This window comes from Marinobacter sp. F4218, assembly GCF_019443085.1.
Classification (GTDB): Bacteria; Pseudomonadota; Gammaproteobacteria; order Pseudomonadales; family Oleiphilaceae; genus Marinobacter; species Marinobacter albus.
The window spans coordinates 114,123-171,793 of sequence record NZ_JAHZIL010000003.1 but is presented as its reverse complement, the minus strand read 5'-3'; the positions used below and the strand labels follow the sequence as shown (position 1 = coordinate 171,793).

Here is a 57,671-nt window from a genome sequence, read left to right as displayed (position 1 = left end):
GGCTTCTACCGCGGCAAGCAGGTAATCGAAGCAGGCGACGAGTAAGCTCTCAGCGAAAAGGCGCCGCCCAGTGTCGGATGGAGAAACGGTGAAACCGGTTACCATTGCGATTGACGCCATGAGCGGCGACCGCGGCGCCACAGTGGTGGTTTCCGCGGCGCTGGACGCGGTGCGAGAAAACGAAGCCTTGAGTATCGTTCTGGTTGGTATACGGAGCGAACTCGAGGCTTTGTTGCGTGAGGGGCATGCCAGAATCCGGATCGTCGAGGCGGCAGATGTCGTCCGGATGAACGAGCGCCCGTCCCATGCGCTTCGCCACAAGAAAAACTCTTCCATGGCCATTGCTCTCGGGCTGGTCCGGGACGGAGAGGCGCAAGGGTGCGTAAGCGCCGGAAACACGGGCGCCCTGATGGCGTTCGGTCGGTCCATCATCCGGATGTATCCGGGAATCGAGCGTCCGGCCATCTCCAAGCTTATTCCATCGCTTCGTGGGCGCTGTCACGTCCTGGATCTCGGGGCGAATGTCGACTCCACTGCAGAAAATCTCTACCAGTACGCCCTGATGGGATCGCTTATGGCATCGGCCATGTCGCGCCAGTCTGAGCCGCGCGTGGCGTTGCTCAACGTTGGCGAGGAAGAGATCAAGGGCAATGAGCAGGTGCGTCTTGCGTCCCATATGCTTGCACAGTGCGATACCATCAACTACATCGGTTACGTTGAGGGCAGCGACCTGTTTCGGGACGTGGCTGACGTGGTTGTCTGTGACGGTTTCGTTGGCAACATTGCGCTGAAAACCGGCGAGGGTGTTGCCGGGCTGCTGATTGAGTTGATGGAGCAGGCCTTTACCCGAACCCTGTACGGGCGGATAGTGGGGTTGATGGCCAGGCCTATTATTGGCCGGTTGCTGCGGCTAATGGACCCGTCCCGCCACAATGGTGCCAGTCTGCTCGGTTTGCAGGGGGTTGTGATAAAAAGTCATGGCAACGCCAATGAGCGGGCCATGCTGGCCGCAATTCGCCAGGCCGTGAGGGAGGTGGAGCTCGAAGTGCCGCGCCGCATCAATGAGCGTCTCGACGATCTCATGCTGTAACTGTCTGAGACTAAAGTCTGTCCTGTTTTTGTCCTGCATTCGCGGATAATTGGCCTAACTTGTACTATTGGCTAATCTCCCGAAACCCCTCAATGACGTTAAGATCCTGTTTATGAAATCAGCCTTTATTTTTCCCGGTCAAGGGTCCCAGTCTGTCGGCATGCTCTCCGCAGCGGCAGAGGCCTGGCCCATCATCAACAGAACTTTCGCCGAGGCGTCCAACGTGCTCGGGTATGATTTGTGGCAAGTCTGCCAGAAAGGTCCTGCCGAAGAACTGAATCAGACCACGGTGACTCAGCCTGCACTGTTGACTGCGAGTGTTGCCTTGTGGCGGCAGTGGTTGGTCGCCGGTGGTGGTGGCAGTCGCCCCGATTTTGTGGCGGGCCACAGTCTTGGTGAGTACAGTGCGCTGGTGGCGTCTGAGAGCCTGGATTTCGTCGAGGCCGTCAAGCTGGTTCGCCTGCGTGGCGAGTTGATGCAGGAAGCGGTCCCGGCTGGAGAGGGCAAAATGGCGGCGATTCTCGGTCTTGAAGACGAGGACGTGGTGGCAGCATGCGAGAGCGCTGCTCAGGGTGACGTGGTTGCCGCGGTCAATTTCAATGCGCCGGGACAGGTTGTGATCGCTGGCTCCGCTGCCGCTGTCGAGCGTGCTATCGAGGCATGCAAGGAAAAGGGTGCGCGCAAAGCGATGCCTCTTCCCGTCAGTGTGCCGTCCCACTGCGCGCTGATGAAAGGCGCCGCCGAAGAGTTGGCAGAGGCGCTCGAGGACGTGCGATTTAATGACGCTGTCATACCGGTTATACAAAATGTTAACGCCGCTGCCGAGACCAATTCCGATACACTCAAGGCCAATTTGCTGAAGCAGCTCTATTCGCCGGTTCTTTGGACGGATTCGGTGCGGACGCTGGTCAACAACGGCGTTGAAGTGGCTGTTGAATGTGGCGCCGGCAAGGTACTGGCCGGTCTGGTCAAGCGTATTGATCGCGGGCTGACGGTTCACGGTATCGAAGACCCGGATTCTCTGGCAAAAGCGCTGGACGCATTCGGTCAGTCATAACGAAAGGGAGTTATTCATGTCTCTGGAAGGCAAAACCGCACTGGTGACCGGTGCAACTCGTGGCATTGGTAAAGCGATTGCCCGGGCACTGGCAGAGCAGGGCGCTGAAGTGGTCGGTACGGCCACCAGTGCCGAGGGTGCCGAATCCATTTCAAACGATCTCAAATCCGCTGGTCTGAAAGGCTACGGTATCGTCATGAACGTGGCGGATCCCGAGAGCATCGATGCCGGTCTGAAGGCGATAGCGGAGAAGTCCGGTGCACCGCAGGTGCTCGTCAATAATGCCGGCATTACCCGGGATAACCTGTTGATGCGTCTGAAAGACGATGACTGGTCCTCGGTTCTGGAAACCAATCTGTCGAGCGTCTACCGCACCAGCAAAGCCGTGCTTCGGGGCATGGCCAAGGCGAAGTGGGGCCGGATCATCAACATCAGTTCCGTGGTTGCCGGTATGGGCAATCCGGGGCAGGCTAATTACTGCGCGGCCAAGGCTGGCGTCGAAGGCTTTACGCGCAGCCTGGCCAAGGAAATGTCGAACCGGGGTATTACCGCAAACTGCGTCGCACCCGGGTTTATCGACACGGATATGACAAAAAAACTGGACGACAAGCAGCGTGAGGCTATGCTGGAAATCATACCTGCGGGTCGTCTTGGTGAGCCGGAAGAAGTTGCAGCCGTAGTTGCCTTCCTGGCCTCAGATGCAGCCGGATACGTAAGTGGCGAGACCATTCACGTCAACGGCGGAATGTACATGGGATAAGCGCCTGGCGTTGCTTTCACGCAACCCCTTGTCGCACAACATGTTTGACCGAATCCCTGCTTGTTTGCAGGTAGGGTTTAATCTAAACTGGCAGCACTAGAGTTGCTTGGTTGACACACAAAGTGAGGACATTATGAGTACAGTTGAAGAGCGCGTTAAGAAGATTGTTTGTGAACAGTTGGGCGTAAAAGAGTCCGAAGTTCAGAACACATCTTCTTTTGTAGAGGATCTTGGCGCTGACTCACTGGACACCGTTGAGCTGGTCATGGCACTGGAAGAGGAATTCGAAACTGAGATTCCTGATGAAGAAGCCGAGAAACTGGCCAGTGTTCAGGACGCGATCGACTACATTGTCGCGCACACCTGATACTCTGCAGTTATAAAAGCCAGGCAAGAAGCCGTCCTTGTGACCAAACTAAGGACGGCTTTTTTATTGGCCGGAGTTCGGGTTCAATCGGTGAACGGAAGCACTCAGACTAGATTCAGGTGAAAGGGGTTATGAGCAAACGACGGGTTGTCATCACAGGCATGGGCATGTTGTCTCCTCTGGGCAACGACGTACAGAGTTCCTGGGAAGGCGTTCGCACAGGTCGCAGTGGAATAGGCATGATCGAGCGTTTTGACACTTCCGGGTACAACACCCGTATTGGTGGAGCCATCAGGGATCTGGATCTTGAACCGTGGCTGTCCACCAAGGACGCCAGGAAGCTTGACGCCTTTATTCATTACGGTCTGATTGCGGCGCAACAGGCTGTCGATGACAGCGGTTTGAACGACTATGACGAGCTCGATAAGGAGCGTGCGGGTATTGCCATCGGTTCCGGTATTGGTGGTCTGGAGTACATTGAAAAGAATGTCCTGACCATGGACAAATCCGGTCCCCGAAAGGTGTCGCCGTTTTTCGTACCTGCGTCGGTCATCAATATGATATCCGGTAATGCTGCCATCCGTTTCGGTTATCGTGGTCCCAACATTGCCATTGTCACCGCCTGTACCACGGGTACCCACAACATTGGGTATGCGGCACGAACCATTGCCTACGGCGATGCAGACGTGATGCTTGCGGGTGGTTCGGAAATGGCGACCACGCGCACGGGGATTGCTGCGTTCTCCGCGGCTCGGGCGCTGTCCACGCGCAATGAAGAGCCGGAAAAAGCCAGTCGTCCCTGGGACCGCGAACGTGACGGCTTCGTGTTGAGTGATGGCGCGGGTGTGGTGGTTCTGGAAGAGCTGGACCATGCCAAAAGGCGGGGGGCGACCATCTACGGAGAGGTTATCGGCTTCGGCATGAGCGATGACGCCCATCATATTACCGCGCCACCGGAAAGCGGGGAGGGGGCTGCTCGTTCCATGCAGAACGCGATCCGTGATGCCGGCATCAGTTCCGACGAGATTGATTACATCAACGCTCACGGCACGTCCACCCTGGTGGGCGATGTGGCTGAGGTGGCTGCCGTGAAGAGTGTCTTTGGTGATCATGCCCAGAAACTGGCAATGAGCAGTACCAAATCCATGACCGGGCACTTGCTCGGGGCCGCGGGTGCGGTTGAAGGCATATTTTCGGTACTTGCAATTCGCGACGGACTCCTGCCGCCGACAATTAATCTGGACAACGCGGATGAAGGCTGCGACCTGGATTTCGTCGCCAATGCCAGTCGCAATGCTGATGTGCGTGTGGCGCTTTCCAACTCCTTCGGTTTTGGTGGCACCAACGGGACCCTGATCTTTCGCCGTTACGAGGGCTGAGTAGTCCCATGCTCAACCTGTTCTGGGCGGACGAGGCCGGTCTCCCTGCCAATGATCGCGGACTTGCCTACGGTGACGGTCTGTTCGAGACCATCCGTATGGAAGGGCGGCAGGGTGTCCTGCTTTCACGGCATATCAACCGCCTGGTCCGGGATGCAGCGCGACTGGGCATTACGGTATCGGGAAGCGAGTTAAAGTCGGTCTGTGCCCGGGCGGCTGACCGGTTGTCCGGGGGTTTTGATGGCGCTGGCTGGATTCTCAAGCTGACCCTGACCCGAGGTGGGGGCGGCCGTGGCTATCGTCCGGATTCAGCCATGGTCCCAAACCTGATGGTATCCGGGACCTCACCCCCGCCCCAGACCGACCCCGCCGGAGTTGTCGCGGACTTCTCCCGAGTCCCTCTGACGGTGAATCCCCTGTTTGCGGGCATCAAGTCGCTGAATCGGCTTGAGCAGGTGATGGCCGCACGGGAGCTGGACGACCGGCTGTTTGAAGTCATCATGTCGAACAGTGCTGGGCATCTGGTCGAGGGCACCAGAACCAACCTTCTGGTCAAGGTCCGTGATCGCTGGGTAACGCCGCCCGGTGCCTCATTGGCGGTTGCTGGAATCATGCGTGAATGGGTACTCGAGCGTTTGCGGGAGCGAGGAGAGCATGTGGAGGAGCGTCCGCTGACCACGGACGATATCCTGGGTCCGGATTGCCGGGGCCTGTTCCTGCTCAACAGCGTACTCGGAGTGGTCCCGGTTCGCACTCTCGCCGACCATGATTTGCCTGTCGAAACCGGACTTGCGACAATCTTCAATCCTTTCGAACTACTGGAATAATTCCCTTGCTCAAGAAGTTACTGATAGCCTCATTTAGTGCGGCGATACTGGTTGCAACCGGCACCGGGCTCTGGGTGTGGCAGGGTTTGCAGACCCTTGAAAAGCCCGTGGCTCTGGACGAGCCGGTTCTGTTCAGTGTGCCCAGTGGTGCCGCGTTCAGTCAGATTGCCCGAATGCTCGAGCGTGAAGAGCTGGTTGATCAGAGTCTTTGGCTGCGTCTGCATGGGCGCCTCTATCCGGACCAGGCCCGGATTCAGGCCGGCGAGTATGAGTTTACCGATGGCATGACGCCGCTGGACATGGTTGCTGCCATGGTGTCGGGTGATACCAAGCACTGGTCCGTTCAGTTTATTGAAGGCTGGACGTTCAGTGACATGAGGGCTGCCCTGGCCCGGACAGAGCGACTTGAGCAAGTCACCAAGGACTGGACGGATGACGAAATCATGGCGGCAGTAGGGGCCGAGGGCGAGCACCCGGAAGGTCGCTTTTTCCCGGATACCTATCTGTTTACCAGTACCGAAACGGATCTTGATCTCCTCAAGCGCGCCTTCAACACCATGTCGGCGGTACTGGAGGAGGAATGGGCTGGCCGCGAGGAAGGGCTGCCCTACGATACCCCCTATGAATCGTTGATTATGGCCTCCATTGTCGAGCGTGAAACCGGCGCGCCGTATGAGCGAGAGCAGGTGGCCGGTGTATTCGTTCGCCGATTGCAAAAAGGCATGAGGCTGCAGACCGATCCCACGGTGATCTACGGTATGGGCGACAAGTACCAGGGACGCATTGGCAGCCGTGATCTGCGCACGCATACCCCTTATAACACCTACCGGATTGATGGTCTTCCGCCGACGCCGATAGCATTGCCGGGCCGCGAGGCCATTCATGCGGCGCTGAACCCGGATGATGGCAATGCGCTTTATTTTGTTGCCCGGGGGGATGGCACGCACAAATTCTCCCGGACGCTGGCGGAGCACCAGAAAGCCGTTCGCGAATTTCAGCTCAATCGTCGTAAAGACTATCGGTCGTCACCAGCCACCCAGAGTGATGAAGATAATGGTAGTGGAGACCAGTGATGGCCTTGCGCGGTCAGTTTATTACCTTTGAGGGCACCGAGGGGGTTGGGAAATCCACCCAGTTGGCGAACGCTGCGGCAACCCTCGAGGCCCTTGGCGTTGACGTCCTCGTCACCCGTGAGCCCGGGGGCACGCCAATGGCAGAAGCCATCCGGGAACTGCTGCTGACCCCCCGGGATGAACCGGTAAACGATCTCACTGAATTGCTGCTCATGTTTGCCGCCCGGGCCCAGCACTTGCACACCCGTATTCTCCCGGCATTGGAACAGGGGCAGTGGGTACTTTGCGACCGGTTCACCGACGCCACCTTCGCTTACCAGGGCGGCGGGCGTGGCGTTCCCGTTGACCGGATCGCTCAGCTGGAAACTCTGGTCCAGGGGGACCTACGGCCAGACCATATCATCCTGCTGGATGCACCGGTGGAGACTGGCATGAGACGCGCCAGCCAGCGCGGTGAGCTCGACCGTTTCGAGCAGGAGGCTGTGTCGTTTTTCCAGCGTATCCGCGACACCTATCTGGAGCGCGCAGAGGCTGCGCCTGAGCGGTACAGCATCGTCGACGCCGGAGATCCGCTTGAGCAGGTCAGCGCCCATGTACGTGACCTTGTGTGCAAGTTTCATTCAGATCTGCTTTAATTAAGTAACATTCTCAGTAATTAAGGTCCGTTCGCGTCTATGCTGGATGCACGCCTACTGAAGTTGCCCATTGCCTCTCATCAGCACCGACATGAGCATCATCAGATCGTGGTGGGCGTTCAGGGCGAAGCGGAACTCAGTGTGGACGGCACCGGTTCCCACCTGGATACCTGGAAAGCCTGCCTGGTCCCGACCGAGGCCCGCCATGACTATTGTGGCGACAATCAGAATCATGTTCTGGTCATCAACCTCGACCCTTACATTCCCGCGATCAACACACCCGCTCACGGCGATTACGAGTGTCTCGCACCACTTTTTGAGCGCCCCCGTACACTGGGGATGGACAACAAGTTACAGGGGCTTGTGCAGTTCGCCGCCGGAGAATTCGATCGGTCACCGTCGAACGACAGTATGAAGCGCCACCTTGCGGCCAGCATTCTTCATTGCATGGCGGAACGGCTGAACGCGAGTCGGACGGTTGCGACGAACCGTCAGGCGGTTCGCCCGGATACAGTGCGGCGTTACATCATGGAAAATCTCCATCGCAAGATCACCGTTCAGGATCTTGCGGGTGTGGCCTGTCTCAGCGTCAGTCGTTTCCATGAAATGTTTCGGGAAGTCACCGGCGTGACCCCGCACCAGTTTCTCCTCCAGACCCGGCTGGACCAGGCGGCCCAGCTCCTCATGTCCACCTCTCTTTCCGTCTCGGAAGTCAGCTATCGCACGGGGTTTTCGTCCCACAGTGCGTTGACCAATGCCTTGAGAAAACACAAGGGCACGACCCCCACAAAGTTACGATTTGGTGAAAAAGTAGCCTAAATTGCGAAAAGATCGGCTTTTTCGGACGAATTTATAAAAGAATCGTAGGATTTTGTAAGCCGCGGGTCCGTAGTAATACTAAGTTAAACGGTAACTTAATTCGTCAGAGTTGCAGGCCTTTTTGCGCCAGTGTGATGACGCTGTAATCACGAACCGGATGCCGGCCAAAACCGGACATTCATAACAGGTGCCGACATGTTTCACGCGAGCAAGGTTCTAGAGCCTGCCTTCCAGGAGCAGCCCCGATCTGTCTTCTGGCAGGGCCTGGTTGCGAACTATGCTGTGGACGAAGCCGGGTACCTGCAGGAGCTGATCGCACTTGCTCAGAGTGATGCGGCTGAAGATCGGGCGATCACCGAAACCGCTACCGGATTGATTGCCAAGGTGCGTGAACAGGACGATGCTGTCCATATGATTGACGCGCTGTTGCAGGAATACAGCCTCGATACTCAGGAAGGCATCTTGCTGATGTGCCTGGCCGAAGCGCTGATGCGCATTCCCGATAAGTACACGGCCGATGCCCTGATTCACGACAAGATGTCTGTGGCGGATTGGCAGAAGCACGTGGGACGCAGTGAGTCGACGCTGGTCAACGCCTCTACCTGGGGGTTATTGCTGACAGGGCGGGTCGTGAAGATGGATAAGCGCCTGGACGGGTCCCCGTCCAGCGTCTGGAAACGACTGGTGAAGCGCAGCGGAGAGCCAGTCATACGCAGTGCGATGTACCGGGCGATGGGCATCATGGGGAAACAGTTTGTCCTCGGCCGAGACATTGATGAAGCGCTCAGGAATGCCCGGGACTATCGTGAGATGGGCTACACCTATTCCTTCGATATGCTGGGGGAAGCGGCGCTGACCGCAGAGGACGCCGCCCGCTACCTGAATGACTATATGAAAGCCATCGAATCGGTGGGCGCTGACTCGGTTCCCGGTCATCGTGAGCCCCGGCCTTCTATTTCGATCAAACTTTCCGCTCTTCATCCCCGCTATGAATACGCCCAGGAGGAGCGAGTTCTCAAGGAGCTGTATCTCACCGTTCGCGATCTCGTGACCTTTGCGCGTGAAAGGCATGTGTCCATCACGATTGATGCGGAAGAGATGGATCGGCTGGAGATCTCGCTGAAGCTTTTTGAAAAAGTTTTTTCGTCCAGTGCTGCCAAAGGGTGGGGCGGCTTCGGGCTGGTTGTCCAGGCGTATTCCAAGCGCGCCCTGCCGGCATTGTGCTGGCTGACCAAACTGGCAAAAGAGCAGGGCGATGAAATCCCGATCCGGCTGGTCAAAGGTGCCTACTGGGATACTGAAATCAAAATCTGTCAGCAGTTGGGCCTGACGAGTTACCCGGTGTTTACCCGCAAGGAAGCGACGGACACATCCTACCTGGCCTGCCTGCGGTATCTATTGAGTGACTACACCGATGGTGCGCTTTATCCGCAGCTGGCCAGTCACAATGCCCATACCGTTGCCTCTGTGTTGGTTATGGCCAGAAATCGCGAGCGCAAGATCGAATTCCAGCGGCTGCATGGCATGGGGGACGCACTCTACAACAGCATCCTCAAGGATAACGACATTCCCGTGCGCATCTACGCGCCGGTTGGAGCCCACAAGGACTTGCTGCCGTATCTGGTCCGGCGGCTGCTGGAAAACGGAGCAAATTCGTCGTTTGTTCACCGGCTTGTGGACGCTGCGACGCCGATCGAGGCACTGGTCCAGAATCCCGTTCAGGAGTTGCTGAAATACGAGTCCATGCCGAACGACCGAATTCCTGCACCTACGGACATTTATGGACAGGAGCGCATCAATTCCCGGGGCCTGAATATTCAGGTTGAGACGGATCTCGCCTTCCTGCTGAGCGGTCTCGACCAATGGGGGGGGCAGAGCTGGACTGCCGGGCCCATCATTGGCGGAACTCGCCATATCGACGGCGAGCGCGTCGAGGTCCGCTCGCCCTATGACAACTCTCGCTTGGTTGGATCGGTCGTATTCGCCAGTGAACGGCATGCTGAGGAAGCGCTCGCGGTCGCACGCAACGGCTTTGGTCCCTGGAACGCCCGCCCGGTCCAAGAGCGGGCGCGGTGTCTTGAAGCCTATGCCGATCTGCTCGAGAAAAACCGGGCTGAACTCATTGCCATTTGTTGCCGGGAAGCGGGAAAAAACCTGCAGGATGGCATTGATGAGGTCCGAGAGGCCGTGGATTTTTGCCGCTACTACGCGATACAGGGCCAGGCCCGTTTCGGCGATGCCATTGCCATGCCCGGGCCGACCGGGGAAAGCAATGAACTTTACATGGAAGGGCGGGGCGTCTTCCTGTGCATCAGCCCCTGGAATTTCCCACTGGCTATTTTTACCGGCCAGATCATGGCGGCTCTGGTATCCGGCAACAGCGTCATTGCCAAGCCGGCCGAGCAAACGAGCCTGGTGGCGGGTCGTGCTGTTGAGCTGATGCTCGAGGCTGGCTTTCCACCCGATGTAATTCAACTGTTACCCGGTGATGGCGCAAAACTTGGCGGCAAACTGACCCCGGACCCCAGGATTGCCGGAGTTGCCTTCACCGGATCTACTCAGGTGGCGCGGCTGCTCAACCGCACGCTGGCCCAGCGTGAGGGTGCGATTGTGCCGCTGATTGCCGAAACCGGCGGCCAGAACGCAATGATTGTGGACAGCAGCGCGCTTCCGGAGCAGGTGGTTCGTGATGTGCTTCATTCTGCCTTTGCCAGTGCGGGTCAACGGTGCTCTGCGCTGAGGGTGTTGTATCTTCAGGAGGACGTTGCCGAGCGGGTGGAGTCGATGCTGGCGGGTGCCATGCGGGAACTGTCCGTGGGTAACCCGGAGAAATACAGCACCGACATCGGTCCGGTGATCGACGCCGAGGCCCGGAAGGGACTGCAGGAGCATCTCAACGAGCTCGAACAGTCTGCCCGCTTTATCGCCCGTTCGCCGTTGCCGCCATCGTGTTCGGTGGGGCATTTTGTGGCGCCGTCAGCCTACGGTATCTCGCGCATGGACGATCTGAAGTCGGAACACTTCGGGCCCGTTCTGCATGTGATCCGATACAAGGCCGAGCTGCTGGATGCGGTGATGGAGGAGATCAATGGCGCCGGGTATGGCCTGACGCTTGGTATCCACAGTCGCAGCGAATCGACCGCCGCCTGGATTGAACAACGTGCCAAAGTCGGTAACTGCTACATCAACCGTGACCAAATAGGTGCGGTCGTTGGTGTGCAGCCGTTTGGTGGTCTGGGGCTGTCCGGTACTGGTCCGAAAGCAGGCGGGCCACACTACCTGCAGCGGTTTGCAACCGAGCGAACCAGGACCATCAACACCACGGCTGTGGGGGGCAATGCGTCGCTGTTGTCACTAGGCATTGAAAAAGTTTAGGAATTACAAAAGTATAGTAACGACACGGATGTCGTCTAGAATTCGGGTATCTGGCGCCTTCGGGTGTCAGGTTTCCGTCTCAGGGTTGTCCCTCTCATCCTGTCCGCAGGGTGCAGAAGGAGAGCCGTTCCAAAGCCAACAATAAACAACCCAGATAGCGCACGGGGAGAAAACCGAAATGATAGGAAACAGTGTTGGGATCAGTATTACGTTCCTGGCCTATATTATGCTGATGCTTGGCGTCGGCTATGTAGCCTGGAAACGCACTTCTAATCTTTCCGATTACATCCTGGGTGGCCGTAGTCTTGGCCCCCTGCCATCTGCAATCAGTGCCGGCGCGTCCGACATGAGTGGTTGGCTTTTGCTGGGCCTGCCCGGTTACGCATACGCGGCCGGTTACGAGGCCATCTGGATTGCCGTTGGCCTGCTGGCAGGTACCTGGCTGAACTGGCTGTTTGTTGCCAGCCGCCTGCGTACCTATTCGCTGTCCGCTGGAGACTCGCTTACGCTGCCGTCGTACTTCGAGAACCGCTTCCATGACACCAGTCGCATCCTGCGTGTGGTGAGTGCCTTTTTCATCCTGATGTTCTTCCTGTTCTATACCAGTTCCGGTCTGGTAGCAGGGGGCAAGCTGTTTGAAACGGTATTCGGGCTTGATTACACGGTTGCCGTGATTGTCGGCACCATTGCGGTGGTTTCGTACACCTTCTTTGGTGGCTTCCTGGCCGTGACCTGGACCGATGTGATTCAGGGCCTGTTGATGTTTGCAGCTCTGTTGCTCGTGCCGATCATGGCGATCAATGCTGACGGTGGCTGGAGTGCAACGACAGCCGCGATGGAAGCGAAGAATCCTGAGTTCCTCAATGCCTTTACGGGCACGGATGGCGCGGCTCTGGGTGTCCTCTCGATCCTGTCCCTGCTGGGGTGGGGCCTGGGTTACTTCGGCCAGCCGCACATTCTTGCGCGCTTCAAGGCTATTCGGAGCGAGGATGACGTACCTGCGGCGCGCCGTATTGCCGTGACCTGGAGTGGTCTCGGCCTGCTGGGCGCCCTGCTGTGTGGTTTCGCCGCCATCGGCTATTTCGAGACTCCGCTGGATGACGGTGAGCGCGCTTTCATGCTGCTCGTTGATGCCCTGTTCCATCCGGTCATTGCCGGTATCCTGCTGGCGGCCATCCTTGCGGCCATCATGAGTACAGCGGACTCCCAGTTGCTCGTATCTTCCTCCGCGCTGGCGGAAGATTTCTACAAGGCACTGTTCCGTAAGGAAGCCTCGCAGGAAGAGTTGGTCTGGGTCGGACGGTTTGCCGTTGTCGGCATCGCGGTCATTGCCTGTATTCTGGGCCTCAACCCCGACAGCAAGGTCCTGGAACTGGTGTCATACGCCTGGGCCGGATTCGGTGCGGCCTTCGGTCCGGCACTGATTCTGTCGCTGTTCTGGCGTGAAATGACCCGCAACGGCGCAATTGCCGGTATCATTGTGGGTGGCGCGACAGTCGTAGTCTGGGGCAATATGTCCGGCGGTCTTCTCGACCTGTACGAGATTATTCCGGGCTTCATCTTTGCCACCATTGCGATCGTGCTTGTCTCCAAGTTTGGTGATAAGCCGCACGCCGAGATCCTGGCTGGTTTCGATAAGGCCATCAAGGCTCGCTATCACAACCTGCCGTAACTGACCGCCCCGGCCGGGCTGAACAGCGAACGCCGGGTAGGTAAAAGCGAAAGCCCTCGTCAGCAATGACGGGGGCTTTTTTTTGGTTCCGGTCCAGACCCTTGCCAGGAACCTCTAGTACATAGGTCGAAGGTGGCGCTGTGTTGCTGGCAGTCGTTTCGTCTAAGCGCTACCTTGATTACTTGTTAGGAAATGTCTCGAAATAACAATAAGCATATGAGGATAAGGACTTATGAACCGGAAAAGTCTGTGTAAATCTGCTGTGGGCGTGGTCGCCGCAGCTGCCGTTTCGCTGTCGGCCAGCGTGCAGGCCGAAGGCAATTACGTGATGGGCACGGCCACCACCGGTGGCACCTATTACCCGGTTGGCGTGGCCATCTCCACTTTGGTCAAGGTAAAACTCGAACCGCAAACCAATATCTCTGTTTCTGCCATCAGTTCGGCAGGTTCTGGTGAGAACCTCAAGCTGATGGACGAAGGGCAGATCCAGTTCGGCATTCTTCAAGGGCTATACGGCGCCTACGCCTGGAACGGTACAGGGCCAGTCCCCAAGGCTTACAAGAACCTGCGCTCAGTATCAATGCTGTGGCAAAACGTCGAACACTTTGTCCTGCGTGACAGCGTCGTGAAGACTGGCACCATTTCGGATATGACCAACCTGTACGGTGAAGGCTTCTCCATCGGTGCCCGTAACTCTGGAACCGAAGGCTCGGGCCGTTTCATCCTTGGTAAGGTGGGCATTGATCTGGAGCAGGTGGATATTGCCTATCTCGGCTACGGTCCGAGTGCCGATGCGATGCAGAACGGAAATATCGACGGAATGAATATTCCGGCGGGTGTACCCGCTTCGGCGGTGACTCGTGCATATGCCAACCTTGGCGACGAAATTGCCACATTGAACTTTACCCCCGAGCAGTTGGCTCAGGTCAACAGCGACTTTGAGCTGTGGACGCCGTATACCATTCCGGCCGGCACCTATCCGAATCAGGACAAGGACATCAACACCATTGCCCAGCCAAATATCATGGCGGCGCGCGCCGATGTCCCGGAAGAAGATGTCTATCAGATTACCAAGACCATCTACGCCAATCTGCCATTCCTGAACAACATTCATCCGGCCACCAAGGCCATGGCACTGGAGAGGGCTATCGCTGGTCTGCCTATGCCGCTGCACCCTGGTGCTGCGCGTTTCTACCGTGAGCAGGGCCTCGACATTCCCGAGCGACTGATCGCGGAATAAACGTGGCAGAGCAATCAACCAGCGAACCTCGCATTGAGGTTCGCGACGAAAGCGCCAGCGACGCCAGCCAACGCCTTGATCACCGGCTCCTCGGACCGGTGATTTTTGGTTTGGCCATCGCAACGTCGCTGATCCATTTGTACTTCAATACCGTGTCCACGCTTTCCGAGTTGTGGACATCTGCTTTGCACTTCGGCCTGTTTGGCCTGATCTGTGCGCTCACCACCCCCATGCTGAAGGCGCACTCTGTGACTGGACAACGAGCCGTGCTGGGCGTGGATGTGTTCCTTGGGCTTGCAGCGTTAGCCTGTGCTGCCTACTTAATGCTGTTCGAAAACGCGCTCTATGAGCGCGGGGTCAACTTCAGCAAGGGCGATTGGATCTTCTCCGTGACAGCGGTGCTGCTGATTCTCGAATTTGCTCGCCGTACCGTGGGCTGGTTTATCCCGATGCTGTGTATCCTGGCCTTGTCCTATGTCGCCTGGTGGGGGCAATACGTAGACGGGATCTTCAACTTTCCGGGGCTGACTTGGGAAACTGTCCTATTCCGCTCCTACATTGGGGGACAGGGCATGCTGGGCTCGATCGCCCGAATCTCCTGGACCTATGTGTTCATGTTCATCCTGTTTGGGGCCTTCCTGGTGAAGTCCGGGGCCGGTGATTTCATTATCGAACTGGCCCGGTGCGCCGCTGGTCGCTTTGTAGGTGGTCCGGGCTTCGTGGCGGTGTTTTCCTCGGGGCTGATGGGCTCGGTGTCCGGTTCCAGCGTCGCTAACACCGTATCCACTGGTGTGATCACCATTCCGCTGATGCGGAAGGCCGGTTTTCCGGCCCGGTTTGCCGCCGGTGTAGAAGCTGCAGCCTCGACCGGTGGCCAGTTGATGCCACCTGTGATGGGGGCAGGTGCGTTCATCATGGCCTCTTATACCCAGGTGTCCTATCTCACCATCATTTCGGTCGCCGCGTTGCCGGCCCTGCTGTATTTTCTGTCAGTGGCCATGTTTGTTCGGATCGAAGCCAAGCGCAGCCACGCCGTCAAGCTGGACGATGCTGATGCGCCTAGTCTAAAAGAAGTGCTCAAGGATGGCTGGCATTTCCTGCTGCCACTTGTGGTGCTGGTGGCAGCGCTGATCTATGGCTTCACGCCCACCTACGCGGCCGGTATTGCTATTCTCTCGGTGATCGTTGCGTCCTGGGTATCGAAGTATCCGATGGGGCCGAAGGACATTCTGGAAGCTCTGGTGATGGGGTCCCGTAACATCACCACCACCGCAATTCTGTTGATTACCGTGGGACTGATTGTGATGGTGGTCTCGACCACGGGCATCGGTAATACCTTTTCAATCATGATTACCGACTGGGCCGGCGGCAGCCTGCTCATTACCATTGTCCTGGTGGCACTGGCATCGCTGATCCTGGGCATGGGATTGCCGGTGACGGCGGCCTACATCGTGCTGGCCACGTTGTCGGCGCCGGCGATCTACAACCTGATTGCCGAAAGCCAGTTATTGGAGCTGGTGATGAACGGCAAGCTGCCGGAACAGGCCAAGTCGATCTTTATGCTGGCCGCACCGGATAAAATGGAGTTACTGAATGCGCCCATGGATCTGGCCAGCGCAAAACAGCTGCTGGCGTTGGTTCCGGACACCTTCAGCAATCAATTGTTGGAGCAGGCTCTGTCGCCGGCAACCCTGTCGATGGCGTTGGTGGCGGCCCATATGGTGATTTTCTGGTTGTCCCAGGATTCCAATGTGACACCGCCGGTGTGCCTGACGGCCTTCGCCGCCGCCGCCATCGCCGGCACGCCTCAGATGCGCACTGGCTTTACAGCATGGAAGCTTGCCAAAGGGCTTTACATCGTACCGTTGCTGTTTGCCTATTCACCGCTGATCACCGGAGAATTTGACCAGATGCTTCAGGTGTTCTGTTTTGCGCTATTTGGCGTCTACGCCATCGTAGCGGGGCTTGAGGGGTATCTGGAGCATCCTCTCAATCCGCTTGTGCGTTTGCTGATGTTTCCGATCGGAGTGCTCATGCTCTGGCCCCATGGCCAGATAATGCTGGATGTGGCCGGCCTTTTGATTTTCATCGTTGCCTTTGCTTGGAGTAGTCGCCAGGGCAGCCGGGTAGCCAATCCCGCCACCGCATGACGGAAGCCGGACCATGACGCTGTTGGAAATGCTGGCGTTGATGGCGCTTGGAGGAATCGCAGGCTTTATCAATGTGCTGTCGGCCGGCGGGTCCATGCTGACCCTGCCGTTGCTGATGTTTCTTGGCCTGCCACCGCAGGTGGCCAATGGCACCAACCGCGTGGCTATTACCCTGCAAAGTATCACCGCAGTGGGCAGTTTTTCCCGCATGGGGCACGGCAACCTGCTGGTGAGCCTGCGCCTGGCGGTGCCCGCAGTGCTGGGATCGTTGCTGGGGGCCTGGGTTGCCACCTGGGTGCCGGATGCGGTGTTCCAGGTGGTTCTGGTCTCGGCCATGATCGGCGCCTCGGTGTTCATGTTATTGCCTCAGCCAGCTCTTGATACCCGCCCTCTGACAACCGATCGTTTGAGCCCGGCCATCTATGTCGCGATGTTTTTTGTTGGGATGTATGGCGGGTTTATCCAGGTGGGCGTCGGCGTGCTTTTCATCGTTGTCCTTTACCATATGCTCAAAATTGACCTGCGACAGGTGAACGTCCTCAAGGTTTCCATTGTCTTGCCTTTCACCTTCGCGGCGCTTGTGGTGTTTGCCATCAACGATCAGGTGCGCTGGGGTGTAGGCCTGACCCTGGCGCTGGGCAACGTTACCGGCGCCTTCATAGCGACCCGGGTCAACATGAGTAAGCAGGGTGCGCGTTGGGTCAAGGCGATCACGTTGGTGATGGTGGCGGCGATTCTTGTACGACTGATTCTTTACTGATAGCTGAAAATGGGTGTTCGACTGGGAAAGCGAGCGTGATTGGGGCATAAAAAAACGCCAGCCCGAAGGCTGGCGTTTTTATGGAGCTAAACCGCAAAGGTTGGATCTTAAGCGACGTTTGCCTCAGATGCCTTGCTGGTGTAGTTCTCCATCTGGTCGAAGTTGAGATACTTGTAGATCTCTTTCGACATGCTGTTCAGGTCCTTGGCGTACTCCATGTACTCCGCCGGAGACGGGAGTTTGCCCAGAACCGCACCAACCGCAGCCAGTTCCGCAGAGGTCAGGTACACGTTGGCACCGTCGCCCAGTCGGTTCGGGAAGTTACGGGTGGAGGTAGACAGCACGGTGCTCTTCGCAGCTACGCGAGCCTGGTTACCCATGCACAGGGAGCAGCCCGGCATTTCGGTGCGAACACCGGCGGTGCCGTAGATGTTGAAGTAACCTTCTTCCATCAGCTGGGCCTGGTCCATCTTGGTGGGCGGGGACATCCACAGGCGGGTCTTCAGGGGCTCCTTGTTCTGCGCCAGCAGTTTGCCGGCGGCACGGAAGTGACCGATGTTGGTCATGCAGGAACCGATGAATACTTCGTCGACCTTGTCGCCAGCGACTTCGGACAGGAACTTGGCGTCGTCCGGGTCGTTGGGGCAGCACACGATCGGCTCTTTGATGTCGGCCAGATCGATTTCCACCACGTGGGCGTACTCGGCGTCCTTGTCGGCACGCATGAGCTTCGGATCGGCAATCCATTCTTCCATCTGCTTGGCACGACGCTCCAGGGTACGCGGGTCGCCGTAGCCTTCAGCAATCATCCAGCGCAGCATGGTGATGTTGGAGCGCAGGTACTCAGCCACGGAATCTTCAGACAGGTTGATGGTACAGCCGGCTGCAGAACGCTCTGCGGAGGCGTCAGAAAGCTCGAATGCCTGCTCGACTGTCAGGTGCTCCAGACCTTCGATCTCCAGGATGCGACCGGAGAATTCGTTGATCTTGCCCTTCTTCTCCACGGTCAGCATGCCCTGCTTGATGCCGTACAGGGGAATGGCGTGTACCAGGTCGCGCAGGGTAATACCCGGCTGCATTTCACCTTTGAAGCGAACCAGTACCGACTCGGGCATGTCCAGCGGCATTACGCCGGTGGCAGCTGCGAAGGCAACCAGACCGGAACCAGCCGGGAACGAGATGCCCATCGGGAAACGGGTGTGGGAATCACCACCGGTACCCACGGTGTCTGGCAGCAGCATACGGTTCAGCCAGGAGTGGATGATACCGTCGCCCGGACGCAGGGCAACACCGCCACGGGTCTGGATGAAGTCTGGCATGGTGTGCTGCATTTCTACGTCTACCGGCTTCGGGTAGGCCGCTGTGTGGCAGAAGGACTGCATAACGAGGTCTGCCTGGAAGCCCAGACACGCCAGGTCTTTCAGTTCGTCACGGGTCATCGGGCCAGTGGTGTCCTGGGAACCGACAGTCGTCATGTGCGGCTCGCAGTAAGTGCCGGGACGAACGCCTTGGCCTTCTTCAAGGCCACACGCCTTGCCAACCATCTTCTGGCCGAGGGTGAAACCCTTGGTGCCAGCTTCCGGGTCTTTCGGCAGACGGAAGATGTCGGTCGCACCCAGGCCAAGTGCAGCGCGTGCCTTGGCGGTCAGACCACGGCCGATGATCAGTGGGATACGGCCGCCGGCCTGAACTTCGTCCAGGATCACGTCGGACTTGAAGCTGAACTCGGAGATGGTCTCGCCGGCCTCGTTCAGGATCTTGCCTTCGTACGGACGGATATCGATAACGTCGCCCATGTTCAGGTCGTCGACCGGGGCTTCGAATACCAGGGCGCCAGCGTCTTCCATGGTGTTGAAGAAGATCGGGGCAACCTTGTTGCCGATACAGACACCGCCGGCACGCTTGTTCGGAACGCCCGGGACGTCTTCACCGAAGAACCACAGAACGGAGTTGGTGGCAGACTTACGTGAGGAGCCGGTACCGACCACATCACCGACGAATGCCACGGGCAGCCCCTTGGACTTGATTTCGTCGATCTGGCTCATAGGGCCGGTGATACCCGGCTCTTCCGGCTTCAGGCCGTCGCGCTCCATTTTATAGGCAGCGCGGGCGTGCAGCGGGATGTCCGGACGGGACCAGGCATCCGGAGCCGGAGACAGGTCGTCGGTGTTGGTTTCGCCGGTCACCTTGAAGACCACCATCTTGGTGCTCTCGGGAACCTTCTTCTTGTTGGTGAACCACTCGGCGTTGGCCCAGGATTCAACAACGGCCTTGGCGACGGCATTGCCGGCGTCCATTTTTTCCTTCACGTCGTTGAAGGCATCGAACATCAGCAGGGTGCGCTTGAGCTTTTCACCGGCCAGTTCGGCCAGCTCGGCATCGTCCAGCAAGTCGACCAGGGTGGCGATGTTGTAGCCCCCCTGCATCATGCCCAGCAGCTCAACAGCTTTCTGCTTGCTCAGCAGCGGAGAACTGGCTTCGCCCTTGACGATGGCGGTAAGGAACGCGGCTTTGACGTATGCTGCTTCGTCCACGCCTGGCGGGATGCGGTTTTCCAGAAGATAAACGAGAGTTTCTTCTTCACCGGCCGGCGGGTTTTTCAGCAGTTCAACCAGAGCGGCGGTTTGTTCGGCGTTCAGCGGCTTGGGAGGAATACCCAGAGCTTCACGTTCTGCAACGTGTTCACGATAGGCTTCTAACACGATATGGACCCTCATCAGTTGGAATGTCCCGCGCCCTTGGCTATAGAGCCCGGCGGGAGTTTTATGGCGGAAAGGCCTTAAACTGGCGCTGCATTCTATAGGAAACCCCTTATAAAGTTAAGATGGACAGAGGTCGGAGTGTTCTGATACATGCGCTATACTCCGCCGTCCAACTCACCAGCCCCATATCGACATGACCGAAGCCCTGCAAGAGATTCACGCGTTCCTGCCGTGCCGTACGCCGCAGCAATGGATCGACAACGCCCTGGCCAATCAGGATCTTATGCTGATTGATCACGCCCACTGTGAAAAGAAGGCAGCATCCACGGCGTTGAGCCTGATGTACCGTTACGTTGATAACACCGACTTGCTGAACAAGATGTCCCGGCTGGCACGGGAAGAACTCCGGCACTTCGAACAGGTGCTGGCAATCATGAAGAAGCGGGGCGTAGAGTATGGCCATCTGACTCCCGCGCGCTACGCGGCAGGCCTGCGGCAGGAGGTCAGGGCGGAGGATCCGGGGCGTCTGGTGGATGTCCTGATTGTCGGTGCCATTATCGAGGCCCGTTCATGCGAGCGCTTTGCAACCTTGGCGCCGCATCTCGACAACACGCTGGCCGATTTCTACAACAGCCTGCTGAAATCTGAAGCCCGTCACTACCAGGATTACCTGAGGCTGGCAGAGCAGGCGAATGGAGGGCCTGTGACGGATCGTGTCCGGGAGTTCCTTGAAATTGAGCATCGACTGATTATCGAGCCGGACACCGAGTTCCGTTTTCACAGCGGCCCGGTGCAGTAAGTCAGAGTTTTCGGCACAGCTCCATCCACGCGTCAATCCCGGCGCTGCGATATTTTTGCTTGTGAAGAATGAAGTAGAACTGACGGTCGAATTGCCGGTGCTCGGGCACTTTTAGCGGAACCAGGCTGCCACGTCTGAAAGCGTCCTCAAGGACCACCTCGGAAAGGCAGCCGATGCCAAGGTTGGTTTCCACCGCCCGCTTGATCGCCTCGGTGTGCTCCAGCTCCAGCAAGACGTTCAGATCGGACAGCAGACCGTGCATGCCCCGTTCGAAGCTTTGCCGGGTGCCGGAGCCCTGCTCGCGCATGATCCAGGTGGCTTCACGCAGATCGTCATCGTTCAGGGACGTCTTGTTGGCCAGCGGGTGGCTGGGGGAACAGAAAACCACCAGCTCGTCTCCGCGCCAGGGCAGAACCTCCAGTTCGGAGGAGTGGAGCTCACCCTCGATCAAACCGATGTCCAGTTCGAAATCCCGGACCCGTCGGGCAATGGTGCTGGTGTTGGCGACCTCCAGGGATACCCTTGGGTGGGTAGGGGTATTCATGTATTGGGCCATGACGCCCACGGCCAAATAGTTACCGATAGTCAGCGTGGCTCCGACCTTCAGGGCGCCCACTTCGGAGTGTTTACTGAACGCTCGCTCCAGCTCTTTGGCCTGCGCCAGTACAGCCTCCACTTTCGGCCGGTAAAGGCGCCCGAGTTCATTGAGCTGCAGTCGCTTGCCCACGCGATCGAACAGCTGAATATCAAACTGGTTTTCCAGTTCCTTCAGCGCGCTGCTGGCGGCGGACTGGGACATGGCCAGGGATTCGGCGGCGCGGGTAATGTTCTGGAAATGCGCGGCAGCCAGAAAAACTTCCAGTTGGCGAAAGCTGTATTTCATAAGAAAACGCTCTAAATCGATTGGGCCGAATAAGGTTATGAGAATATCCCATTTTCCCGATAGGTTAGTGGTGGGTTACACTTTAGGCAATTTAAAGTTGAAACTTTCGCAGTGAAAAGCGACCCGAACAGGACGAGGTTTACATGAGCAACCTGATCAAAGAAACAGTGACCAGCGTACACCACTGGAACGACACCCTGTTCAGCTTCAAGACCAGCCGTGATCCGGGATTCCGTTTCAAGAACGGCCATTTTGTGATGATTGGCCTGGAAACCGACGGCAAGCCCCTGATGCGTGCCTACAGCATCGCCAGTGCCAACTACGAGGAAGAACTGGAGTTCTTTTCCATCAAGGTTCAGGACGGCCCGCTGACATCGCGCCTGCAGAAGATTCAGGTGGGGGACGAGATTCTGGTCAGCCGCAAACCCACGGGCACGCTGGTTCTGGATAACCTGTTGCCAGGCAAGAATCTTTGGCTGATCAGCACCGGTACCGGCCTTGCGCCGTTTATGAGTATTATCAAGGATCCGGAGGTTTACGAAGCGTTTGATAAGGTCATCCTGACCCACGGCGTCCGTTACGTGTCCGAGCTGGCCTATCAGAGCGAGATCGAAGAGCTGCCGGAGAACGAATTTTTCGGCGAGATGGTCAAAGGTAAGCTTGAGTACTACCCGACGGTCACCCGCGAAGACTTCCGTAATCAGGGTCGTCTGACTGATGCCATGGAAACCGGAAAGATTACCCGGGACCTTGGTCTTCCGGACTTCGATCCGGAGAACGACCGCTTCATGATCTGTGGCAGTCCGAGCATGCTCAAGGATACCTGTGCCATTCTCAACAAGATGGGATTCAAGGAAGCCCGTGGTGGAGAAATGGGCCACTACGTCATTGAGCGGGCCTTCGTCGAGCAGTGAAATACCGGCGGCGGTGTTATTGAGAAAAAACCGGAGCAGGGCTCCGGTTTTTTTATTTCTACCTGTCAGAACCGGAAGGTCGCACCGACACTGAATACGTCGATATCCTCGTAGGTATCCAGTCGTCCAACCAGTGCCAGATTGTCGCGGAGGTTGTACCGAGCGCCGATACCGATGGCGATGTCAATGCTGGAGTCATCTGCAGATGCGGTTGCGCTGCCATTGCTGGCTGATGCTTCGGCATCCGTGTACGCCAGCCCAAGGCGTCCCAGCACTTCGAGGTCCTTGATCTGCTTGTCCAGGCTATAGGTATAGGTTGCATAACCGGCCAGTGACGCATAGCTCGCTTCGACTTTGCCGCCGAAATAGTTTGATTCAGCGTCGACTGCCGTAAGAGTCAGATCGGCTTCAGCGCCCAGCCCAGGGTAAACGTGGGCCAAGCTGGTTCCGAAGGTGCCTGCAACAACGATTGCACTATCATCAAGCCCCACATCCGCGAAGCCGAGCCGTGCTTCTACATAGCCATTCTCAACCAGACTTTGGCCGCTGATGGCGCTCCCATTGCTGCTGTGGTTGTCTGCGTGAGCATATCCGGATGCCAGGGCAGCGGTCAGCGCTGAACAGATCAGAACGTTTTTCATAGTGTTTCCTTGAATTACTTTTTATTGACGCACATCCGATTACGGGGCGCAGGCGAACCCTATAGCAGGCCCGGAATACAATCGACATGAATCTTGTAAGATATTGAAAAGGAATCGTAATTTTTGCGCAGCGTGTGAAGTGTTACGCATCGGGGTGCACGGTATCCGGACTGATCAGCCTCTACTTACATCGCAGGTCCTTGCGTTTCGGAGGTCTTGCCGGGCGGTGTATAATGCCCGGTTTTCACGACAGGAAAATGCGATGTTTGAACTGGAAATTGAACCCCGATTCAGCGACACGGATGCCCTGGGTCACATCAGTAACACCGCGTTGCCAATCTGGTTTGAGCAGGCAAGAACGCCGGTGTTCAAGATCTTTCACCCAAGCCTCGACGTGGAAGGCTGGCCGCTGATCATTGCGCGCCTTGAGGTCGACTTGCTGGCCCAAAGCTATTGGCACATGCCGGTACAGCTCCGGACCGGCATTGGCAAGATCGGCAACTCGTCATTTCACGTGGTTCAGGAAGCCTGGCAGAACGGCAAGCAGATTGCGCGCGGCGTCGCGGTGCTGATCCACTTCAATTATGACACTGAGAAAGCCCTGCCGATTCCGGATGACATCCGGGCAAAACTGTCAGAGCACCTGATCAACTGAGGCGTCGGGAGCGTTCAGGAATTCGCTTTGCGCAGTGCGGCCCGAAGTTCTGCCAGTAGCTCGTCCCCCGGCCAGCGTCTGCGGGTTTTCTCGCATTCATGCACGAGCTCCGTCAGGCGCCGGTTTACCGGCGCCGACTTGTTCAGGGTCTCGGCCAGCCTGACGACTTCACCGTTGATCCAATCCACCTCAGTTGGCCGGCCGGCTTCCAGGTCCTCCCACATAGACGACCGGGCGATCGGGTCAATGGCCAGCATGCGGCTTGCCAGTCGCTTGAACAGCCAGTCGGGCAGGCTCATCACGACGGGCACCAGGCGCATTGGAATCGCTGTTAGCTTGATCGTGTCAATGCCCGCGTGTCCCATAAGGCTCAGGGTTTCGCGCTGGGCCGCTGCCAGGCAGCGTCGATAGGAGCGATCGGACAACTCTTCCAGCAAAGGCACATTGGACAAGGCGTTGATCGGGTTGTTCAGATTGAGCAGGAGCTTGGACCACATCACCGATTTCATGTCGTCACGGAGTTCCAGTGGCAGGCCGCATAGTTCAAATAGCGGCAGAAAAGCGTCGAGGCTGTCGTCTCGCTCCGCCATCAGATGACCTTCGGTACCGTGATGAAAGTGTCCGGGGCTTTTCTGGACGACATTGAACGGAATCATGCCGGCACACACCCGAGCATTGGGCAGGTGTTGACGAAGTTCTTCCGCATTCGAAATGCCATTCTGCAGACTGATTACAGGCGTCCCAGGCTTGAGGTGCCTGGCGAGCGTCAGCGCCGCCTCGGTTGTGGCAGCAGACTTTACCGTCACAAGAACCAGGTCGGCTTCAGCAACTTGCGCGGGATCCTCCGTGAACTGCTCGGGCGTGAGTTGCGTCTGAAATTCGAAGCTCTGGTAATCCGTGACTACCAGTGGATGTTTTTTCAGGGTTTGACCGATCCGGGCGCGGCCGATCATAACCACGTTTGCGCCCCCGGATATCAGTCGGCCGCCCACATAACAGCCCACGCTGCCTGCCCCGAACACGACAATACGAGGAGAGGAAGAGCGGGAAGAAGTGGCCTGTACCATGATGAATCCGTTGTTTTTGTTATGACACCGTGAAGAGTGTCTGGCACCTCCTGATAAGTCAATGCGGTTTATTTCAATTTCGTAAGCCAAATTCTGTCCCCCGGTAATCACGACTGTTCCATACTTAAGCGTCTTGAATTCAACCGGGAGAGATTGTTGGTCGCTTCCGAACGGTACAGAGGAAGAGGTATTTTCGTGGCTTTGGCAAAGAGTGTGTGGTTTTGCGCGATTGCGGTTCTGGTGCTGACGGGGTGCGATGCACGGGAAGAGAAGGTCGGTTATCAACCCCCGGAAATGCAGGCCGACGCCGAGGCGGAATCCGACGAACCCGATGTCTCCATAACGCTTGAAGCGGCCCAGATGGATTGGGTTGGAGCTCAGATTTTCCGCAACGAATGTGCGGGTCAGCTCGACTGTCTCGTGCACTGGAATGTGGGGGAAAAGTTTCCGTCATTGGGGATCGGGCATTTCATCTGGTATCCCAGGGGCGTGGAGGAACGTTTCGTCGAGAGCTTTCCAGCGCTTATCCAGTACATGATGCAGCGGCAGGCTTCCGTGCCTGAGTGGTTGCGGGAGTTGGAACCTTTTGACGCACCCTGGCCGGATCGCGAGGCGTACCTGGCCTCCGAAGACTCCGTGGAAATGGCAGAGCTGCGGGAATTCCTCGCCGGTACCCAGGGCCTACAGGCCGAGTTCATTGTCCGCCGTGCCAAACAGTCGCTGACCGATGTTGTCGCTGCTGCACCGGAGGAAAAGCAGGAGGCCGTAAGGAATCGACTTAAATCCCTGACGGCGACCCCCGGAGGAATCTATGCGCTGATGGATTACGTCAATTTCAAAGGCGAGGGCCTTTCGCAGATGGAGCAATACCATGGACAGGGCTGGGGGCTGCTGCAGGTACTCCTTGCCATGGAGAAACAATCGCCTGACCAGACGGCACTGACCCGTTTTCGGAAGGCGGCGGCGGATGTACTGACCCGCCGGGCTGAGAATGCCGAAAATCCGATTGAAAGGGAACGTTGGCTAGAGGGCTGGTTGAAGCGACTGGAGACCTACAAGGAACCGGCAGAAATGAGAGCGTCCACATAAAAATTTCGTAAAAACTAGTTGAAATCTCGAACTTTGTTCTACTTTGTAAGGGTACGGTCCGTTAATCTTGCTTCAGGACAGGGCACGGAATCAGGCTCGATGCGCCATTTCGGTGCCGGTTTGACTTTTATTGCTTGCTGAGGCGAGAATTGAGGCTGGTAAATTGAAAATAAGTACAATGAATCAATAACCTAGCTTGCATGGCTCACAATTTGCTGACAACCATTGCGAAGCAACCAACCGAAGTTCGGAGATCCGATAATGAAAAAGACGAAATCGATTGCCCTGGGAATGGCACTGACAGTGGGCGCTTTCACGGCCACAGGTGCAATGGCCGCAACGACGCTGGAAAATGTGAAGGATAAGGGGCACCTCCAGTGTGGTGTGACTAGCGGTCTGCCCGGGTTCTCCCAGCCTGATGAAGAAGGCAACTGGACCGGCATTGACGTGGATACTTGTCGCGCCGTCGCCACTGCCATCTTCGGCGATTCCAAGTCGGTTGAATTTACTCCGCTGACGGCAAAGGAGCGGTTCACCGCCCTCCAGTCAGGTGAAATCGACATGCTGTCCCGGAACACAACCTGGACGCTCACTCGCGACGCTTCCCTGGGTCTGAATTTCGCAGGCGTTAACTACTATGACGGTCAGGGGTTCCTGATCAACAAAGGGATTGGTGTTGATGATGCCACCCAATTGGATGGCGCCACCATTTGTATCCAGTCCGGTACGACCACCGAACTGAACCTGTCCGACTATTTCCGCGCCAAAGGCATGGAATTCAAGCCAATCGTGTTTGATACCTCAGAGCAGACTGTTCAGGGCTTCTCCGCAGGTCGCTGTGATGTGCTGACATCCGACCGTTCACAGTTGGCCGCTCTGCGCTCCAAGCTGGCGGATCCGAGTTCCGCGAAGATCCTGCCGAACACCATCTCCAAGGAGCCGTTGGGTCCGGTGGTCCGTCAGGGCGACGACCAGTGGTTCAACATCGTGAAATGGGTGCTGTCTGTTCAGATCAACGCCGAAGAGCTGGGCGTAACCAGTGCCAATGTTGACGATATGCTCAAGTCCGACAACCCGAATATCCAGCGCTTGCTGGGTACTGAAGGCGACATGGGAGCCAAGCTTGGTCTTCAGCACGATTTCGGTTACGAGGTTATCAAGCACGTCGGTAACTATGGCGAGATGTACGATCGCAACGTTGGCCCGGACACGCCGCTCGGGCTTGATCGTGGCCTCAACGCCCTGTGGACCGAAGGCGGCATCATGTATGCTCCGCCGGTACGGTAAAACCTGAAAGCGTATGCGGGCGCCCCTATCCGGGGCGCCCGCTGTTATCTCTGATGACGTTAACTGCAGGGAAGCTTTCCGGGAAAATGCATGAAAAAACAAACCATTGATTCAAGACCCGCGGGCCCAAAACCCTGGTATGACCCTCGGGTACGCTCGCTCTTCTTCCAGGTTGTCGCTATAACTCTGGTCTTCTGGGGTGGCTGGACACTCGTCGACAACACGCTCTCGAATATGGAGAGCCGCGGTATCAGCACCGGTTTCGGATTCCTCGAGGAGTCGGCCGGTTTCGGCATCATCATGCACCTTGTGCCCTACGATGCCACCATGTCCTACGGACGAACCTTCTGGGTAGGTCTCACGAACACCCTTCTTGTGTCTGCAATGGGTGTTGTGGCGGCAACGATCCTGGGTTTCGTGCTCGGTATCGCGCGTCTTTCGAGCAACTGGCTGGTTGCCAAAATCTCGCTGGCCTACATCGAAGTCATCCGTAATATTCCACTGCTGCTCCAGATTTTCTTCTGGTATTTCGCGGTCCTGAGCAATCTGCCGTCTCCCCGACAAAGCGTCGATGTGGGTGGCACCCTGTTCCTGAATAACCGCGGACTGTATCTTCCAGAACCACTGACTCAGGACGGTTTCGGATTGGTTTGGGGAGGCGTTCTTGCGGCCATCGCGGCAGTGATCGGGATTCGCCTCTGGGCCAAGAAGCGGCAGCTGGCTACCGGCCAGATCTTCCCAACCTTCAAGGTTGGCGTTGCCATTCTCGTGCTGGTGCCGATCATCTCGTATCTCGTGGCGGGCAGACCTCTGGAGTGGGAAATTCCGGCGCTCAAAGGCTTCAACTTCGGCGGTGGTATCACTATCATTCCGGAGCTGGCCGCGTTGTGGATTGCCTTGTCCCTTTACACCGCGAGCTTTATCGCGGAAATCGTTCGTTCCGGCATACTGTCGGTCAGCAAGGGGCAGACCGAGGCATCCAAAGCGCTAGGGCTTCCGCACGGTCTGACCCTGAGGTTGGTGGTTATCCCCCAGGCAATGCGGGTCATCATTCCTCCGCTGACGAGCCAGTATCTGAACCTGGTGAAAAACTCCTCGCTCGCAACCGCAATCGGTTATCCCGATCTGGTTGCCGTCTTCATGGGCACGACCCTGAACCAGACCGGACAGGCAGTTGAGGTCGTGGCGATGACAATGGCGGTCTACCTGACTATTAGTCTGCTGATCTCCCTGTTCATGAATATCTACAACCGGGCCGTGGCGATTAAGGAGCGATGATGACTGAGTCTACGATGAAACCTCCCAAGAAAGTGCTCAGTCCGGTCAACTGGATGCGCCAGCATCTTTTTTCCACCTGGTACAACGCGCTGCTGACCGTCGTGGTCGGTTACCTGATTGTTACCAGCGTCGGGCCGTTGCTGAACTGGGTATTTTTTGATGCCAATTTCCAGGGCAGTGACCCTAGTGACTGTAGTGGGGCAGGTGCCTGCTGGCTGTTTATCAACCAGCGTCTTAATTTCTTTATCTACGGGTTTTACCCGGATGAACTGCAGTGGCGCGTGGACTTCATGTTCCTGCTGCTGGCAGTGTCTTTCGTTCCCCAGTTCATTGAACGTTTTCCGGGGCGGAAGTGGCTTGGCATTTTCGGGATGACCGGTCTGCCATTGATTGGCTTCTTCCTCATTCCGGGCGGGAGCTTTGGCCTTGAGCAGGTAGAAAGTACCAAGTGGGGCGGGTTGATGCTGACGCTGATCCTCGCCTACATCGGGATCATTGCGTCTCTCCCCATAGGGACCCTGCTGGCGCTTGGACGGCGTTCAGAGATGCCAATCATTCGAGGACTGTGTGTCGTCTTCATTGAAGTGTGGCGCGCAGTGCCGTTGATTACGGTGCTGTTCATGGCGTCAGTCATGCTGCCGTTATTCCTGCCCGAAGGAATGAACTTTGAGAAGTTGGCGAGGGCGCTGATTGGTATAACCCTTTGGCAATCGGCCTACATGGCCGAGGTTATCCGCGGGGGCTTGCAGGCCATTCCGCGTGGGCAGTACGAGGCTGCAGATGCACTTGGGCTGGGTTACTGGCGCAAGATGGGGCTCATCGTCCTGCCACAGGCGCTGAAGTTGGTGATTCCCGGCATCGTGAATACCTTCATTGCCCTGTTCAAGGACACCACGCTGGTCCTGATCATCGGCCTTTTCGACATTCTCGGTACGGTTCAGTCAACCGTAACAGACCCGGCCTGGCAGAACGTTGCCGTGGAGGGGTATGTCTTCGTGGCCTTCTGCTTCTGGGTGTTCTGCTTCGGCATATCCCAGTACAGCCAGAAACTTGAACGCAAACTCGACACCGGTCACAAAACCTGATGGGTAATCCAATGACAGAACAGACCCAAACTTCTGAAACACAGTCTTCCCCTCGGAGTGAGGCGGGCCAGAAGCCTGACATTATCCGGGTTGAAGGGATGCACAAATGGTATGGTGATTTTCACGTCCTCAAGGACCTTAATCTGAACGTTAAGCAGGGCGAGCGCATCGTCATCTGTGGCCCGTCCGGTTCTGGTAAATCGACCTTCATCCGGTGTCTCAACCGGTTGGAAGAGCACCAGCAAGGCAAGATCATCGTGGACGAAGTGGAACTGACGGACGACGTGCGTCACATCGACACGGTGCGCAGGGAAGTGGGCATGGTGTTCCAGCATTTTAACCTGTTCCCGCATCTCACGGTTCTGGAGAACTGCTGCCTGTCCCCGATCTGGGTGCGTAAGATACCGCGCAAGGAAGCGGAAGCGTCGGCCATGGAATACCTGGAGCGGGTCAAGATCCCGGACCAGGCCAATAAATTCCCGGGTCAGCTTTCCGGTGGCCAGCAGCAGCGTGTTGCCATTGCCCGGGCACTGTGCATGAAACCGAAAATCATGCTGTTTGATGAGCCGACGTCGGCACTCGATCCGGAAATGATCAAGGAAGTGCTGGACGTCATGATTGAGCTGGCGGGAAGTGGCATGACCATGCTTTGCGTAACCCATGAAATGGGCTTTGCGAAGACCGTGGCAGACCGGGTGATCTTCATGGATGGCGGCGAAATTGTGGAGGAGGCACCTCCGCACGAGTTCTTTACCAATCCGCAGGAAGCGCGAACCCAGAAATTCCTCAAGCAGATTCTGCAGCACTAAGACCAAAAAGGCCGGGCAATTGCCCGGCCTTTTGCATTAGATGGGGTACTTATCCAGTACCGGCTCCTCGCCGGGCCCTACCTCCAGCCACCACACGTTCTTGTCCCAGTCCCCGAGCACAATCCGTTTCGCCGGTTGGCCGTTGGCCTCCAGTTGATGCTCTGCGGGACGATGGGTATGGCCGTGGATAAGCCGCTGGACCCCATGCGCCTCCATTTCTTTCACCACTTCTTCCGGAGTGACGTCCATGATGGTTTCTTCCTTGCCCTGATTCTTGGCCATGCTGATTTCCCGTAACTGACGGGCCATCTGCTGTCGGTCGGCCAGGGGCCGCTGCAGAATCATTTGCTGCCACTGAGGATTGCGCATGTTGGCTCGGAATTTCTGGTATTCCACGTCGGCCGTGCAAAGGCTGTCCCCGTGCATAAGCAGGGTAGGGGTGCCGTACAGGTCCACCACGGTGGGGTCATCCAGCAGCGTGGCACCGGCTCGGTTGCAGAAATCTTCCCCAATCAGAAAGTCCCGATTGCCATGCATCAGGAAGATTGCGGTGCCGCTTTCGTTCACTTCCTTCAAGGCGGACGCCACCTTCTCCTGAAGCGGAGTACGCTCGTCGTCACCAATCCAGGCTTCGAAAAAGTCGCCCAGGATGTAGAGTCTTTCCACACCCATCGCCTTATTGGTCAGGAAATCCAGAAAAGCCTCGGTAATATCCGGCCGCGACTCCTCCAGGTGAAGGTCGGAGATGAACAGCATGGTCACGCTGTGCCTCCGTCCTCCAGAACTTCGGCTTTTTCGATAACGACGTCGTCGGCGGGGACGTCCTGGTGGCCGGCTTGCATGGTGGTGCGTACCGCGCGAATCTGATTGACCGTGTCCATGCCCTCGACAACCTTACCAAAGACGCAGTAACCCCAGCCTTCTGCGTTCTTGGCGGTATGGTCCAGGAAACCGTTGTTTTCAACGTTGATAAAGAACTGGGCGGTGGCGGAGTGTGGATCCATAGTCCGCGCCATGGCCACCGTGCCCTGCATGTTGCTTAGGCCGTTGTCGGCCTCGTTCTTGATCGGCTCCCGGGTTTTTCGGGGTGTCATGCCGGGCTCGAAGCCGCCCCCCTGAACCATGAAGTTGCTGATCACACGGTGGAAAATCAGGCCATCGTAAAAGCCATCGCGCACATATTGTTCAAAGTTCTTAGCTGTTTCCGGGGCTTTGTCGTAGTCCAGTTCCAGCTTGATGTCACCGTGATTGGTTTTCAGCAGAATCATTCGTGGTTCCTGTTAGGTCGTTATGGATCGTAGAAAAATTGCTAGGCTTATTGTACTGGAGAGTCGAGTACTGTGCATGACCCGGCTCCGGATTTCTCGACGCTGGCCATCGTATTATCAGGCCCCAGGGTTGCGGGCAGAAAGAGCGAGCGGTGGAGGAGGCAGAATGACTGGAGATCGCCTGTCGAGTTATCGCAAAAAGAGGAATTTCAAGCGTACCTCGGAGCCGCGCGGGAGTTCAGGTTCGTCCCGGGGAGGGCGGAGGTTCGTTATCCAGAAACACGATGCGTCGAGCCTTCATTATGATTTCCGGCTGGAAGTAAAAGGGGTTCTGGTGTCCTGGGCTGTTCCCAAGGGGCCTTCGACCAATCCTGCTGACAAACGTCTCGCAATCCAGACAGAAGATCATCCTCTGGATTATGCACAGTTCGAGGGCTGCATCCCGGCTGGAGAGTATGGGGCGGGCACAGTAATGGTCTGGGATACCGGGACCTATCGTAACCTCCGTGCTGAAAAGGGTCGTGACTCAAAAAGCATGGAGGCGTCGCTGGAGGATGGCCTGGTGGAAGTTTGGCTCCAGGGCGAAAAGCTCAGTGGGGGCTACGCATTAAAGCGGATGCAAGGCAGTAATAAGCCTCAGTGGTTGCTGATCAAGATGGATGATCAGGCCGCCGATGCCCGTCGCAACCCCGTTTCCACCGAACCCGATTCCGTGAAGACAGGCCGATCCATGGCCAGGATTGCAGCTGAAGAAGGAGGGGGCGATGACTGACTGGCCTGACCGCCTTTCCCGCGGCGACCGGCAACTGCTCACGAAGTGACTGTAGTTCGCGGGTCCCCTTCGTTTTACCGACCATCGTAACGAAGACGGCCTGGCATACTACCGCGAGGCCTGCCAAAAAGTTGGGAAGGGGTGATTGCCAAGCGGGCAGACAAGCCCCTATCGATCGTCCCGCTCCAGTCACTGCGGGAGGAATCAGTATGGCAAAGCGACGGTTCGGCCCATATACCGTAGATGTCTCCAACGAGGGCAAGGTCCTGTTTCCGGATGCCCATATTACCAAGGGCGACCTGATCGACTATTACGAAGCCGTTGCCGACACCATGCTGGGATACCTTGAGAACCGGCCGCTTGTCCTTCACCGCTTTCCGGATGGGGTCAAGGGGGAGGGGTTTGTCCAGCAGCGCGTCTCAGATTATTTCCCGGACTGGCTTGATACGTTGACGGTAGATCGGGCCGAGGCCGGCAAGGGGCGGGTGCAGCACCCGCTCTGTAACAACCTTGTGTCGCTGATTTACCTGGCCAACCAGGCAACGATCGCCTTTCACCGGTGGCTTGCCCGAGGTGATCGTCCGGATTGTCCCGACCTGCTGGTGTTCGATCTCGACCCTTCCACCAGAGACTTCAGTCGGGTGGTCGACGCGGCGAATAAAGTCATTGAGCTCATACAGGCGGTCGGAGGCACTCCCTACGCCATGACTACGGGCTCGCGGGGTTTGCATGTGGTCATGCCGTTGCGCCGTGACGATGGTTTCGATGAGGTACGGGGAGTCGCCCAGCGGATGGCAAAGTGGCTGGCCGACCGATACCCCGAGCGTCTTACCACCGAGCACCGTAAACGCAATCGCGGTGACCGGATTTACCTCGACGTAGCGCGCAATGCCTATGGCCAGACCTTGGTTTCTCCCTACTCCGTGCGGGCAAAGGCCGGCGGCCCTGTGGCTATGCCACTGAGGCTTGAAGAACTGGACGATCCCGAACTTCGTCCGGACGGCTTCTCGATGGAGGAAGCCCCGCATCGGCTCAAGCAGCGCGGTGACGCCTGGAAAGGCATGCACCGACACGCTGTCTCCCTCGCGACCGTCCGCAAGGCACTCTGAAGACCGCGGCAGCCCCCGACGGGTTATCGGTGCGGCATCTTCATCGACTTTGTATTGCAGGCATGAGTTGGGCAGGGTTTTGTGAGTATAATAGGCGGTTTCAGATCCACCTCCTTTTCTAACAGAGAATGTATGAGCGCCGAATCGAAGAAAGCCCACAACTTTATTCAGAGCCTGATCGAAGACGCCATCGCCAAGGGCGAGCACACTGGCAAGGTGGTGACCCGCTTTCCGCCAGAGCCGAATGGCTATCTGCACATTGGCCACGCCAAATCCATCTGTCTGAACTTTGGCATCGCCGAAACCTTTGGTGGCGAATGCAACCTGCGGTTTGACGACACCAATCCGGAAAAAGAAAACCAGGAATACATCGACGCCATCAAGCAGGATGTGGAGTGGCTTGGCTACCAGTGGGCTGGTGATGTCCGTTTCGCGTCCGACTACTTTGACGCGCTGTACGCGTTTGCCGAGGAGCTGATTGAAAAGGGTAAGGCTTACGTCTGCGCCCTGTCTGCCGACGAAATGGCCGAGTACCGTGGCAGTCTGAAAGAACCCGGGAAAAACAGCCCTTATCGGGACCGGCCAGTCGAGGAGAACCTTCAGCTGTTCCGGGACATGCGCGACGGCAAGTACCAGAACGGTGAGCTTGTGCTGCGGGCGAAAATCGATATGGCGTCCCCCAATATCAATCTCAGGGATCCTATTCTTTACCGCATCCGCTATGCGGACCACCACCAGACCGGTGACAAGTGGTGCATCTATCCGATGTACGATTTTACGCATCCGATTTCAGATGCGATGGAGGAGATTACACATTCCCTGTGTACGCTCGAATTTGAGGATCACCGTCCGCTCTACGACTGGGTTCTGGATAACATTTCCGGTCCCTGCCATCCGCGCCAGATCGAGTTTGCCCGGCTGAACCTGAATTACACCATCACCAGCAAGCGCAAACTCAAGCGCCTGGTGGATGAGCATCATGTCGATGGCTGGAACGATCCCCGGATGCCCACCATTTCCGGCATGCGCCGTCGCGGGTACACCCCCGAGTCCATCCGGACCTTCTGCGACATGGTTGGTGTCAACAAGGCAGGCGGGACCGTTGATGTGGGGATGCTGGAGCACGCCATTCGCGAGGACCTGAATACGCGGGCGCCGAGAGCCATGTGTGTCATGCGTCCGCTGAAAGTGACGTTGACCAATTACCCGGCCGATAAGACGGAAACCCTGGTGCTGCCGGTCCACCCGCAAAACCCGGACATGGGTGAGCGGGAAGTGACCTGGAGTCAGACGCTGTTTATCGACCGTGAGGATTTTGTGGAGGAGCCGCCGCGCAAATGGAAGCGGCTGGCACCGGACCAGGCCGTTCGCCTGCGCGGGGGCTACGTGATGACCTGTCGCGAGATCGTTCGTGACGACAGCGGCGAGATCGTCGAGCTCAAATGCGAGTACGATCCCAAGACCCTTGGCGTGAACCCGGAAGGTTACAAGCCTAATGGTGTGATCCACTGGGTCTCGGCCACCGACAGCGTTGAGGCAGACGTCAACCTCTACGACCGTCTCTTCAACCACGAATCCCCGGACAGCGACAAGGACGGTGACCTTGTCGATCACCTGAACCCGGAATCGCTGGTTGTGCTCACAGGAGCGAGGGCCGAGAAAGGGCTGGTCGAGCCCCGCACCGACCTGCCGTACCAGTTCGAGCGAGAGGGGTATTTCTTCTGCGATCCGGAACTCACCGCAAGCGCCGGCCGGCCCGTTTTCAATCGGACCGTTACCCTGCGCGATTCCTGGGGTAAGGGGGGCAAGTGATCCGTATTTACAACACGCTCTCGCAGCAGAAGGAAGAGTTCCGGCCGATCGAGTCGGGCAAGGTGCGCATGTACGTCTGCGGGATGACCGTTTATGACTACTGCCATCTCGGCCACGCCCGGGTTCTCGTGGCCTTTGACGTCATTACCCGTTATCTCAGGCATCGTGGCTACGACGTTCACTATGTGCGCAACATTACCGATATCGACGACAAGATACTGCGTCGGGCGGACGAGAATGGCGAGGCCTTTACGGACCTGACTGAGCGCATGATTCGCGCCATGCATGAGGATGAGGCTCGGCTGGGGGTGCTGTCCCCAACCGAAGAGCCTCGTGCGACCGCCTACATTGACGAAATCGTGGCGATGATTCACAAACTGGTTGCCAGCGGCCATGCCTACGCAGCGGATAACGGCGATGTGTACTTCGCGGTCAACTCCTTTGCCGACTACGGCAAGCTCAGCAAGAAAAAGCTGGAAGACCTGGTCGCCGGTGCGCGCGTCGACGTGCAGGAAGCCAAGCGCAGTCCTGCGGACTTCGCGCTCTGGAAAGCCGCGGCTGAGGGCGAAGTCAGCTGGCCGTCGCCCTGGGGCGAGGGTCGTCCGGGCTGGCACATCGAATGTTCCGCCATGTCTACGTGCTGTCTGGGTGACACTTTCGATATTCATGGCGGTGGCCCGGATCTGCTGTTTCCGCATCATGAAAATGAGATCGCTCAGTCGGAGTGCGCGACGGGCCACGATTTCGCCAGAACCTGGATGCATGCGGGTGCGATCAGGGTTAACAAGGAAAAGATGTCCAAGTCCCTGGGCAACTTCTTCACCATCCGTGAAATCCTTGAGACATACCCTGCCGAAGTCGTGCGGTATTTCCTGGTGTCGAGCCACTATCGCAGCCAGGTTGACTATTCCGAGGAAAACCTGGCTGAGGCCGGTCGAACCCTGACCAAGCTGTACCATTCGCTTCGAGGCATCGTGCCCGCCAAAGATGGAGACGTTGCGGAAACCGAGTACGATAGACGATTCCAGGAAGTGATGGACGACGATTTCAATACCGCGGGCGCCATCGCCGTGCTTCATGCTGTGGCCAATGATATCAACCACCATCGGCGTGAAGGTCGTGACCAGGAGGCTAAGGAAAGCGCGTCCGTGCTGGTTCGTCTTGGTGCGATCCTGGGCTTGTTGCAGCAGGATCCGGAGGCATTCTTCCAGGCTGACACCGGCGGTGAACTGAGCGCCGAGGACATCGAGGGAATGATTCAGGCCCGGGCTGATGCCCGCGCGGCACGAGACTTTGCCGAAGCGGATCGCATCCGCGACGAACTGGCAGGCAAGGGTATTATTCTGGATGATTCCCGCGAAGGTACCAGCTGGCGACGGGGATAGCAGGGCGGAGAGTCCACGAATGCCGTGTTGCGCGGGCGGGAATGACCTGATAGGCATTTTCCCGTACAATGCGGCGCTCAAATTAGAATGCCCCCTCGTTGCAAAGGGGGAGTCGGGAAACGTAACCCACTGAGGCAGACAACGATGACAGAACGCGTACAAGTCGGCGGCATTCAGGTCGCGAAGAATCTGTATGATTTCGTAAACAACGAGGCAATCCCGGGAACCGGTGTCGACGCTGACAAATTCTGGGCAGAATTTGACAAGATCGTGAACGAGTTGGCCCCGCGCAATCGCGAACTGCTGGCCAAGCGTGATGCAATCCAGGAAAAGATGGACAGCTGGAACCGTGACCACAAAGGTCAGAAGCTGGACATGGCCGAATACAAGTCCTTTCTGAAGGACATCGGTTACCTGGTTGACGAGCCGGCGGATTTCAAGATTTCCACCTCCAATGTTGATCCGGAAGTTGCCACCATGGCAGGTCCGCAGCTGGTAGTGCCGATCATGAACGCCCGTTTCGCCCTGAACGCCGCAAACGCGCGTTGGGGTAGCCTGTACGACGCGCTTTACGGTACCGACGCCATTTCTGAAGAAGGTGGTGCGGATAAAGGTCCCGGCTACAACCCGGTGCGCGGTGCCAAGGTTATCGAGTGGGCTCGTAACCTGTTGGACAGCTCTGCACCGCTCGCCTCAGGCAGTCACAAAGACGCCGCCAAGTACAGTGTTGAGAGTGGCAAGCTCGTCGTCACGCTGCAGAACGGTGAGACCACGGGCCTGAAAGATGAGTCCGGGTTTGTCGGTTACACCGGAGCCGCTGATGCCCCGACAGGTGTGCTGCTGGTCAAGAACGGCATGCACTTCGAGATCCAGATTGATGCCAGCCACCCGATCGGCAAAGACGACGGTGCCCACGTCAAGGACGTGCTCATGGAGTCGGCCCTGACCACCATCATGGACTGCGAAGATTCCGTGGCAGCCGTCGACGCTGACGACAAGGCGCTGGCCTATCGCAACTGGCTCGGCCTGATGAAAGGTGATCTGCAGGAAACCTTCGAGAAGGGCGGCAAGCAGCTAACCCGTAAAATGAACGCAGACCGCACCTACACGGCCCCGGATGGCGGCGAGCTGAGTCTGAAAGGCCGTAGCCTGATGTTCATCCGTAACGTTGGTCACCTGATGACCAATCCGGCCATCCTGCTGAGCGACGGACAGGAAGTGCCTGAGGGTCTGATGGATGGTCTGATCACGTCCCTGATTGCCATCCATGACCTGAAAGGCAAGGGTCAGTTCCAGAACAGTACCAAAGGTTCCATGTACATCGTGAAGCCGAAGATGCATGGCCCGGAAGAAGTGGCGTTCACCAACGAATTCTTCGGTCGCGTCGAGGACGCCCTGGGTCTGCCCCAGTTCACGCTGAAAGTCGGTATCATGGACGAAGAGCGTCGGACCACCGTTAACCTGAAGGCCTGTATCCATGCCGCCAAAGAGCGGGCAGTCTTCATCAATACCGGCTTCCTGGATCGCACCGGTGATGAAATGCACACCTCCATGGAGCTGGGGCCGTTCATTCGCAAGGGCGAGATGAAGCAGGCGGCCTGGATTAATGCCTACGAGCAGTGGAACGTGGACATCGGTCTGGAAACCGGGTTCCGTGGTGTTGCCCAGATTGGTAAGGGTATGTGGGCTATGCCAGACCTGATGGCCGGCATGCTGGAAGCCAAGATTGGTCACCCGAAATCCGGCGCCAACACCGCCTGGGTTCCATCCCCGACTGCCGCCACGTTGCACGCCACTCATTACCATCAGGTCAGTGTGGCCGATGTTCAGAAAGAACTTGAGAGCCGTGCCCGGGCCAGTCTGGACGACATCCTGACCGTGCCAGTGATGGCCGATCCGGGTGCGCTGTCCGTGGACGAGATTCAGCAGGAGCTGGACAACAACGCGCAGGGCATCCTGGGCTATGTTGTGCGCTGGGTTGAGCAGGGCGTTGGTTGTTCCAAGGTTCCTGATATCAACAACGTAGGGCTGATGGAAGACCGTGCCACTCTGCGCATCTCCTCCCAGCTGTTGACCAACTGGCTGTACCACGGTGTTTGCACCGAGGCGCAGATTGAGGAAACCATGAAGCGTATGGCTGCTGTGGTTGATAAGCAAAACGCCGGTGATGCGTCCTATCGCAACATGGCGCCGAACTTTGACGACAGTGTTGCCTTCCAGGCGGCGATGGATCTGGTCCTCAAGGGTCGGGAGCAGCCGAACGGCTACACCGAGCCGCTTCTGCACGCCTACCGTCTGAAGGCGAAAGCCAAGTACGGCGAATAAGCGTAAGCGAGAAACACAAAAAACCCCGCTTCATGCGGGGTTTTTTGTGTCTGGAGGAGTGGTCAAGGCCTGAATCTCCGGCGCGGGGCGTCAGTCCTTGTGCAGGACGTCTGCCGCGTAGAGTGTGTTCTGCAGCAGGGTCGCGATGGTCATCGGACCAACGCCACCCGGTACCGGCGTGATGTAGGCGGCGCGTTCCGCTGCCGTCTTGAAGTCCACATCACCGTGCAGCTTGCCGTCCGCCATCCGGTTGATGCCCACATCAATCACTGTGGCTCCGGGCTTCACCCATTCGCCCTGGATCAGGCCGGGCTTGCCGACTGCTGCCACCAGGATATCGGCTTCCCGGACGAATTTTTCCAGGTCCGGTGTGAAGCGGTGGCAAACAGTGATGGTTGCACCTTTGAGCAGCAGTTCCATGCTCATGGGCCTGCCGACTATGTTGGACGCGCCGACGATAACGGCATGCTGACCCTTATAGGGCGTGTTAATGCTGTCAAGCAGGGTGATGATGCCGGCCGGGGTGCAGGGTCTCAGAGTCGGCTTACGCTGCATCAGGCGCCCGATGTTGTAGGGATGGAACCCGTCCACGTCTTTGTCGGGGCGAATCTTGACGAGGATTGGATCCGCATCGAGATGCTCCGGCAGCGGCAGTTGAACGAGGATGCCGTCTACCGTCGGGTTCTCGTTCAACTCGTCAATGAGGGCTTCCAGGGCTTCCTGGGAGGTGTCTGTCGGCAGGTCATAGGAGAGCGAGAGGATGCCGGCTTCATCGCATGCCTTGCGTTTGTTGCCGACATACACGTGGGAGGCCGGGTCGTCTCCTACCAGAACCACGGCCAGCCCGGGAGCCCGTAATCCCTGTTGCTGGCGGGCTTCTACACCGGCTGCAACCTGCTGTCTTACACCGGCGGCAATTTCTTTTCCGTTAATCAGTTTGGCGCTCATGTCTCGTCTTGTCGGTTGGGCGTTGGAGAGTGAAGGCAGCGCATTGTCTCATGCTTCCGGCGGAACTCCAATTGGCGGGTAGGGGGGGGAGCGATGAGGGAACTTTTAGGGTGGCCCAGCGTCATACAGAATCCTGATCTTTCGGTGAATTTGGAATTCCGTGTTGACGGCGTGGTCCGGCGCCGGTAATATGCGCGCCAACTTTGCTGAGGCACTTGTTGTTCAGTTCAGACGGGGTATAGCGCAGTCTGGTAGCGCGCCTGCTTTGGGAGCAGGATGTCGGGAGTTCGAATCTCTCTACCCCGACCACTTTTCTGAGTATTCAGGTGGGCGAACGGTTAAGCGCCCGTAGCTCAGCTGGATAGAGCACCCGCCTTCTAAGCGGGTGGTCGCAGGTTCGAGTCCTGCCGGGCGCGCCATTAAGTCGTCGGCTTGGTCCGAAACCGGGGTCGCCAACCAGCAAAGTTGAAAGGTCGAAAATACCGAAAGGTATGTCCTGATTGTGGTGGACGTAGCTCAGCTGGTAGAGCTCAGGATTGTGACTCCTGCGGTCGAGGGTTCGAACCCCTTCGTCCACCCCATTTTTCCTGATTTGTTTTCCGCTTCTGCATGACTCCCTGCTGGCAACGGCAATTCCTGGGTTTTGCAGATGATGTGCGAGAGTGGCGGAACTGGTAGACGCGCTGGATTTAGGTTCCAGTGGGGCAACCCGTGAGAGTTCGAGTCTCTCCTCTCGCACCACCCTTTCTTTTTCTCTTTTTGTCCCCAAATCTATTTCACAGTAAGTCGGTCCGGTATTGCCCCGCTCCGGGAACTGCTTGTGGCAAGTGATTCTCTCGGTAGGCCAAACCGTGATAAACTGTCGGCTTTTAAATTTCGGTCCTTTTGCGGGAGTTCACCCCAAAATGGACTTTTTGCTTTTATTTCATTCACATACTGAACCTGTTATTTGAGGATCTTCCATGCAAGTGTCTGTTGAAACGACCTCCAACATCGAACGTCGCATGACGATTGGTGTGCCCGCCCAGGAAATTGATCAGGCGGTTCAGAAACGCCTGCAGGAAACAGCACGTACTGTGCGTCTGAACGGTTTCCGCCCGGGCAAGGTGCCCATGAAGGTGGTCAAGCGTCGTTTCGGTGACAGCGTCCGCCAGGAAGTGGTTGGCGAAGTCATGCGTGACCAGTACATCAAGGCACTGCAGGAGCAGGACATCAATCCTGCGGGCTGGCCCAAGTTCGAACCGAAGACCATGGAAGAAGGCAAGGATCTAGAGTTTGTTGCGATTTTCGAGGTACTCCCGGAAATCGAACTGGGGGATCTGGGCAAGGTTTCTGTCGAGAAGCTGACTTCTGAAATCTCCGACAAGGATATCGACAACATGATCGATAACCTGCGTCGTCAGCAGGCCACCATGAAGGAAGTCAAGCGCAAGTCCAAGAACAAGGACGTGCTTACCATTGATTTCAAAGGCTTCATTGATGGCGAGGAGTTCGAGGGCGGTGCCGCTGAAGGTCATCGTTTGACCCTGGGCTCTGGCCAGATGATCCCTGGATTCGAAAAGGCCATTCAGGGCGGTAAGGCCGGCGAGGACATGGAAATTGAAGTGACCTTCCCGGACGATTACCACAACGAAGAACTGGCGGGTAAGCCGGCGAAATTCGAGGTCAAGATCCACAAGGTTGAAGAGCCGCAGCTGCCGGAACTTGATACGGAATTCTTCAAGAAGTTCGGTATTGAGGCGGAAGATGAAGCCACTTTCCGCGAGGAAGTGAAGAAGAACATGGAGCGCGAGCTGAAGCAGGCGGTCTCCAACAAGGTCAAGAACGACGTGGTTGACGGGCTGCTTGAAAGCACCGAGCTGGACGTGCCGGCTGCGCTGGTCGATCAGGAAATTGATCGCCTGCGTCAGGACGCGGTTCAGCGTTTCGGTGGCCAGGTTGATTTCCAGCAGCTGCCGAAGGAAATTTTCCAGGAGCAGGCTGAGCGGCGCGTCAAGACAGGCCTGCTGTTCCAGGAAGTGGTCAAGCAGAATGATCTGAAGGCGGATCCGGCCAAGGTAGATGAAAAGATCCAGGAGATCGCATCTACGTATGAACAGCCTGAAGAAGTTGTTGCCCACTTCAACAGCAATCCTGAGCAGAAGTCGCAGATTGAGTCTTCAGTGCTTGAAGATGCGGTTGTCGATTTTGTTCTGGACAAGGCCAAGGTCAAAGAGAAAAAGGTCAAGTACGAAGAAGCCGTTCAGGCTGGTCAGCCTCAGCGCTGATCCTGCCGGGGCCGGAACTGATTCTGGCCCTGCTGGCCGAATTCAGAAAACAGCCGGCTTGTCCGGCTGTTTTCATCTGGGCCTGCGGCTGGCAAAGTAAGAGGTGAAAAACACCTGTAATGAACGCCGTGGCGCGAGTCCACGACCCATTGTCCATAAGGAGTTCAGGCGCACATGACGCAGAAACCAATTGATGGTCCCGCAATGGTTACCAATTCCGGCCTGGTGCCGATTGTTATTGAACAGACTGCTCGGGGCGAGCGTTCGTTCGACATATACTCCCGTCTGCTCAAGGAGCGGGTGATTTTCATGGTTGGCCCGGTTGAAGACCACATGGCGAACCTGATTGTTGCCCAACTGCTGTTCCTGGAATCCGAGAACCCGGACAAGGACATCCACCTGTACATCAACAGCCCGGGTGGGTCAGTCACTGCCGGTATGTCGATCTACGATACCATGCAGTTCATCAAGCCGGATGTCGCCACGCTGTGCGTGGGTCAGGCCGCAAGCATGGGCGCGTTTCTGTTAGCCGGTGGCGCCGCAGGCAAGCGCGCTTGCCTGCCGAACTCCCGGGTCATGATCCACCAGCCGTTGGGTGGGTATCAGGGCCAGGCGACCGATATCGAGATTCACACCCGTGAAATTCTCAAGATCCGTCATACCCTGAACTCGATTCTGGCCCATCACACCGGTCAGGAGCTGGATACCATCGCCAAAGACACCGATCGTGATTACTTTATGGATCCGATGCAGGCGAAAGACTACGGGCTCATTGATTCTATACTTGATAAGCGCGTACCGAATAAATAATACTGGAAGTAATCGCATCATACTTGGCCGGCGTATTAGCCAGTAACGCCGGCTAACCAAGATCAGAGGTAATTCAATGGCAGATGAAAGAAACGGCAGAGGCGACGATAACGGCAAGTTGCTTTACTGCTCGTTTTGCGGAAAGAGCCAGCATGAAGTCCGTAAGCTCATTGCAGGGCCCTCGGTGTTCATCTGCGACGAGTGCGTTGACCTGTGCAATGACATTATCCGTGAAGAGATTCAGGAAAATGCTCAGGAAGAAGCCAGCGACCGGCTCCCGACACCCGCAGAAATCCGCGACACTCTGAATGAGTATGTTATTGGTCAGGACCGTGCCAAGGTTGTGCTTTCGGTGGCGGTTTACAACCACTATAAACGCCTGCGCTACGGTGAGGGCAAGGCGGATGTTGAGCTCGGCAAGAGCAACATTCTTCTGATCGGACCGACCGGTAGCGGCAAGACTCTGCTGGCTGAAACTCTGGCGCGGATGTTGAATGTGCCGTTCACCATCGCGGATGCCACGACGCTGACCGAAGCCGGCTATGTGGGCGAGGATGTCGAGAACATCATCCAGAAGCTGCTTCAGAAGTGCGATTACGATGTCGACAAGGCCCAGCGCGGTATCGTCTACATCGATGAGATCGACAAGATCTCCCGCAAGTCAGATAACCCGTCAATCACCCGGGATGTGTCTGGCGAGGGTGTGCAGCAGGCGCTGTTGAAGCTGATCGAAGGCACGGTGGCGTCGGTTCCGCCTCAGGGCGGGCGCAAGCATCCGCAACAGGAGTTTTTGCAGGTGGATACCGGCAACATCCTGTTTATCTGTGGTGGTGCCTTTGCAGGCCTGGACAAGGTGATTCAGGAGCGTTCAGAGCGGAGTTCCATTGGTTTCTCGGCAGCTGTGGTCAGCGAAGAGGACAAGAAGAGCGCCGGTGACATCATCAAGGATGTGGAAACCGAGGATCTGGTCAAGTTCGGCCTGATTCCAGAGTTTGTGGGCCGTCTCCCGGTGGTCGCGACTCTGACCGAGCTGGATGAAGCCGCGTTGGTGCAGATCCTGACGGAGCCGAAGAACGCGCTGACCAAGCAGTATCAGAAGCTGTTCGATATGGAAGGCGTCGAGCTGGATTTCCGGGAAGATGCTTTGCGGGCTGTGGCGCGCAAGGCCATGGAACGGAAGACCGGTGCTCGTGGACTGCGCTCGATCATGGAAGCCACGCTGCTGGATACCATGTATCAGATCCCGTCAGAGCACGACGTAACCAAGGTTGTGATCGATGAAAGCGTGATTGACGGGGACTCCGAGCCCTTCAAGATTTACGCCAGTAGTGATCATGCCAAGGCTGTACCGGAAGACTGATCAGTTGGTCTGACATCAAGGTACACAGGAGAGGGGCGGCAACGCCCCTTTTCGCGTTCTGTTTCCCCATTCTCCCTCTCTGTTTCGTTTGGTAAAAAGATTGCAATTTATGCGGGCGCCCCAATGAAGGGTGATATGCTCAAAGAAACACCGTCAGAGGATTCCCTATGACCCGGATACCCGAAAATACTGTGCACGAATACCCGTTGCTGCCGTTGCGTGATGTGGTGGTGTTCCCGCACATGGTGGTCCCGCTGTTTGTGGGCCGCGAAAAATCCATTCAGGCGCTTGAAGCCGCAATGGAAGGAAGTAAGGAAATCCTCCTGGTTGCCCAGCGGGATGCCTCCACCGACGAGCCTGGCCCCGGCGATGTTTTCGATATGGGCACACTGGCGACCGTATTGCAGATGCTGCGGCTCCCGGATGGCACTGTGAAGGTGCTGGTTGAAGGTAATGCCCGGGCAACCATCAGCGACATTTCGGAGGGTGATTACCTCTCCGGTGGTGCGGTGTTGATGGACGAGGAAGGGCTCCCCGAGCGTGAGCAGGACGTTCTGATCAAGACCCTGATGGACGAATTCGAGAAGTACGTGAAGCTCTCCAAAAAGGTGCCGTCAGAGGTGTCCAACGCGCTGACCGGTATCGAGGAACTGGAGCGCCTGGCGGATACCATGGCTGCGCATCTGGAAATGCGAATTCCGGAGAAGCAGGAACTGCTGGAGGCGCTGGATGTGCGCAAGCGGGTGGATCTGCTCCTGGGTAAGCTGGACGGCGAGATCGATCTGATCGAAGTTGAGAAGCGCATTCGCGGTCGCGTCAAAAAGCAGATGGAGCGCAGCCAGCGCGAGTATTACCTGAATGAGCAGATGAAGGCCATCCAGAAGGAGATGGGCAATCTGGGTGAGGGTAACAACGATTTTGAAGAACTTGAGCAGAAGCTTGAGGAGGCGGGCCTGCCTGAAGAGGCGCGCAAGAAGACCGAGACCGAACTGAACAAGCTCAAGATGATGTCGCCGATGTCGGCCGAAGCCACGGTGGTGCGTGGGTACATCGACTGGATGCTGGCGGTGCCCTGGAAGAAGCGCAGCCGGGTCCGTCATGACATCGAAAAGGCCCGTGAGATTCTGGACCGGGACCACTACGGGCTGGACGAGGTCAAAAAGCGGATTCTCGAGTACCTGGCGGTTCAGAGCCGCGTGAAGAAAGTGAAAGGTCCGGTGCTGTGTCTGGTGGGGCCTCCGGGAGTCGGCAAGACCTCGCTTGGCCAATCGATCGCCAGGGCGACCAATCGGAAATACACGCGCATGGCGCTCGGTGGTGTGCGCGATGAAGCCGAAATCCGGGGTCACCGGAAAACCTATATCGGCGCGCTTCCTGGCAAGTTGTTGCAGAAGCTGTCCAAGGTCGGCGTGAGAAATCCGCTGTTCCTGTTCGATGAGATCGACAAGATGGGCATGGACCATCGTGGCGACCCTGCATCGGCGCTGCTCGAGGTGCTGGATCCAGAGCAGAATCACACCTTCAACGATCATTACCTGGAGGTGGATTACGACCTCTCGGATGTCATGTTCGTGTGTACCTCCAATTCCATGGACATTCCGCCGGCCCTTCTGGACCGGATGGAGATTATCCGCATTCCCGGGTACACCGAGGACGAGAAGGTAAACATTGCATTGCGTTACCTGTTGCCGAAACAGATCAAGGCGAACGGCCTGCGCAAGGACGAACTGGTGATTCCTGAGGAAACCTTGAGGGATCTGATTCGCTATTACACCCGGGAAGCGGGCGTACGCGGCCTTGAGCGTGAAATTGCCAAGATTTGCCGCAAGGTGGTGCGCGAGCATGTCGAGAGCAATGACAAGGCCTCTGTGACTCTTGAGCCAGACGCGTTGGAGGATTACTCCGGGGTGAAGAAGTTCAAGTACGGTCTGGCGGAAGAAAAGAACCAGATTGGACAGGTGACCGGACTTGCCTGGACCCAGGTTGGTGGTGAGCTGCTTACCATCGAATGCGCTCTGACCCCGGGCAAGGGGCGGGTAGTTAAGACCGGTTCTCTGGGCGATGTCATGCAGGAGTCAATCCAGACCGCCCTGACAGTGGTTCGCAGTCGTGCGCCGGGGCTGGGAATTGCCGACGATTTCCACGAAAAACACGATCTGCACATTCACGTTCCCGAGGGTGCAACGCCGAAAGACGGTCCGAGTGCCGGTATTGGCATGTGCACGGCCCTGGTTTCTGCGCTGACCAAGATTCCGGTCAGGGCAGACGTGGCGATGACCGGTGAGATCACTCTTCGAGGTCGGGTTCTGGCCATCGGCGGGCTCAAGGAAAAGCTGCTGGCAGCGCACCGCGGTGGTATCAAAACGGTCCTGATCCCGGATGAAAATGTCCGTGATCTCAAAGAGATACCGGAAAACATAAAGGAGTCTCTGGAGATTCGTCCGGTTAAATGGATCGACGAAGTTCTGGATATTGCGCTGGCCTATCCGCCCGAACCCCGGGCAGAAGATGAGTCTTCCGGAGCAGGTTCCGGCAAGCCCCGCGATGACGAAAGCGATAGTGCAGAACGCATAAATACTCATTAAAGGCTTGATGAGTTGTTGACACGTGAGAGAGGCCGTTGGTATAACTGTTTCGCCGTGAAGCAGCCAATACCAAGGGCTCCCGCGCAGTAAGTGCCTATTCCGAACACCGGTTAAAAAACCGAAAGGAATAAGAAAACTGAAGAATGGAATTCTCCGACCGCTTATGCGATAGTCGAGAACGTCCGAGAAAAAACAAACCAACCTATAACATCTTCAACCTGAAATCGAAGGGGTTTAGTGTGAACAAGTCCGAACTTATCGATGCAATTGCAGAGTCCTCAGATATTTCCAAAGCCGCCGCTGGCCGTGCTCTGGATGCCATGACCAATTCCATTACCGGTGCCCTGAAAAAAGGCGATCAGGTTACTCTGATCGGTTTTGGTACTTTCTCCGTTAAAGAGCGTGCTGCTCGCACCGGCCGCAACCCGCAGACTGGTGCCGAGATCAAGATTCCGGCCTCCAAAGTGCCTGGGTTCAAAGCAGGCAAGGCCTTGAAAGACGCCGTTAAGTAACGGTTCTTTCTCTGGCAGCCCCTGTCGCAGGGGGCTACCCAAGAAGAATTTAAGGCGCATTCCGGACAGGGTGCGCCTTTTTACGTTCGGCGCCCTAACGCTCATCGCCTATAGATAAAAACTGCACGACCTTGAACAGGATTCGGGAGAAACATGCTTCAAGATATTCGGGAAAATGCCCAGGGCACCATTGCCAAGATCATCATCGGTCTATTGATCGTGTCCCTATCCATCTGGGGAATGGACGCCATCATCGGCGGGTTCTCCGGTGAGCCAGAAGTGGCGACAGTTAATGGTGAAGACATTACAGAGCGGGAATTTCTTCGTCTGGTCCAGATGGAGAGCCAGCGTCGACTGTCGCGCATGGAGACCCCGGACCCTTCGTTGCTTAAAGAAGACCAGATTCGCAAGGACGTGCTGGAATCCCTGATTCAGCAGGAGGTCCTTATCCAGGACGCCGGCAGTCAAGGGCTGGCGCTGACCGATGCCGACATTGATGCGCTCATTACCCAGATGCCCCAGTTCCAGGTTGATGGTCAGTTTAATCGGGACCGCTTCGTGTCTACGGTCCGTAACATGGGCATGGGCGTGGCCGAGTTCCGCGACGCTATGCGCAAGCAGTATGTGGTTAACCAGATTCGCGCCGGTGTAATTCAGAGTGGCGTGGCATCGGATGAGAGTGTGGCCCAGATTCTTCGAATCCAGAACCAGACTCGTGATTTCCGGCTTTTGACCGTACCCGACAGTGCCGTCGCAGGGCAGGTTGAGATTACCGAGGACGAGGTTCAGACGTTCTACGAAGAGAACAGCAGTGCCTTCCAGCAACCGGACCAGGTTGATGCGGCCTACATTACGCTGTCCCTTGGTTCACTGGCCGAAACCATTGACATCAGCGAGGATGAGCTGCAGGCCTATTACGAGCAACGCGCCGACGATCTCGCACGTGAAGAGCGGCAGGCATCGCATATTCTGATCGAAGATGGTGAAGATGCCGACGCCACCATTGAGACCATTCAGAAGCGCCTGGCGGATGGGGAATCCTTTGCCGATCTGGCCCGGGAATATTCTATCGATACCGTCTCCGCCGAGGAAGGTGGTGATCTGGGGTATGCCGGCCGCGGTGTTTACGATGAGGCCTTCGAGAAGGCTCTGTTCGCGCTTGATGAGGGTGAGGTCTCAGGTGCAGTGGAGACCAGTTTTGGGGTGCATCTGATCAAACTGGAGGACGTACGTCGTTCCGAGGTTCCGGCCCTTGAGGAAATTGCAGATCAACTTCGCAACGAGCTGGCTCGTGACCGTGCCGAAGAGCGTTTTGCAGAAATTCGCACCCAGTTGGCGGATTCCGCTTATGCAGCAGACGATCTGGCGGGACCGGCCGAGGAGCTCGGTCTGGAGGTGCGTGAGGCAACCGGCGTGACCCGAAATGGCGGTATGGCGCCGTTCGATCACGAGGGTCTGGTTCGCCAGCTGTTCTCGGCCGACGTGCTTGAAGAAGGCTACAACACCGAGCTGATCGACGTCGGTGATAACGTTTCCGTGGTGGCCCGTGTGCGGGAGTATCGCGAGGCGCAGCAGCTTCCTCTGGAGCAGGTGGCCGATGATATTCGCGCTACCCTTAAGGCGCGCGAGACGCGCGACGCGCTGCGTGAGAGGGCAGAAGAGATTATGGCCGGGCTCAAGGCAGGTCAGTCTCTCGAAGAGTTGGGGGCCGGAGAATGGGTAAGCTACGAAGCGAAGTCCCGGAACGCGCAGGAGGTGAGCGCCAGTGTCATGAGGGCGGTGTTCTCGCTTGAGCGACCGGCAGATGACGACGCCAGCTATGGACGGTCGGTCAGTGCTGAAAGTGCCTCGGTGATCGCGCTGGACCAGGTTAATGAAGGTGAGGTTGACCAGGATGGAGCCGAGTTTAGCCAGCTGAGTCAGTTCCTGGCGTCCCTGGAAGGGCAGCGGGAATATTCAGCGTATCAGGAGTACCTCCGGAATCGGGCCGAAGTAGAGCGCCCCTGAGCTGTATTGATGCGGCGGGCTGGAAGAGGCCCGCCGAGAAGGCCACAAAAAAACCCGGGATCTCCCGGGTTTTTTTGTGGCCAAGTCCGAGCTTTAGGTTGTCGGAAAGCGAGTGGGCTTAAGGCTTTCCTTGATCTTTTTGAGGTGTCCGAGAAAATCGGCGCCGCGCTTGAGGGTCACTCCGGTTGCCAGGATGTCGATCACGGTCAGATGAATAATTCTCGATGACATGGGCATATATACTTCCGTGTCTTCCGGGGCTGTTACGCCCAGGACAACGGTGCAAATTTCGGCAAGCGGGGATTCAGGGTTGGTGATGCCGATGACCGTGGCACCGTTGGCCCGGGCAAGCTTGGCAATTTCGACAGTTTCACGGGTCCGACCGGTGTAGGAAATCAGAACGATGACGTCCCCCACGCTGGCCCCTGCAGCAACCATACGTTGCATCAGGGCGTCATCATAGGACATCACCGGAATGTTGAAGCGGAAAAACTTGTGCTGGGCGTCGAGGGCCACTGCGGCGGATCCGCCCATGCCGAAGAAATTGATCTGTTTGGCCTGGATCAGGTAATCAATGGCCATGGCCAGTGCCTTCGGGTCCAGGGCCTGGCGGGCTTTGTCCAGACTGGCAATGGTGCTCAGCATGATCTTGTCCGCAAATTCGGCCACGGTGTCGTCCGGCTCAACATTCTGGCCGACGTAAGGGGTGCCGGTTGCAATGCTTTGTGCCAGCCTGATCTTGAAGTCCGGGAAGCCGGTGGCGGAAAAGCCGCGGCAAAACCGGTTCACCGTGGGTTCGCTGACTTCTGCAGCGCGGGCCAGGGCGGCTATGCTGTAACGAGTGGCCGCGCTGGGGTCTCGAAGAATGGCTTCGGCCACTTTTCGCTCCGATTTGTTGAGGCTGTCGAGTCTGCCCTGGATGTCTTCGAGCAGATTGTCGTCACGGTGCGCCTGGTTCGCAGCCATTAAAGGTACTCCCTGAATCTTGGCGATCGTTGTTGTGAAAACGGGCTGATTATACCGTGTTTTCTATCGTTTTGGGGTAGTAAAAGTGTCAAAATATGGTTTTTTGCCTTGGAAAATACCGATGAAGCTGCCATTATTTTCATAAAATTACGACATTAAGCGATTGTTCGGGTGATTCCCCGAATTGCCGGACCCACCAGAGAGAAGGAATCAATGGTCAATAAGATCGATACCCGGTGTGACCTGATGCTGTTTGGCGCCCTCGGCGACCTGGCACAACGTAAGCTGTTTCCGGCTCTGTACCAGTTGGAGCGTGCCAATTTGCTGGCAGAAGGCAGTCGTATTCTTGCCATAGCGCGCACAGAGGCTGATACAGCGGCGGTTCGGAAGCAGCTGTTCGAGAAGCTTGAGCAGCATGTAAAGGCGGAGGAGTTCGAAGCCCCGGTGGTGAAAAAGTTTCTTGACCGGGTGGACTACCAGCGGCTGGACTTCAATCACCCGGATGACTTTGGCGTACTCAACGAGTGGCGCGATGATGCCAACAACGAACTGATCGTGTACATGGCGACGCCTCCAGCCATGTATGGCGTGATCGCCCGCAACCTCAGGGCGGCAAGCTGCTGTACCGAGAAAACCCGGGTTGTGGTGGAGAAGCCCATTGGTCACGATCTCGAATCCTCGAGGGTGATCAATGATGAACTGGGGGAAGTCTACAACGAAAATCAGCTGTTCCGGATTGATCACTACCTCGGCAAGGAAACGGTCCAGAATCTGATTGCCCTGAGGTTTGCAAACAACCTCTTTGCCTCGCAGTGGGATCAGAACCACATTTCCCATGTCGAGATTACGGTTGCCGAGAGCGTCGGTATCGAGGGGCGCTGGGGTTATTTCGACAAGGCGGGCCAGATCCGGGACATGATTCAGAATCACCTGCTCCAGTTGCTGTGTCTGATTGCCATGGACCCACCCTCCGATCTGTCTGCTGACAGCATCCGCGACGAGAAAGTAAAGGTGCTGAAGGCCCTGCGACGGGTCACCCCGGACATGATGGAAAGTCGCGTTGTGCGCGGCCAGTACACGGCGGGAACCAGCAACGGTAAGCCGGTCCCGGGATATCTGGAGGAAGAGGGTGCCATTAAGGGCAGTGCCACCGAAACGTTTGTGGCCCTGAAAGCGGAAATCGATAACTGGCGCTGGTCGGGAGTGCCGTTTTACATCCGGACCGGCAAGCGTCTGCCCGAGAAGCTCTCCCAGATCATCATTCATTTCAAACCGGCGCCCCATTACATTTTCGATCCGGATCAGAAGCATCTGGCGAATAACAAGTTGATCATTCGATTGCAGCCGGACGAAGGCATGTCGTTGAAGATCCTGACCAAGGATCAGGGGCTGGACAAGGGGATGCGCCTGCGTCAGGGGCCGCTCGAACTGACCTTTTCCGAGACCTTTGATACCGATCGCATTCCGGACGCCTACGAGCGGTTGCTGTGGGAGGTCATGAAGGGCAATCAATACCTGTTTGTTCGCCGTGACGAAGTTGAGCACGCATGGCGCTGGGTGGATCAGGTGATCCGCAACTGGCATGACAGTGGCGAGCCGCCCAAGCGCTACGCGGCAGGCACCTGGGGGCCGGTGGCGTCAATTGCCATGATCACCCGTGACGGGAGGAGCTGGTATGAAGACGCCTGAAATTGACTTGCCTGAAGGCTTTCATGCGCACTTTGGGGACGATCCGGAACAGGTGGCGCTGGATCTGGCCAAAGCCGTGGCCGGATTTCTCCGGGAACGGCTTGCGGAAGCGCCGAGGGCCAGTCTGGTGGTGTCGGGTGGTTCAACGCCACTGCCGTTTTTCAGGGCGCTGTCGAGGGCGGACCTTGATTGGCGCCGGGTCGACCTCCTGCTCGCCGATGAGCGCTGGGTGCCGGAAGATGATCCAGCCAGCAATACGCGTCTGGTGAGGGAAAACCTGCTTCAGGGGCACGCTTCCGATGCGCACTTTCTCTCGCTCAAACAGCCGGGAGCCACTCCGCTGGAGGGGCTGGAGGCGGTTAAAGAGGAGCTGTCCTGTCTGACGTTGCCTCTCGATGTGGTGATCCTGGGGATGGGAAATGATGGCCACACGGCCTCGCTGTTTCCGGATGCGCCGGAATTGCCCAGGGCCATGGACCCTGATTGCCCGGATTTGGTTGCCGCGGCCACGCCGCCATCCCAACCTCATCAACGCATCAGCCTGACCCGGCCGCCACTGCGGGATGCCCGTTTTACTGCACTCCACCTCAAGGGCGGCGATAAGCTCGAGACGCTCAGGCGGGCGCTGGTGACGCCGGACGATGTGATGTCGATGCCGGTTCGTGGCTTTCTCAAGCCCGGCCTGAATGTGTTCTGGAGTCCCTGAATCCGTCGCAAATGTTCTCTGGAGAAGATCATGACCCAGCTTTCTGAATTCCATCGCGAGCGCGTCCAATCGGTGCTGCAGGCGTCGCCTCTGGTACCGGTAATCGCGATCAATCGCCTAGAGGACGCTGTGCCACTGTGCCAGGCTCTGGTGGATGGTGGTATCCCTGTACTGGAGATTACCCTGCGGACGGAGTTTGGCGTCGACGCGATCAAGGCGGTCCGTGCTGCCATTCCCGAAGCATGGGTCGGGGCGGGCACCGTTTCCAGTATTGCCCAGTACCGTCAGGTGGAGGCGGCCGGTGCCCAGTTCGTGATTACGCCCGGGGTAACCGAAGCCATTCTCGAGTTTGGATTAACGTCCGAAGCGCCACTGTTGCCCGGTATTGCTACCGTTTCGGAGTTGATGACGGGGTATGCTCTCGGCTACCGGGAGTTCAAGTTCTTCCCGGCAGAAGTCGCCGGCGGTGTGCCGGCATTGAAAGCCTTTAGCGGCCCATTTGGTGACGTCACTTTCTGCCCGACTGGCGGGATTCGCCGTGATACGGCCAGCAAGTACCTGGCGCTGAAGAATGTTCAGGCCGTAGGAGGCTCCTGGCTGACCCCGGACGACGTGGTTGCCGCCCGGGACTGGGCCCGGATTACAGAAATCGCGCGCGGGAGCCTGGCCGATCTGTGAGGCTTCAGCGAATGTCCGAGCCGACCCGGACTATTTTCATGGTGTTGGTGCCGCCCTGGGCGTTCACGTAATCGCCCTTGGTGATAATGACCAGATCTTCCTCGCTGACCACGCCCCGATTCACCAGCTCCGAAACCGCGAGGGCATTGGTGCGTTCGTTCGGGATCTTGGCGGAATCAAACGGGATGGTCTGAACGCCCCGGAACAGAACCACGCGATGCTGGGTCGAGTGGTGCCGGGAGAACGCGAAGATCGGCAGGCTCGACTTGATGCGGGACATCAGCCGGGGCGTCGCGCCGGTTTCGGTCATGCAGATGATTGCGGACACTCCTTCAAGGTGGTTTGCCGCATACATGGCCGACAGGGCAATGGCCTCATCCACCCGTTCCATGCTCTCGTGAATCCGGTGCTTTGACTGGTGCATCGATGGATGCTTTTCGGCCCCCAGGCAGATGCGAACCATTGCCTCCACGGCCTCTTTCGGGTAATCGCCCACGGCGGTTTCCGCCGACAGCATTACCGCGTCGGTGTAATCCATCACGGCATTGGCCACGTCCGAGACTTCGGCCCGGGTTGGCATGGGGCTGGTGATCATCGACTCCATCATCTGGGTGGCGGTAATCACCGCCCGGTTCAGAACCCGTGCCCGGTTGATGATATGCTTCTGAACGCCTACCAGTTCGGCGTCACCGATCTCCACCGCCAGGTCGCCCCGGGCAACCATTACGGCGTCGGAAGCCTCGATGACGGCATCAAGGGCGGCCTCGTCGTGAGCAAGCTCGGCCCGCTCGATCTTGGCCACAAGCCCGGCATCCGAACCGGCATCCTTCAGGAGTCGGCGGGCCGTGTGCATGTCCTCTGCGGTTCGCACGAAGGATACCGCCACGTAGTCGGCGCCCAGGCGGGCGGCAGTGACAATGTCCTGTTTGTCCTTTTCCGTGAGGGCGTCCGCTGAAAGGCCGCCGCCGCGCTTGTTGAGTCCCTTGTTGTTCGAAAGTGGTCCGCCTATGAGAACTGTCGAGGTGATGCTGTGATCGTTGATCGAGGTCACCTCCATCTCGATGCGGCCATCGTCCAGTACCAGAATGTCGCCTGGTTCGACGTCCTCAATAAGCTGTTCGTAATCGATTCCGACCTTCTCCTTGGTACCGGCCTCCTTGTCCATGGACGCGTCCAGAATAAAGGTCTGGCCGGCGACCAGGGTGACCTTGTTGTCAGTAAATCGTGCGATGCGAAGCTTCGGGCCTTGAAGGTCCGCCAGCAGGGCCACAAAACGGCCCTGGGCAGCGGCGGTTTCGCGGACCTGGCGTGCCCGGCCGATGTGTTCTTCGGCACTGCCATGGGAGAAGTTCAGTCGCGTTACGTCGACACCGGCACCGATGATGGCGGCGAGGGATTCGGGGGTGTCGGTCGCGGGACCGAGAGTGGCGACAATCTTGGTGCGCCTGAGCATGTGTGGTGTCCTTTGGTTGGTCGGGAGTGTTTCTCTAAGAATAGTGGAATACCTGGTGCCGGCCAGGATTACTGGCCGGCCTGGATAAGGGCTATGGCGTTATCCAGCATTCGGTTCGAAAAACCCCATTCATTATCATACCAGGCCATTACCTTAACGTGACGGCCCAGCACGCGGGTGTGATTGGCATCGAACACGCTGGACAGCGCGTTATGGTTAAAGTCCACGCTGACCAGTTTCTCTGTGTTATAGCCAAGAACGGGGCTGGCTTTGGCGGCGGCCCTGACCGCATCGTTGATCTCGTCAACGGTGGTGTCCCGGTCCGCGATGAAGCCGAAGTCCACCAGCGAGACGTTGATGGTAGGAACCCGGACCGCCAGTCCGTCGAGCTTGCCGTCGAGTTCCGGGAGCACCTTGCCAATGGCGGCGGCTGCCCCGGTTTTGGTCGGAATCATGGACTGGGTAGCTGAGCGGGCGCGGTAAAGATCCGAGTGATAGACGTCGCTGAGTTTCTGATCATTGGTGTAGGAGTGAATGGTGGTCATCAGGCCGCTTTCGATACCTACGGCCCTGTGCAGGGCTTCAGCGACAGGGGCCAGACAGTTGGTGGTACAGGAGGCGTTCGAGATCACGTCATGCTCCCGGGACAGGGTATGATGATTGACGCCGTAAACCACAGTAGCGTCGGCGTCCGGGGAGGGCGCAGAGATGATCACTTTACGGGCGCCGGCTGACAGGTGTGCGCCCGCCGCGTCGCGGCTGGTGAAAAGGCCGGTGCATTCGAACACCACGTCGACATGAAAATCCCGCCAGGGCAGATCTTCCGGGTTGCGGACGGCCGAAATGGCAATGCGGTCACCATTAACTGTCAGGGATTCCGCATCGTGGCCGACCACACCTTCAAAACGACCGTGGACGCTATCATACTTGAGCAGGTGCGCATTGGTTTCAGCATCGCCCAGGTCATTGATGGCAACAACCTGAATCTGCTTTCGGTAGTCATTTTCGTAAAGTGCCCGGAGAACATTGCGGCCGATCCGGCCAAAACCGTTGATTGCAATACGGATAGTCATCGTCCGACTCCTCGGTTGTTTGTTCGTTTGCTCTACTGTGATGTAGTAAATATAACAACAAGAAAGCGATTTTTACACGTAATCCGGGTGAAAAATCCGAAAAAAGAAAGTAAAGTTACATCTATATAGGCATCCAACCAGTCAGTTTAATGGAGCTCATCATGCACCCGATCGTTGACAGGGTTACACGGCGAATCATTGAGCGCAGTCGATCCAGCCGACAGGACTACCTCAGCCGGATGAACGAGCTGAAGACCCAATCCCCCCATCGCAGCAGCCTTTCATGCGGCAACCTGGCGCATGGTTTTGCGGCTTGCGCTCCCGGTGACAAGGACACGCTTAAGTTCATGAACAAGGCCAACGTCGCCATCGTGTCTGCCTACAACGATATGCTTTCGGCCCATCAGCCCTATGAAAAGTTCCCGGATATTATTCGGGAAGCGGCCCACAGCATGGGGTCAGTGGCACAGTTTGCGGGTGGTACGCCGGCCATGTGCGATGGCGTGACCCAGGGGCAGCCGGGCATGGAGCTGAGCCTGTTTTCCCGTGACACCATTGCCATGAGCACCGCCGTGGCACTCAGCCACAATATGTTTGACGCCACCTTGCTGCTGGGCATCTGCGACAAGATCGTGCCCGGGCTGCTGATTGGTTCACTGAGCTTCGGCTATCTGCCGACCATCCTGGTTCCGGCCGGGCCCATGCCCTCGGGACTGCCGAATAAAGAGAAGCAGCGCATCCGACAGCTATACGCCGAAGGCAAGGTCGGCAGGGAGGAATTGCTGGAGGCCGAGAGCAAGTCCTACCACAGCCCCGGTACCTGTACCTTCTATGGCACAGCCAACAGCAATCAATTGCTGGTTGAGGTTATGGGCCTGCATTTGCCCGGTGCCGCCTTCGTGAATCCCGGAACCCCGCTGCGGGATAAACTGACCCGGGAGGCGACCGAGCAGGTTATTCGCTTGTCCAAACCCCACGGCGGCGAGCTCGGCCTGGGCGATATGGTTGACGAGAAAAGCATAGTCAATGCGCTGGTTGCTCTGCTGGTGACCGGAGGATCGACCAATCACACCATTCACTGGATCGCCATTGCACGGGCCGCGGGAATCATCATCGACTGGAACGACTACGCGGAGCTGTCCTCGGTGGTGCCCTCCATGACCCGTATCTACCCGAACGGCGAGGAAGATGTGAATGCCTTTCATGAGGCTGGCGGCACACCCTTTCTGATCCGTGAGCTGCTGGACGGCGGGTATCTGCACAACGACGTCGAGACTGTCACGGGGCATGGTCTTGACCGGTACACCCGGCACCCCGTTCTGGAGGGTGACAAGCTGGCGTGGCAGCCGGCACCGGCAAAAAGTCTGCGTCCCGAAGTGCTCAGTTCGGCAGCCGAGCCCTTTGCCCCGGACGGCGGGCTGCGTGTTCTGGATGGCAATCTGGGGCGGGGCGTTATCAAGGTGTCGGCGGTGGCGGAGGAGCACCGCAGAGTGGAAGCTCCCGCGGTGGTTTTCAATGATCAGAACGAACTGA

Annotated in this window: 48 protein-coding genes and 4 tRNA genes (2 of these 52 cut by a window edge); 42 read left to right on the top strand and 10 right to left on the bottom strand. The window is 57.3% G+C overall.

Features of this window, described 5'->3' with window-relative positions; all coding sequences use genetic code 11:
* From rpmF to K0B93_RS04615, 15 genes are all read left to right on the top strand, one after another.
* On the top strand, positions 1-45 hold the 3' portion of the coding sequence (gene rpmF, locus K0B93_RS04685) for a 50S ribosomal protein L32 (protein ID WP_219866104.1). The gene continues 135 nt to the left of window position 1, outside the view; only the last 45 of its 180 coding nucleotides appear in the window; its start codon lies off the left edge, out of view; its stop codon occupies positions 43-45.
* Positions 46-88: 43 nt separating this feature from the next.
* Positions 89-1,090 carry a phosphate acyltransferase PlsX gene (plsX, locus tag K0B93_RS04680; protein WP_285367789.1) on the top strand — a complete coding sequence of 334 codons (1,002 nt, stop codon included), beginning with the start codon at positions 89-91 and terminating at the stop codon, positions 1,088-1,090.
* Positions 1,091-1,202: 112 nt separating this feature from the next.
* Entirely contained in the window at positions 1,203-2,147 is a 945-nt protein-coding gene (gene fabD, locus K0B93_RS04675) for an ACP S-malonyltransferase (RefSeq protein ID WP_219866102.1), read from the top strand.
* A gap of 16 nt (positions 2,148-2,163) precedes the next feature.
* Positions 2,164-2,907, top strand: coding sequence for a 3-oxoacyl-ACP reductase FabG (fabG, locus tag K0B93_RS04670; RefSeq protein WP_219866101.1), 744 nt, complete (start codon positions 2,164-2,166; stop codon positions 2,905-2,907).
* A 133-nt stretch (positions 2,908-3,040) separates the two neighbouring features.
* Positions 3,041-3,274, top strand: coding sequence for an acyl carrier protein (gene acpP / locus K0B93_RS04665; RefSeq protein ID WP_007154069.1), 234 nt, complete (start codon positions 3,041-3,043; stop codon positions 3,272-3,274).
* A gap of 131 nt (positions 3,275-3,405) precedes the next feature.
* A complete protein-coding gene (gene fabF, locus K0B93_RS04660; RefSeq protein ID WP_219866100.1) occupies positions 3,406-4,653 on the top strand; it encodes a beta-ketoacyl-ACP synthase II in 1,248 nt (415 codons plus the stop codon).
* 8 nt (positions 4,654-4,661) lie between these two features.
* Positions 4,662-5,480 carry an aminotransferase class IV gene (locus K0B93_RS04655; RefSeq protein ID WP_219866099.1) on the top strand — a complete coding sequence of 273 codons (819 nt, stop codon included), beginning with the start codon at positions 4,662-4,664 and terminating at the stop codon, positions 5,478-5,480.
* Between the two features lie 5 nt (positions 5,481-5,485).
* Positions 5,486-6,553: an endolytic transglycosylase MltG gene (gene mltG / locus K0B93_RS04650; protein WP_228743308.1), complete on the top strand. Its 1,068-nt coding sequence runs from the start codon at positions 5,486-5,488 to the stop codon at positions 6,551-6,553.
* Entirely contained in the window at positions 6,553-7,188 is a 636-nt protein-coding gene (gene tmk, locus K0B93_RS04645) for a dTMP kinase (RefSeq protein WP_219866098.1), read from the top strand. Before mltG ends, tmk begins: the two co-directional genes overlap by 1 nt.
* 39 nt (positions 7,189-7,227) lie before the next feature.
* Positions 7,228-8,007: a helix-turn-helix transcriptional regulator gene (locus K0B93_RS04640; protein WP_219866097.1), complete on the top strand. Its 780-nt coding sequence runs from the start codon at positions 7,228-7,230 to the stop codon at positions 8,005-8,007.
* Positions 8,008-8,202: 195 nt separating this feature from the next.
* The gene (gene putA / locus K0B93_RS04635) at positions 8,203-11,382 is read left to right on the top strand and encodes a bifunctional proline dehydrogenase/L-glutamate gamma-semialdehyde dehydrogenase PutA (protein ID WP_219866096.1); all 3,180 of its coding nucleotides are present in this window, start codon (positions 8,203-8,205) and stop codon (positions 11,380-11,382) included.
* A gap of 178 nt (positions 11,383-11,560) precedes the next feature.
* Positions 11,561-13,054: a sodium/proline symporter PutP gene (putP, locus tag K0B93_RS04630; protein WP_219866095.1), complete on the top strand. Its 1,494-nt coding sequence runs from the start codon at positions 11,561-11,563 to the stop codon at positions 13,052-13,054.
* A gap of 232 nt (positions 13,055-13,286) precedes the next feature.
* A complete protein-coding gene (locus K0B93_RS04625) occupies positions 13,287-14,294 on the top strand; it encodes a TAXI family TRAP transporter solute-binding subunit (protein WP_219866094.1) in 1,008 nt (335 codons plus the stop codon).
* A gap of 2 nt (positions 14,295-14,296) precedes the next feature.
* The gene (locus tag K0B93_RS04620) at positions 14,297-16,444 is read left to right on the top strand and encodes a TRAP transporter permease (protein WP_219866093.1); all 2,148 of its coding nucleotides are present in this window, start codon (positions 14,297-14,299) and stop codon (positions 16,442-16,444) included.
* 13 nt (positions 16,445-16,457) lie between these two features.
* Positions 16,458-17,204: a sulfite exporter TauE/SafE family protein gene (locus K0B93_RS04615; protein ID WP_219866092.1), complete on the top strand. Its 747-nt coding sequence runs from the start codon at positions 16,458-16,460 to the stop codon at positions 17,202-17,204.
* A 107-nt stretch (positions 17,205-17,311) separates the two neighbouring features.
* On the opposite strand, the gene acnB is transcribed toward K0B93_RS04615, so the two are convergent.
* Complete coding sequence (gene acnB / locus K0B93_RS04610) at positions 17,312-19,906, bottom strand: bifunctional aconitate hydratase 2/2-methylisocitrate dehydratase (RefSeq protein WP_219868028.1); 2,595 nt, start codon at positions 19,904-19,906, stop codon at positions 17,312-17,314.
* 193 nt (positions 19,907-20,099) lie between these two features.
* On the opposite strand from acnB, the gene K0B93_RS04605 reads away from it, so the two are divergent.
* Positions 20,100-20,705 carry a tRNA-(ms[2]io[6]A)-hydroxylase gene (locus K0B93_RS04605; protein ID WP_219866091.1) on the top strand — a complete coding sequence of 202 codons (606 nt, stop codon included), beginning with the start codon at positions 20,100-20,102 and terminating at the stop codon, positions 20,703-20,705.
* 1 nt (position 20,706) lies between these two features.
* Here K0B93_RS04605 and K0B93_RS04600 read toward each other — a convergent pair whose 3' ends face one another.
* Positions 20,707-21,588, bottom strand: coding sequence for a LysR substrate-binding domain-containing protein (locus K0B93_RS04600; protein WP_219866090.1), 882 nt, complete (start codon positions 21,586-21,588; stop codon positions 20,707-20,709).
* Between the two features lie 143 nt (positions 21,589-21,731).
* Between K0B93_RS04600 and K0B93_RS04595 the strand changes: the two genes are divergently transcribed.
* Complete coding sequence (locus tag K0B93_RS04595) at positions 21,732-22,502, top strand: ferredoxin--NADP reductase (RefSeq protein ID WP_219866089.1); 771 nt, start codon at positions 21,732-21,734, stop codon at positions 22,500-22,502.
* Between the two features lie 65 nt (positions 22,503-22,567).
* On the opposite strand, the gene K0B93_RS04590 is transcribed toward K0B93_RS04595, so the two are convergent.
* Positions 22,568-23,143: an outer membrane protein gene (locus K0B93_RS04590; RefSeq protein WP_219866088.1), complete on the bottom strand. Its 576-nt coding sequence runs from the start codon at positions 23,141-23,143 to the stop codon at positions 22,568-22,570.
* 262 nt (positions 23,144-23,405) lie between these two features.
* Between K0B93_RS04590 and K0B93_RS04585 the strand changes: the two genes are divergently transcribed.
* Complete coding sequence (locus K0B93_RS04585) at positions 23,406-23,798, top strand: acyl-CoA thioesterase (protein ID WP_219866087.1); 393 nt, start codon at positions 23,406-23,408, stop codon at positions 23,796-23,798.
* A 14-nt stretch (positions 23,799-23,812) separates the two neighbouring features.
* Here the strand turns inward: K0B93_RS04585 and K0B93_RS04580 are convergent, their stop codons facing one another.
* The gene (locus K0B93_RS04580) at positions 23,813-24,865 is read right to left on the bottom strand and encodes a 2-dehydropantoate 2-reductase (protein WP_219866086.1); all 1,053 of its coding nucleotides are present in this window, start codon (positions 24,863-24,865) and stop codon (positions 23,813-23,815) included.
* A 195-nt stretch (positions 24,866-25,060) separates the two neighbouring features.
* Here K0B93_RS04580 and K0B93_RS04575 point away from each other — a divergent pair, with 195 nt between their 5' ends.
* From K0B93_RS04575 to K0B93_RS04555, 5 genes are all read left to right on the top strand, one after another.
* The gene (locus K0B93_RS04575; protein ID WP_416383193.1) at positions 25,061-25,954 is read left to right on the top strand and encodes a hypothetical protein; all 894 of its coding nucleotides are present in this window, start codon (positions 25,061-25,063) and stop codon (positions 25,952-25,954) included.
* A gap of 261 nt (positions 25,955-26,215) precedes the next feature.
* On the top strand, positions 26,216-27,241 hold the full coding sequence (locus tag K0B93_RS04570) for an amino acid ABC transporter substrate-binding protein (RefSeq protein WP_219866085.1): 1,026 nt from the start codon (positions 26,216-26,218) through the stop codon (positions 27,239-27,241).
* 90 nt (positions 27,242-27,331) lie between these two features.
* Positions 27,332-28,519: an amino acid ABC transporter permease gene (locus tag K0B93_RS04565; protein WP_219866084.1), complete on the top strand. Its 1,188-nt coding sequence runs from the start codon at positions 27,332-27,334 to the stop codon at positions 28,517-28,519.
* Entirely contained in the window at positions 28,519-29,604 is a 1,086-nt protein-coding gene (locus tag K0B93_RS04560) for an amino acid ABC transporter permease (RefSeq protein ID WP_219866083.1), read from the top strand. Before K0B93_RS04565 ends, K0B93_RS04560 begins: the two co-directional genes overlap by 1 nt.
* Before the next feature lie 98 nt (positions 29,605-29,702).
* Complete coding sequence (locus tag K0B93_RS04555; protein ID WP_228743304.1) at positions 29,703-30,413, top strand: amino acid ABC transporter ATP-binding protein; 711 nt, start codon at positions 29,703-29,705, stop codon at positions 30,411-30,413.
* A gap of 36 nt (positions 30,414-30,449) precedes the next feature.
* Here K0B93_RS04555 and lpxH read toward each other — a convergent pair whose 3' ends face one another.
* Both lpxH and K0B93_RS04545 read right to left on the bottom strand, forming a co-directional pair.
* Positions 30,450-31,175, bottom strand: a complete 726-nt coding sequence (gene lpxH / locus K0B93_RS04550; RefSeq protein ID WP_219866082.1) for a UDP-2,3-diacylglucosamine diphosphatase — start codon at positions 31,173-31,175, stop codon at positions 30,450-30,452.
* Positions 31,172-31,681: a peptidylprolyl isomerase gene (locus tag K0B93_RS04545; RefSeq protein WP_219866081.1), complete on the bottom strand. Its 510-nt coding sequence runs from the start codon at positions 31,679-31,681 to the stop codon at positions 31,172-31,174. Before K0B93_RS04545 ends, lpxH begins: the two co-directional genes overlap by 4 nt.
* Positions 31,682-31,847: 166 nt before the next feature.
* On the opposite strand from K0B93_RS04545, the gene K0B93_RS04540 reads away from it, so the two are divergent.
* The 5 genes from K0B93_RS04540 (at position 31,848) to K0B93_RS04520 (ending at position 39,084) form a co-directional block, all read left to right on the top strand.
* Entirely contained in the window at positions 31,848-32,453 is a 606-nt protein-coding gene (locus K0B93_RS04540) for a DNA polymerase ligase N-terminal domain-containing protein (protein ID WP_219866080.1), read from the top strand.
* A gap of 209 nt (positions 32,454-32,662) precedes the next feature.
* Positions 32,663-33,562, top strand: a complete 900-nt coding sequence (ligD, locus tag K0B93_RS04535; RefSeq protein WP_219866079.1) for a non-homologous end-joining DNA ligase — start codon at positions 32,663-32,665, stop codon at positions 33,560-33,562.
* 132 nt (positions 33,563-33,694) lie between these two features.
* Positions 33,695-35,374: a glutamine--tRNA ligase/YqeY domain fusion protein gene (locus K0B93_RS04530; protein ID WP_219866078.1), complete on the top strand. Its 1,680-nt coding sequence runs from the start codon at positions 33,695-33,697 to the stop codon at positions 35,372-35,374.
* Positions 35,371-36,759, top strand: coding sequence for a cysteine--tRNA ligase (gene cysS, locus K0B93_RS04525; RefSeq protein ID WP_219866077.1), 1,389 nt, complete (start codon positions 35,371-35,373; stop codon positions 36,757-36,759). The genes K0B93_RS04530 and cysS overlap by 4 nt, the downstream gene beginning before the upstream one ends.
* Before the next feature lie 144 nt (positions 36,760-36,903).
* Complete coding sequence (locus tag K0B93_RS04520) at positions 36,904-39,084, top strand: malate synthase G (RefSeq protein WP_219866076.1); 2,181 nt, start codon at positions 36,904-36,906, stop codon at positions 39,082-39,084.
* A 90-nt stretch (positions 39,085-39,174) separates the two neighbouring features.
* Here the strand turns inward: K0B93_RS04520 and folD are convergent, their stop codons facing one another.
* Positions 39,175-40,032, bottom strand: a complete 858-nt coding sequence (gene folD, locus K0B93_RS04515) for a bifunctional methylenetetrahydrofolate dehydrogenase/methenyltetrahydrofolate cyclohydrolase FolD (protein ID WP_219866075.1) — start codon at positions 40,030-40,032, stop codon at positions 39,175-39,177.
* A gap of 232 nt (positions 40,033-40,264) precedes the next feature.
* Between folD and K0B93_RS04510 the strand changes: the two genes are divergently transcribed.
* The 10 genes from K0B93_RS04510 (at position 40,265) to K0B93_RS04465 (ending at position 49,573) form a co-directional block, all read left to right on the top strand.
* Positions 40,265-40,341, top strand: a tRNA-Pro gene (locus K0B93_RS04510).
* A 33-nt stretch (positions 40,342-40,374) separates the two neighbouring features.
* A tRNA-Arg gene (locus K0B93_RS04505) sits at positions 40,375-40,451 on the top strand.
* Positions 40,452-40,537: 86 nt separating this feature from the next.
* Positions 40,538-40,613 (top strand) — tRNA-His (locus K0B93_RS04500).
* Positions 40,614-40,688: 75 nt separating this feature from the next.
* Positions 40,689-40,773: transfer RNA gene (locus K0B93_RS04495), tRNA-Leu, on the top strand.
* 221 nt (positions 40,774-40,994) lie between these two features.
* Positions 40,995-42,299: a trigger factor gene (tig, locus tag K0B93_RS04490; RefSeq protein WP_219866074.1), complete on the top strand. Its 1,305-nt coding sequence runs from the start codon at positions 40,995-40,997 to the stop codon at positions 42,297-42,299.
* A 174-nt stretch (positions 42,300-42,473) separates the two neighbouring features.
* Positions 42,474-43,109 (top strand): ATP-dependent Clp endopeptidase proteolytic subunit ClpP, encoded by a 636-nt coding sequence (gene clpP, locus K0B93_RS04485; RefSeq protein WP_219866073.1) that lies wholly within the window; start codon positions 42,474-42,476, stop codon positions 43,107-43,109.
* Between the two features lie 76 nt (positions 43,110-43,185).
* A complete protein-coding gene (gene clpX / locus K0B93_RS04480; protein ID WP_219866072.1) occupies positions 43,186-44,469 on the top strand; it encodes an ATP-dependent Clp protease ATP-binding subunit ClpX in 1,284 nt (427 codons plus the stop codon).
* A gap of 167 nt (positions 44,470-44,636) precedes the next feature.
* A complete protein-coding gene (lon, locus tag K0B93_RS04475) occupies positions 44,637-47,054 on the top strand; it encodes an endopeptidase La (protein ID WP_219866071.1) in 2,418 nt (805 codons plus the stop codon).
* A 239-nt stretch (positions 47,055-47,293) separates the two neighbouring features.
* The gene (locus K0B93_RS04470; RefSeq protein WP_041344017.1) at positions 47,294-47,566 is read left to right on the top strand and encodes an HU family DNA-binding protein; all 273 of its coding nucleotides are present in this window, start codon (positions 47,294-47,296) and stop codon (positions 47,564-47,566) included.
* Positions 47,567-47,719: 153 nt separating this feature from the next.
* Positions 47,720-49,573: a SurA N-terminal domain-containing protein gene (locus K0B93_RS04465; RefSeq protein ID WP_219866070.1), complete on the top strand. Its 1,854-nt coding sequence runs from the start codon at positions 47,720-47,722 to the stop codon at positions 49,571-49,573.
* 93 nt (positions 49,574-49,666) lie between these two features.
* Here the strand turns inward: K0B93_RS04465 and K0B93_RS04460 are convergent, their stop codons facing one another.
* Positions 49,667-50,539, bottom strand: coding sequence for a MurR/RpiR family transcriptional regulator (locus tag K0B93_RS04460; RefSeq protein WP_219866069.1), 873 nt, complete (start codon positions 50,537-50,539; stop codon positions 49,667-49,669).
* 213 nt (positions 50,540-50,752) lie between these two features.
* Between K0B93_RS04460 and zwf the strand changes: the two genes are divergently transcribed.
* The 3 genes from zwf to K0B93_RS04445 are packed head-to-tail and all read left to right on the top strand — an operon-like array spanning position 50,753 to position 53,612.
* Positions 50,753-52,228, top strand: coding sequence for a glucose-6-phosphate dehydrogenase (gene zwf / locus K0B93_RS04455; protein WP_219866068.1), 1,476 nt, complete (start codon positions 50,753-50,755; stop codon positions 52,226-52,228).
* The gene (pgl, locus tag K0B93_RS04450; RefSeq protein ID WP_219866067.1) at positions 52,215-52,934 is read left to right on the top strand and encodes a 6-phosphogluconolactonase; all 720 of its coding nucleotides are present in this window, start codon (positions 52,215-52,217) and stop codon (positions 52,932-52,934) included. The genes zwf and pgl overlap by 14 nt, the downstream gene beginning before the upstream one ends.
* A 30-nt stretch (positions 52,935-52,964) precedes the next feature.
* Positions 52,965-53,612 (top strand): bifunctional 4-hydroxy-2-oxoglutarate aldolase/2-dehydro-3-deoxy-phosphogluconate aldolase, encoded by a 648-nt coding sequence (locus tag K0B93_RS04445; RefSeq protein ID WP_219866066.1) that lies wholly within the window; start codon positions 52,965-52,967, stop codon positions 53,610-53,612.
* A 4-nt stretch (positions 53,613-53,616) separates the two neighbouring features.
* On the opposite strand, the gene pyk is transcribed toward K0B93_RS04445, so the two are convergent.
* Together pyk and gap are read right to left on the bottom strand one after the other, a co-directional pair.
* Complete coding sequence (gene pyk, locus K0B93_RS04440; RefSeq protein ID WP_219866065.1) at positions 53,617-55,065, bottom strand: pyruvate kinase; 1,449 nt, start codon at positions 55,063-55,065, stop codon at positions 53,617-53,619.
* A 68-nt stretch (positions 55,066-55,133) separates the two neighbouring features.
* Positions 55,134-56,138 (bottom strand): type I glyceraldehyde-3-phosphate dehydrogenase, encoded by a 1,005-nt coding sequence (gene gap, locus K0B93_RS04435; RefSeq protein ID WP_219866064.1) that lies wholly within the window; start codon positions 56,136-56,138, stop codon positions 55,134-55,136.
* Between the two features lie 161 nt (positions 56,139-56,299).
* On the opposite strand from gap, the gene edd reads away from it, so the two are divergent.
* Positions 56,300-57,671, top strand: the 5' portion of a protein-coding gene (gene edd / locus K0B93_RS04430) for a phosphogluconate dehydratase (protein WP_219866063.1). Its footprint extends 449 nt past the window's final position; 1,372 of the gene's 1,821 nt are visible here — the first part of the coding sequence; the start codon lies at positions 56,300-56,302; its stop codon lies off the right edge, out of view.

What these genes read in the sequence shown, in the direction of transcription:
- K0B93_RS04585 (WP_219866087.1), top strand. Translation starts at nt 23,406, where the DNA reads ATGTTTGAACTGGAAATTGAACCCCGATTCAGCGACACGGATGCCCTG.
- K0B93_RS04465 (WP_219866070.1), top strand. Translation starts at nt 47,720, where the DNA reads ATGCTTCAAGATATTCGGGAAAATGCCCAGGGCACCATTGCCAAGATC.
- folD (WP_219866075.1), bottom strand. Translation starts at nt 40,032, where the DNA reads ATGAGCGCCAAACTGATTAACGGAAAAGAAATTGCCGCCGGTGTAAGA.
- fabD (WP_219866102.1), top strand. Translation starts at nt 1,203, where the DNA reads ATGAAATCAGCCTTTATTTTTCCCGGTCAAGGGTCCCAGTCTGTCGGC.
- gap (WP_219866064.1), bottom strand. Translation starts at nt 56,138, where the DNA reads ATGACTATCCGTATTGCAATCAACGGTTTTGGCCGGATCGGCCGCAAT.
- K0B93_RS04640 (WP_219866097.1), top strand. Translation starts at nt 7,228, where the DNA reads ATGCTGGATGCACGCCTACTGAAGTTGCCCATTGCCTCTCATCAGCAC.
- fabF (WP_219866100.1), top strand. Translation starts at nt 3,406, where the DNA reads ATGAGCAAACGACGGGTTGTCATCACAGGCATGGGCATGTTGTCTCCT.
- K0B93_RS04625 (WP_219866094.1), top strand. Translation starts at nt 13,287, where the DNA reads ATGAACCGGAAAAGTCTGTGTAAATCTGCTGTGGGCGTGGTCGCCGCA.
- pgl (WP_219866067.1), top strand. Translation starts at nt 52,215, where the DNA reads ATGAAGACGCCTGAAATTGACTTGCCTGAAGGCTTTCATGCGCACTTT.
- K0B93_RS04560 (WP_219866083.1), top strand. Translation starts at nt 28,519, where the DNA reads ATGACTGAGTCTACGATGAAACCTCCCAAGAAAGTGCTCAGTCCGGTC.
- K0B93_RS04445 (WP_219866066.1), top strand. Translation starts at nt 52,965, where the DNA reads ATGACCCAGCTTTCTGAATTCCATCGCGAGCGCGTCCAATCGGTGCTG.
- putP (WP_219866095.1), top strand. Translation starts at nt 11,561, where the DNA reads ATGATAGGAAACAGTGTTGGGATCAGTATTACGTTCCTGGCCTATATT.
- lon (WP_219866071.1), top strand. Translation starts at nt 44,637, where the DNA reads ATGACCCGGATACCCGAAAATACTGTGCACGAATACCCGTTGCTGCCG.
- K0B93_RS04530 (WP_219866078.1), top strand. Translation starts at nt 33,695, where the DNA reads ATGAGCGCCGAATCGAAGAAAGCCCACAACTTTATTCAGAGCCTGATC.
- K0B93_RS04600 (WP_219866090.1), bottom strand. Translation starts at nt 21,588, where the DNA reads ATGAAATACAGCTTTCGCCAACTGGAAGTTTTTCTGGCTGCCGCGCAT.
- fabG (WP_219866101.1), top strand. Translation starts at nt 2,164, where the DNA reads ATGTCTCTGGAAGGCAAAACCGCACTGGTGACCGGTGCAACTCGTGGC.
- K0B93_RS04520 (WP_219866076.1), top strand. Translation starts at nt 36,904, where the DNA reads ATGACAGAACGCGTACAAGTCGGCGGCATTCAGGTCGCGAAGAATCTG.
- K0B93_RS04615 (WP_219866092.1), top strand. Translation starts at nt 16,458, where the DNA reads ATGACGCTGTTGGAAATGCTGGCGTTGATGGCGCTTGGAGGAATCGCA.
- K0B93_RS04595 (WP_219866089.1), top strand. Translation starts at nt 21,732, where the DNA reads ATGAGCAACCTGATCAAAGAAACAGTGACCAGCGTACACCACTGGAAC.
- zwf (WP_219866068.1), top strand. Translation starts at nt 50,753, where the DNA reads ATGGTCAATAAGATCGATACCCGGTGTGACCTGATGCTGTTTGGCGCC.
- pyk (WP_219866065.1), bottom strand. Translation starts at nt 55,065, where the DNA reads ATGCTCAGGCGCACCAAGATTGTCGCCACTCTCGGTCCCGCGACCGAC.
- K0B93_RS04570 (WP_219866085.1), top strand. Translation starts at nt 26,216, where the DNA reads ATGAAAAAGACGAAATCGATTGCCCTGGGAATGGCACTGACAGTGGGC.
- K0B93_RS04590 (WP_219866088.1), bottom strand. Translation starts at nt 23,143, where the DNA reads ATGAAAAACGTTCTGATCTGTTCAGCGCTGACCGCTGCCCTGGCATCC.
- putA (WP_219866096.1), top strand. Translation starts at nt 8,203, where the DNA reads ATGTTTCACGCGAGCAAGGTTCTAGAGCCTGCCTTCCAGGAGCAGCCC.
- tig (WP_219866074.1), top strand. Translation starts at nt 40,995, where the DNA reads ATGCAAGTGTCTGTTGAAACGACCTCCAACATCGAACGTCGCATGACG.
- clpX (WP_219866072.1), top strand. Translation starts at nt 43,186, where the DNA reads ATGGCAGATGAAAGAAACGGCAGAGGCGACGATAACGGCAAGTTGCTT.
- K0B93_RS04655 (WP_219866099.1), top strand. Translation starts at nt 4,662, where the DNA reads ATGCTCAACCTGTTCTGGGCGGACGAGGCCGGTCTCCCTGCCAATGAT.
- K0B93_RS04545 (WP_219866081.1), bottom strand. Translation starts at nt 31,681, where the DNA reads ATGATTCTGCTGAAAACCAATCACGGTGACATCAAGCTGGAACTGGAC.
- clpP (WP_219866073.1), top strand. Translation starts at nt 42,474, where the DNA reads ATGACGCAGAAACCAATTGATGGTCCCGCAATGGTTACCAATTCCGGC.
- K0B93_RS04605 (WP_219866091.1), top strand. Translation starts at nt 20,100, where the DNA reads ATGACCGAAGCCCTGCAAGAGATTCACGCGTTCCTGCCGTGCCGTACG.
- acpP (WP_007154069.1), top strand. Translation starts at nt 3,041, where the DNA reads ATGAGTACAGTTGAAGAGCGCGTTAAGAAGATTGTTTGTGAACAGTTG.
- K0B93_RS04565 (WP_219866084.1), top strand. Translation starts at nt 27,332, where the DNA reads ATGAAAAAACAAACCATTGATTCAAGACCCGCGGGCCCAAAACCCTGG.
- K0B93_RS04555 (WP_228743304.1), top strand. Translation starts at nt 29,703, where the DNA reads ATGCACAAATGGTATGGTGATTTTCACGTCCTCAAGGACCTTAATCTG.
- K0B93_RS04580 (WP_219866086.1), bottom strand. Translation starts at nt 24,865, where the DNA reads ATGGTACAGGCCACTTCTTCCCGCTCTTCCTCTCCTCGTATTGTCGTG.
- K0B93_RS04460 (WP_219866069.1), bottom strand. Translation starts at nt 50,539, where the DNA reads ATGGCTGCGAACCAGGCGCACCGTGACGACAATCTGCTCGAAGACATC.
- tmk (WP_219866098.1), top strand. Translation starts at nt 6,553, where the DNA reads ATGGCCTTGCGCGGTCAGTTTATTACCTTTGAGGGCACCGAGGGGGTT.
- K0B93_RS04540 (WP_219866080.1), top strand. Translation starts at nt 31,848, where the DNA reads ATGACTGGAGATCGCCTGTCGAGTTATCGCAAAAAGAGGAATTTCAAG.
- ligD (WP_219866079.1), top strand. Translation starts at nt 32,663, where the DNA reads ATGGCAAAGCGACGGTTCGGCCCATATACCGTAGATGTCTCCAACGAG.